General features: G+C 50.1%; 48 protein-coding genes. 28 read left to right on the top strand and 20 right to left on the bottom strand.

The window, feature by feature from the left end; all coding sequences use genetic code 11:
- Positions 1-54 precede the first annotated feature (54 nt).
- Positions 55-282, bottom strand: a complete 228-nt coding sequence (locus N7387_RS15810; RefSeq protein WP_279800219.1) for a DNA polymerase III subunit theta — start codon at positions 280-282, stop codon at positions 55-57.
- 408 nt (positions 283-690) lie between these two features.
- On the opposite strand from N7387_RS15810, the gene N7387_RS15805 reads away from it, so the two are divergent.
- Positions 691-1,248, top strand: a complete 558-nt coding sequence (locus tag N7387_RS15805) for a type IV secretion protein Rhs (RefSeq protein ID WP_279800217.1) — start codon at positions 691-693, stop codon at positions 1,246-1,248.
- A gap of 7 nt (positions 1,249-1,255) precedes the next feature.
- Complete coding sequence (locus tag N7387_RS15800; protein ID WP_347815238.1) at positions 1,256-1,678, top strand: putative T6SS immunity periplasmic lipoprotein; 423 nt, start codon at positions 1,256-1,258, stop codon at positions 1,676-1,678.
- 67 nt (positions 1,679-1,745) lie between these two features.
- Here the strand turns inward: N7387_RS15800 and N7387_RS15795 are convergent, their stop codons facing one another.
- Genes N7387_RS15795 through N7387_RS15775 form a run of 5 tightly spaced genes read right to left on the bottom strand, consistent with a single transcriptional unit; the run spans position 1,746 to position 5,744 of the window.
- A complete protein-coding gene (locus tag N7387_RS15795) occupies positions 1,746-2,516 on the bottom strand; it encodes a class I SAM-dependent methyltransferase (protein WP_279800213.1) in 771 nt (256 codons plus the stop codon).
- Positions 2,517-2,519: 3 nt separating this feature from the next.
- Positions 2,520-2,867, bottom strand: coding sequence for a cupin domain-containing protein (locus N7387_RS15790; protein WP_004237520.1), 348 nt, complete (start codon positions 2,865-2,867; stop codon positions 2,520-2,522).
- A 38-nt stretch (positions 2,868-2,905) separates the two neighbouring features.
- Entirely contained in the window at positions 2,906-3,646 is a 741-nt protein-coding gene (locus N7387_RS15785; protein WP_279800210.1) for an ABC transporter ATP-binding protein, read from the bottom strand.
- Positions 3,643-4,662, bottom strand: a complete 1,020-nt coding sequence (locus N7387_RS15780) for an iron ABC transporter permease (RefSeq protein WP_279800208.1) — start codon at positions 4,660-4,662, stop codon at positions 3,643-3,645. Before N7387_RS15780 ends, N7387_RS15785 begins: the two co-directional genes overlap by 4 nt.
- Positions 4,662-5,744 carry an ABC transporter substrate-binding protein gene (locus tag N7387_RS15775; protein ID WP_279800206.1) on the bottom strand — a complete coding sequence of 361 codons (1,083 nt, stop codon included), beginning with the start codon at positions 5,742-5,744 and terminating at the stop codon, positions 4,662-4,664. Before N7387_RS15775 ends, N7387_RS15780 begins: the two co-directional genes overlap by 1 nt.
- A 96-nt stretch (positions 5,745-5,840) precedes the next feature.
- Between N7387_RS15775 and N7387_RS15770 the strand changes: the two genes are divergently transcribed.
- Entirely contained in the window at positions 5,841-6,557 is a 717-nt protein-coding gene (locus N7387_RS15770; protein ID WP_279800205.1) for a Crp/Fnr family transcriptional regulator, read from the top strand.
- Positions 6,558-6,604: 47 nt separating this feature from the next.
- Here N7387_RS15770 and N7387_RS15765 read toward each other — a convergent pair whose 3' ends face one another.
- Positions 6,605-8,644, bottom strand: coding sequence for a TonB-dependent receptor (locus N7387_RS15765; RefSeq protein WP_279800203.1), 2,040 nt, complete (start codon positions 8,642-8,644; stop codon positions 6,605-6,607).
- 421 nt (positions 8,645-9,065) lie between these two features.
- Between N7387_RS15765 and N7387_RS15760 the strand changes: the two genes are divergently transcribed.
- Positions 9,066-11,600, top strand: coding sequence for a hypothetical protein (locus tag N7387_RS15760; protein ID WP_279800201.1), 2,535 nt, complete (start codon positions 9,066-9,068; stop codon positions 11,598-11,600).
- Between the two features lie 45 nt (positions 11,601-11,645).
- Here N7387_RS15760 and norR read toward each other — a convergent pair whose 3' ends face one another.
- Positions 11,646-13,169: a nitric oxide reductase transcriptional regulator NorR gene (gene norR, locus N7387_RS15755; RefSeq protein WP_279800199.1), complete on the bottom strand. Its 1,524-nt coding sequence runs from the start codon at positions 13,167-13,169 to the stop codon at positions 11,646-11,648.
- A 179-nt stretch (positions 13,170-13,348) separates the two neighbouring features.
- Between norR and norV the strand changes: the two genes are divergently transcribed.
- From norV to ytfE, 3 genes are read left to right on the top strand one after another with little or no spacing between them, the layout of a single operon-like run.
- Positions 13,349-14,851, top strand: a complete 1,503-nt coding sequence (gene norV, locus N7387_RS15750; protein WP_279800197.1) for an anaerobic nitric oxide reductase flavorubredoxin — start codon at positions 13,349-13,351, stop codon at positions 14,849-14,851.
- Positions 14,848-15,984 (top strand): NADH:flavorubredoxin reductase NorW, encoded by a 1,137-nt coding sequence (gene norW / locus N7387_RS15745; protein WP_279800196.1) that lies wholly within the window; start codon positions 14,848-14,850, stop codon positions 15,982-15,984. Before norV ends, norW begins: the two co-directional genes overlap by 4 nt.
- A 37-nt stretch (positions 15,985-16,021) precedes the next feature.
- Positions 16,022-16,684, top strand: a complete 663-nt coding sequence (ytfE, locus tag N7387_RS15740; protein ID WP_262859207.1) for an iron-sulfur cluster repair protein YtfE — start codon at positions 16,022-16,024, stop codon at positions 16,682-16,684.
- Between the two features lies 1 nt (position 16,685).
- Here ytfE and N7387_RS15735 read toward each other — a convergent pair whose 3' ends face one another.
- From N7387_RS15735 to N7387_RS15725, 3 genes are all read right to left on the bottom strand, one after another.
- Positions 16,686-16,955, bottom strand: coding sequence for a hypothetical protein (locus tag N7387_RS15735; RefSeq protein ID WP_279800195.1), 270 nt, complete (start codon positions 16,953-16,955; stop codon positions 16,686-16,688).
- Positions 16,956-17,236: 281 nt separating this feature from the next.
- Positions 17,237-17,557, bottom strand: coding sequence for a hypothetical protein (locus N7387_RS15730; RefSeq protein ID WP_279800193.1), 321 nt, complete (start codon positions 17,555-17,557; stop codon positions 17,237-17,239).
- 572 nt (positions 17,558-18,129) lie between these two features.
- Positions 18,130-19,131: a 2-hydroxyacid dehydrogenase gene (locus N7387_RS15725; protein WP_262859204.1), complete on the bottom strand. Its 1,002-nt coding sequence runs from the start codon at positions 19,129-19,131 to the stop codon at positions 18,130-18,132.
- A 156-nt stretch (positions 19,132-19,287) separates the two neighbouring features.
- Here N7387_RS15725 and N7387_RS15720 point away from each other — a divergent pair, with 156 nt between their 5' ends.
- Genes N7387_RS15720 through N7387_RS15710 form a run of 3 tightly spaced genes read left to right on the top strand, consistent with a single transcriptional unit; the run spans position 19,288 to position 22,450 of the window.
- Complete coding sequence (locus N7387_RS15720; protein WP_279800188.1) at positions 19,288-21,897, top strand: YdbH family protein; 2,610 nt, start codon at positions 19,288-19,290, stop codon at positions 21,895-21,897.
- 17 nt (positions 21,898-21,914) lie between these two features.
- Positions 21,915-22,106, top strand: coding sequence for a YnbE family lipoprotein (locus tag N7387_RS15715; protein ID WP_004237534.1), 192 nt, complete (start codon positions 21,915-21,917; stop codon positions 22,104-22,106).
- Positions 22,107-22,114: 8 nt separating this feature from the next.
- On the top strand, positions 22,115-22,450 hold the full coding sequence (locus N7387_RS15710) for a YdbL family protein (RefSeq protein ID WP_279800185.1): 336 nt from the start codon (positions 22,115-22,117) through the stop codon (positions 22,448-22,450).
- 87 nt (positions 22,451-22,537) lie between these two features.
- Here the strand turns inward: N7387_RS15710 and N7387_RS15705 are convergent, their stop codons facing one another.
- A complete protein-coding gene (locus N7387_RS15705; protein WP_262859202.1) occupies positions 22,538-23,143 on the bottom strand; it encodes an FMN-dependent NADH-azoreductase in 606 nt (201 codons plus the stop codon).
- Positions 23,144-23,395: 252 nt separating this feature from the next.
- Here N7387_RS15705 and hrpA point away from each other — a divergent pair, with 252 nt between their 5' ends.
- A complete protein-coding gene (gene hrpA / locus N7387_RS15700) occupies positions 23,396-27,289 on the top strand; it encodes an ATP-dependent RNA helicase HrpA (protein ID WP_279800223.1) in 3,894 nt (1,297 codons plus the stop codon).
- A gap of 252 nt (positions 27,290-27,541) precedes the next feature.
- Here hrpA and N7387_RS15695 read toward each other — a convergent pair whose 3' ends face one another.
- A complete protein-coding gene (locus N7387_RS15695) occupies positions 27,542-28,933 on the bottom strand; it encodes an amino acid permease (protein WP_262882563.1) in 1,392 nt (463 codons plus the stop codon).
- A 264-nt stretch (positions 28,934-29,197) separates the two neighbouring features.
- Positions 29,198-30,154 carry a DUF1471 family protein YdgH gene (gene ydgH, locus N7387_RS15690; protein ID WP_262882564.1) on the bottom strand — a complete coding sequence of 319 codons (957 nt, stop codon included), beginning with the start codon at positions 30,152-30,154 and terminating at the stop codon, positions 29,198-29,200.
- A gap of 392 nt (positions 30,155-30,546) precedes the next feature.
- On the opposite strand from ydgH, the gene pntA reads away from it, so the two are divergent.
- The 3 genes from pntA to N7387_RS15675 all read left to right on the top strand — a co-directional run bounded on the left by pntA (position 30,547) and on the right by N7387_RS15675 (position 33,996).
- Positions 30,547-32,076, top strand: coding sequence for a Re/Si-specific NAD(P)(+) transhydrogenase subunit alpha (gene pntA, locus N7387_RS15685; protein ID WP_279800181.1), 1,530 nt, complete (start codon positions 30,547-30,549; stop codon positions 32,074-32,076).
- 5 nt (positions 32,077-32,081) lie between these two features.
- Positions 32,082-33,473, top strand: coding sequence for a Re/Si-specific NAD(P)(+) transhydrogenase subunit beta (gene pntB, locus N7387_RS15680; protein WP_045138870.1), 1,392 nt, complete (start codon positions 32,082-32,084; stop codon positions 33,471-33,473).
- 79 nt (positions 33,474-33,552) lie between these two features.
- Positions 33,553-33,996 (top strand): hypothetical protein, encoded by a 444-nt coding sequence (locus tag N7387_RS15675; RefSeq protein ID WP_262859199.1) that lies wholly within the window; start codon positions 33,553-33,555, stop codon positions 33,994-33,996.
- A gap of 58 nt (positions 33,997-34,054) precedes the next feature.
- On the opposite strand, the gene uspE is transcribed toward N7387_RS15675, so the two are convergent.
- Both uspE and N7387_RS15665 read right to left on the bottom strand, forming a co-directional pair.
- Positions 34,055-35,002 carry a universal stress protein UspE gene (gene uspE / locus N7387_RS15670; RefSeq protein WP_262859198.1) on the bottom strand — a complete coding sequence of 316 codons (948 nt, stop codon included), beginning with the start codon at positions 35,000-35,002 and terminating at the stop codon, positions 34,055-34,057.
- Positions 35,003-35,145: 143 nt separating this feature from the next.
- A complete protein-coding gene (locus tag N7387_RS15665) occupies positions 35,146-35,904 on the bottom strand; it encodes an FNR family transcription factor (protein WP_004237544.1) in 759 nt (252 codons plus the stop codon).
- 495 nt (positions 35,905-36,399) lie between these two features.
- Between N7387_RS15665 and N7387_RS15660 the strand changes: the two genes are divergently transcribed.
- Positions 36,400-37,410 carry an NAD(P)H-quinone oxidoreductase gene (locus N7387_RS15660; RefSeq protein ID WP_274369428.1) on the top strand — a complete coding sequence of 337 codons (1,011 nt, stop codon included), beginning with the start codon at positions 36,400-36,402 and terminating at the stop codon, positions 37,408-37,410.
- Positions 37,411-37,687: 277 nt separating this feature from the next.
- Here N7387_RS15660 and N7387_RS15655 read toward each other — a convergent pair whose 3' ends face one another.
- Positions 37,688-37,981 carry a hypothetical protein gene (locus tag N7387_RS15655; protein ID WP_279800176.1) on the bottom strand — a complete coding sequence of 98 codons (294 nt, stop codon included), beginning with the start codon at positions 37,979-37,981 and terminating at the stop codon, positions 37,688-37,690.
- Here N7387_RS15655 and N7387_RS15650 point away from each other — a divergent pair.
- Both N7387_RS15650 and N7387_RS15645 read left to right on the top strand, forming a co-directional pair.
- Positions 37,961-38,452 carry a PadR family transcriptional regulator gene (locus tag N7387_RS15650; RefSeq protein ID WP_279800175.1) on the top strand — a complete coding sequence of 164 codons (492 nt, stop codon included), beginning with the start codon at positions 37,961-37,963 and terminating at the stop codon, positions 38,450-38,452. The genes N7387_RS15655 and N7387_RS15650 overlap by 21 nt on opposite strands.
- A gap of 1 nt (position 38,453) precedes the next feature.
- A complete protein-coding gene (locus tag N7387_RS15645; protein WP_004237547.1) occupies positions 38,454-38,618 on the top strand; it encodes a hypothetical protein in 165 nt (54 codons plus the stop codon).
- 33 nt (positions 38,619-38,651) lie between these two features.
- Here the strand turns inward: N7387_RS15645 and N7387_RS15640 are convergent, their stop codons facing one another.
- A complete protein-coding gene (locus N7387_RS15640; RefSeq protein WP_279800172.1) occupies positions 38,652-39,824 on the bottom strand; it encodes a pyridoxal phosphate-dependent aminotransferase in 1,173 nt (390 codons plus the stop codon).
- Between the two features lie 50 nt (positions 39,825-39,874).
- Positions 39,875-41,491, bottom strand: coding sequence for a maltose/glucose-specific PTS transporter subunit IIBC (gene malX / locus N7387_RS15635; protein ID WP_025153248.1), 1,617 nt, complete (start codon positions 41,489-41,491; stop codon positions 39,875-39,877).
- A 195-nt stretch (positions 41,492-41,686) separates the two neighbouring features.
- Between malX and malI the strand changes: the two genes are divergently transcribed.
- The 8 genes from malI (at position 41,687) to N7387_RS15595 (ending at position 49,955) form a co-directional block, all read left to right on the top strand.
- Complete coding sequence (gene malI / locus N7387_RS15630) at positions 41,687-42,715, top strand: Mal regulon transcriptional regulator MalI (protein WP_279800169.1); 1,029 nt, start codon at positions 41,687-41,689, stop codon at positions 42,713-42,715.
- A gap of 170 nt (positions 42,716-42,885) precedes the next feature.
- Entirely contained in the window at positions 42,886-43,791 is a 906-nt protein-coding gene (locus N7387_RS15625) for an AEC family transporter (RefSeq protein ID WP_279800168.1), read from the top strand.
- An 18-nt stretch (positions 43,792-43,809) separates the two neighbouring features.
- The gene (locus tag N7387_RS15620) at positions 43,810-44,271 is read left to right on the top strand and encodes an NUDIX domain-containing protein (RefSeq protein ID WP_279800166.1); all 462 of its coding nucleotides are present in this window, start codon (positions 43,810-43,812) and stop codon (positions 44,269-44,271) included.
- Between the two features lie 117 nt (positions 44,272-44,388).
- Positions 44,389-45,636 carry an adenosylhomocysteinase gene (locus N7387_RS15615; RefSeq protein WP_279800164.1) on the top strand — a complete coding sequence of 416 codons (1,248 nt, stop codon included), beginning with the start codon at positions 44,389-44,391 and terminating at the stop codon, positions 45,634-45,636.
- Positions 45,637-45,757: 121 nt separating this feature from the next.
- Complete coding sequence (locus N7387_RS15610; RefSeq protein ID WP_279800162.1) at positions 45,758-46,414, top strand: Crp/Fnr family transcriptional regulator; 657 nt, start codon at positions 45,758-45,760, stop codon at positions 46,412-46,414.
- 69 nt (positions 46,415-46,483) lie between these two features.
- A complete protein-coding gene (locus N7387_RS15605) occupies positions 46,484-47,509 on the top strand; it encodes an aminotransferase class I/II-fold pyridoxal phosphate-dependent enzyme (protein WP_279800161.1) in 1,026 nt (341 codons plus the stop codon).
- A 524-nt stretch (positions 47,510-48,033) separates the two neighbouring features.
- Positions 48,034-48,828 carry an HEXXH motif-containing putative peptide modification protein gene (locus tag N7387_RS15600; protein ID WP_262882572.1) on the top strand — a complete coding sequence of 265 codons (795 nt, stop codon included), beginning with the start codon at positions 48,034-48,036 and terminating at the stop codon, positions 48,826-48,828.
- Positions 48,828-49,955 (top strand): MFS transporter, encoded by a 1,128-nt coding sequence (locus tag N7387_RS15595; RefSeq protein ID WP_279800158.1) that lies wholly within the window; start codon positions 48,828-48,830, stop codon positions 49,953-49,955. The genes N7387_RS15600 and N7387_RS15595 overlap by 1 nt, the downstream gene beginning before the upstream one ends.
- Positions 49,956-49,992: 37 nt before the next feature.
- Here the strand turns inward: N7387_RS15595 and N7387_RS15590 are convergent, their stop codons facing one another.
- Positions 49,993-50,877: a DMT family transporter gene (locus N7387_RS15590; RefSeq protein WP_279800157.1), complete on the bottom strand. Its 885-nt coding sequence runs from the start codon at positions 50,875-50,877 to the stop codon at positions 49,993-49,995.
- A gap of 87 nt (positions 50,878-50,964) precedes the next feature.
- On the opposite strand from N7387_RS15590, the gene N7387_RS15585 reads away from it, so the two are divergent.
- From N7387_RS15585 to N7387_RS15575, 3 genes are all read left to right on the top strand, one after another.
- Positions 50,965-52,302 (top strand): PLP-dependent aminotransferase family protein, encoded by a 1,338-nt coding sequence (locus tag N7387_RS15585; RefSeq protein WP_279800221.1) that lies wholly within the window; start codon positions 50,965-50,967, stop codon positions 52,300-52,302.
- A 574-nt stretch (positions 52,303-52,876) separates the two neighbouring features.
- Positions 52,877-55,573 (top strand): magnesium-translocating P-type ATPase, encoded by a 2,697-nt coding sequence (mgtA, locus tag N7387_RS15580; RefSeq protein ID WP_279800155.1) that lies wholly within the window; start codon positions 52,877-52,879, stop codon positions 55,571-55,573.
- 82 nt (positions 55,574-55,655) lie between these two features.
- Positions 55,656-56,138 (top strand): GNAT family protein, encoded by a 483-nt coding sequence (locus N7387_RS15575; protein WP_279800154.1) that lies wholly within the window; start codon positions 55,656-55,658, stop codon positions 56,136-56,138.
- Positions 56,139-56,144: the final 6 nt, after the last annotated feature.

Below are 56,144 nucleotides of genomic sequence, written 5' to 3'. Positions count from 1 at the left end.
GTTGCAGACGCTGGACGTATCCACCGCCCCGGATATCAACTGGCCGGTTAAGCCTCAGTCTTCCTTCTGATACTCAAACCCACGCGGAAACCTTTTCCCGATCTCCCTGTAGTGCTCAAGTCTCTCTCTGAAGTACGGGCGTAAATGCTCGGGCTGCTGGTTTTCTGTTTCGTACAGATCATACGGCAGTCCGAGTCTTTCTTTGTACGCGATACCGGATGCAGCTAAATCGACGTTAACTTTATCCATTTCATCTTTGGGTAGGTTGGCGAGATTGTGCATGGTGGTTTCTGAGTGATGGGTGATGATGGGAGTATAGCAGGGGAATTTTGGTGCCGGGGCATGGATGGGGCAAAAAATTACCGCAAATCAACTCAAAATGCATGCACATCAGAATTGGGTTTGCGGTAAGGCTTTGTTGTTCTATATACTATTAACGTACATTAACGCACTTTAGTTTACTGCTACCTCATATTCTGAATAAGCCCGAGGGCGGGTTTTAAGTTATACGTCAGCAATGATACTGTTCCGGATGAATATAGCGTAATCCGGAACGGTATAACCCGTAATCCGGTGGGTTATTATTCTTAATAAACAGGCTGTCATCGGCACAGCAGAATAAATTATGGAGTTAATGCGTAATCCGGGCTATATGTGAGGGGTGTCCGGTAATATATAAAGGGAGTTTGCATGGGTATTATTACGCAGGAAAATAAAAAGAAAGAAATAAAAGAGCCGATGCTGAGGCAAATAACGCTCGGTGAAATGGCAATGGCTAAAACCATATTTGGTAATTCAATGTCCTATAATGTCTGGGTTCATTGTGATAGTTATCTGCCATTCGGCATGCAGTCAGACAATGTAGCCATGGCGCCGAATGGGGATATTTACTTTAGAGCAGCGTTGTATAAGCATGATTTTTCAGAGGAACGAATTGAATTCAAACACCTTTTTATGCATGAGCTTACTCATGTCTGGCAGCATCAGAACGGGATGTGGGTCAGAACAAGAGGGTTATTTAGTAATTTTGCCGATTATAGTTATTCACTTAATACCAAAAGTAAGTTAAGTGATTTTGGCATGGAAGCACAAGCCAATGTGGTTGCTGACTATTTTGTTTTAAAAACATTTGGAGTCAGAGAGTTTATCAATGGCATCCAGGCAAACTATATTGGATTTAACGGGAAGGTAAATCCAGATACCATCATGGATTTATATCGTTCAGCTCTGCCGAAAACTATTTTGTAGGATTGATATGCACAAACTTATAATTGTTCCTCTGGTATTTCTGTTGGGCGGATGCTGGCATGCGAATGACCCAAGACCATTAATAGTCAACGGTGACGTCAGTATGAGTGCTGGTAAGTTATGTGTTAAAACCTCAAATGCATTTGATGATGAATACATTACATACATCAATGTTTTTGATTTTAAAGCACAAAAAACCATCGCAGATATGGATTATAGTGACAGTCCTGTTAAATTAGATGAAAATAAGTGCCTGCCTGCACCTGATATTCAGTATCAGGATAATGGAAAATATGCGTATACGGCCTCAACAGTTTTACAGAAAAAGCAGGCAAAAAAAATCAATCCTCACCGGCGTTCGATTGGAGTTACATTTTTCATTAAAGATATCGACGGTGAAAAACAAGCGATTGATGTTTTAAACAGATAATTTCTGCAAAACCACCGGACTTAACAAATCCGGTGGTTTTCACCTTTACGACATAACTCACTGCTTATTATTTTGTACTGACAACGGCAATATAGCGCAGGCGATCACGGTTCTGCCGGAAATGGCGGAACATCTGTAAAAACTGCGGGCGATTCTCTTTTTTCAGGGCGTTGCGGATAATCTTCAGCGTGCCGGAGAGTCCTTCATCGTGCAGCATGCCTTTTGGTGTCATCAGTGTCATCGCACCCTCCGAACGGATCACATCACGGAAACCTGCGTCACGGAACAGTGCCAGCCAGTCATCACTCAGCATCGGTTGTGCTTTGACATGAATAGCGGCCTGCATTTCCTGTGTGACACACTCATTTTCACGCCGCGCTGTCAGCGCAATATCGTGGGTCAGCAGACGACCGCCGGGCTTCAGCACACGGAAATATTCCTGTAACAGGCGGGCTTTGGCTTTGTCCGCATACATGGTCAGCATGGCTTCATTGATCACCACATCAAAATGATTATCCGGGAACGGCAGTTTTGAGGCATCCGCTTCCTGCACGGTGATTAGGTGCGATAATCCGTTAGTGAGGATATTTTTCCGGGCATTGGCAAGTGCCTGTTTATCCATATCAATACCAGTAATATGGCACTGAAAACGCTGTGCGATTTCAATCGCGGTGGTGCCCATATTACAGGCAATCTCCAGCACCCGGCTGTCGGTCTGCAATCCGCTGTGTGATAACAGCCATTCTGTGGCGGTGCGGCCCCCCGGGCGCAGGCGTTTTTTACCCAGACGCGCCAGAAACTTGTGTCCGGCTTCATGACCGGTATGTGTGCTTTCCATTATTCAGTCCTGTTTGTTTTCCGGTTCACGTAACATCACCAGCAGCATTTTTGCCCGCTCCGGCGCGTCCACAGCATGAGGAATATTGGCCGGCATACGGACAATATCCCCGGGTTTTGCCGTCACCGGTTTTCCGGCAATGGTCAGGATCAGTGAACCTTCGGCAATCATTACAATGGCATCAAACGGGGCGCTGTGCTCAGAGAGCGCCTGGCCTTTATCAAAGGCAAACAGGGTGATATTGCCGCCGCCGTTTTTAGCGAGAACACGGCTGGAAATGCCTTGTTCGGTGTAGTTGACCAGGTCGGCAATCACTAATGCTTCTGCCGGGGTAATCGTGTTATTGCTCATAATAAATATCCTTATGGTTAATCAGGTAATAAATGGGTTCAGCGGAACAGCGGGATCACGCCGCAGGTCTGCCGGTGCGGGTGGTTAACCGGCACGACAGAAACCGGAAGCTGATACAGCTTTCCCAGATTCTCTTCCGTCAGCAGTGCGGATGTCTGACCAAACTGCGCCTGTGTGCCGTCAAACAGTAACAGTGAATAGTCCGCAATATGCAGGGCATGCTGCGGATAATGGCTGGTAAACAGGATGGTTTTGCCGCGTTCGGCGGCCAGCATTTTCAGAACAGAGAGAACTGTGTCCTGGTTAGCCAGATCCAGCGCGGAAGTGGGTTCATCCAGGATCAGAATGTCCGGTTCACCGGCCAGTGCGCGGGCAATCATCACCATTTGTTTTTCACCGCCGCTGAGCAGGTTAAATGCGGTGTCCGCAAACGGGGTTAATCCGAGGTCAGCCATTGCCTGTTCGGTGATGTCATGATCACGCCGCAACGGGGATGCATACCAGGGCAGATGGCGAACCCTGCCGAGGCTGACCATGGTGCGGACCGGGTAATTGAACAACGCACCGCTGAGTTGCGGCACATAGGCTGCCGGTGCACTGAGCCGCACAGTACCGGTTGCCCCTTTTTGCAGGCTGAGCAGCAGGCGCAGCAGCGTGGTTTTCCCTCGTCCGTTCGGGCCGAGAATGGCGGCGATAGTGCCCGGCGGCTGGCGGAATGTGAGTGCGTCAAATAACGGACGTTTACCGGTGTGGTAACTGAGCTGATTAACATGGATCACAGGTCTGCCACCTTTTTATTCATGGAGTGAATGAGCAGGGCGAAAATCGGTGCCCCGATCAGCGCGGTGATGACACTCAACGGGATCTCGGCACTGGTCATACTGCGCGCCAGGGTATCGACGGCGATCAGATAAATCGCGCCGGTCAGGGCACTGGCGGGCAGAAGGACGCGATGGTCATGTCCGCTGATCAGTCGTGCGATATGCGGAATAATCAGTCCGACCCAGCCGATGGTGCCGGAAACGGCCACGGTGGCGCTGGTGATCAGCGTGACGCAGACCAGGATAGTCCAGCGGGTTGTTGTGACCGGCAGTCCCAGCGCCTGAGCATTTTCTTCGCCGAGGGACAGCACATTGATACGGAAGCGCAGGGCAAAAATAATCCCGCCTGCAATGATGACAACCGGCAGTAACACGCTCACTTTCAGGTAGGTTGCGGTGGCAAAACTCCCCATCAGCCAGAACACGATGGTTTGCAGGGTATTGTTCGGATCCGCAAAATAGGTGATCAGCGAAATCAGGGCGGCAAAAAAAGCATTAATAATCACGCCTGCGAGGATCAGCATCAGAAGACTGCTGCCGTACCGGTTCAGTCCCAGCAAAAAGACCAGCACAATAGCCAGCAGACCACCGAGAAAAGCAAAACTGATAGTGATAAACAAAGAGGAGAAGAGCAGCAGTGCCAGTGCGCCGCCCAGCGCCGCGCCGGATGAAACACCGATAATCTGCGGTCCCACCAGCGGGTTACGGAAGATGCCCTGTAAGGCGGCACCGGCAACCGCCAGCCCGGCACCGGCCAGCCCGGCGATCAGAATGCGCGGCAGACGGACATACAACACCACATTTTCAGCGGTGCGGCTGTATTCCGCAGACGGGCTGCGTCCGATCAGGGTATCCGCCATGATTTGCAGAACCGTTGTTACAGATACCGCATAGCGCCCGGCACACAGCGCAAGCACGATGGTCAGTAATAACAGGGCGGATAACAGGCACCATTGCAGACGGGATTTTCGCATCACGGCCGCCCCATCAGTGTCAGATAATCACGGCCTTCCCGGTTCAGATCAAGCTGCAGAATACGGTCTGTTTCTGCCTCAGTGAGGGAATAGCCGTACAGTTGCAGATAGCGTTTGCGGATCTCCTCGCGCAGCGGAAATACCGCACTTTCCGGATGAAAAATCTGAGCCAGCCACTGCCAGTAAAGCGGTGTTTCCTGATTTGGCGCATCCCAGATAAAGCCGCCGATCGGCAGTTTATAGACCCGTTTATTCTTTACCGCCGTCACATCACTGAGCATCGGGTTGTTATAAATATCCGCGGGTGCCAGCCCGGCCTCAAAATTACCCAGCAGGATAATGTCCGGATCCCACACCAGAATCTGTTCGATATTCAGGGTGCGCGGACCGGTCAGGTCACGGTTGAGGCTGACACCTCCGGCGAGTGCAAAATCCGCATTGTTATGAGAGGTGGATCCGAACGTCTGAATACTTTGTTTAAAATGGGAAAGATAAAGCACGCGCGGCTGTTGTGCTTCCGGAATGGCGGCAACACTGTTTTCCAGCTGGTTGATCACTTGTTTGCGCCAGGCAATCAGCCCGTCCGTTTTGGTTTCTTTACCGAGGGTTTTCCCCATCAGGGTTAACCACTCCTGTGTATAGGCTTCTTTGCCGTAATCCAGCGTGGCGACCGTCAGGCCGGCATTGCGCATCGGCGTGATAATGTCATCGCCCCGGTGTCCCCATTGCCAGACCAGATCCGGGTTAACCGAGAGCAGGGCTTCAATATTGGGTGCGAAATCATTTCCCACCACATCACTGCGTACAGAGAGGACATCCGGAAACATCACACTGAGCATGCCGTCACGGGCGGCGACACCGGCGAAGGGATGCATCCCGGCGAGCCGCTTGCTGTTCTCGTCAACGCTGACCAGCATGGAGGCGGCAGGAATCGGGATCACCACAATCCGCTGTGCAGGTGCGGCGAGTTCAATATGCTGCTGTGACATATCGGTGAAATGCACGGCACCTTTTGCGGCATAAGCTGCTGTTGTGCAGGTAAAAAACAGGACCGGCAATAATGTAAGTCTATTACTAATCATAAGGTTATTCGCCTTTTATTTTATGATTAAATTGATAATGCGATTGGTTATCATTTATAATTGTATTTATTCTGGCCGCACTGAGAGGAAAACCCTATGACATTTGTCAAAAAGACCCATGCCCCCGCACAGCAAATGGCGATCCTCCGGTCGTGTCCGTTATTTCAGGCGGCAGAGGATGATGATCTGGCGCGGGTACTGGCAGACAGCACACATCGTCAGTTTGCGGCGGGGGAATTGATAAGTCGTGAAGGGGAGACAGTAAAAGCCTGTCCGCTGATGATCAGCGGACAAATTGATGTTTTCCGTCATACCTGGTCGGGAGAGGAAAAAGTATTTGGTATGTTTACTGCCGGTGAGCTGGTGGCGATCGCCGCTGTCTTTATGCCGCATAACCGTTTCCCGATGAGCCTGCGGGCGAGAACAGACAGCAGTGCGCTGATGCTGGATAAACAGGCGATTTTACGACTGTGTCATGCCTGTCCGGCAATTATGGCGCAGTTACTGGCGCGGTTCAGTCTGAAGCTGTATGAGAATATCAACCATATCGACTGGCTGACCTCCAGTTCCGCAGAGCAGCGGCTGGCGGCTTATCTGCTGGATCTGAAACGGTGTCAGCAATCGGATTGTGTGGTGCTGCCGTTATCGCGCGGGCAGTTAGCCGCAAAACTGGGTGTCCGTTATGAAACCCTCAGCCGCCTGTTTTCCGGCTGGCGGCAGAAAGCGTTTATCGGGATTGATAAAGACGCGGTGCGGATCACCAATGAATCCTATCTGGCGGAACTGGCTATTCCGGCGCAGCGTCCGTTCTGAAGAAATAAAAAATCCCCGTCCGGCGGGGATTTTTTATTTCAGTAAGATCAGAAATTATAGGTGATTCCGCCGTTGACACTGAATCCCATCCCCGGGAACAGGGTGCTGTCTTTGTCGGTAACGGAGCGGTTCGCCACAGAGGTGGTCGCATAGTGCTCGTTGGTCAGGTTATCCATCGACATATAAAGCGACCAGTTCTCCGCAGGTTGATAAGTGCCCCTCAGCCCGAGAACGGCATAGTGTTTGCGCTTCTGAATATCGAGGTGGTTTTCGTGATCGACAGCCATATCGGTCGGTGCCCAGTGAATATTCGGGCCGAAACGCCAGTCGCCGATGCGGTACAGCACTTCCGCCGAGACGATATTGCGCGGGATCCCGGCGATATAATTGCCGTTATATTCGCCGCCCATAAAGCGGAAATCATTCCACGTCCAGGCCAGTTTGTATTCCACATCACCGGGACCCGCCGGAATGACGCCGTTAATGCCTGCTTCCAGCCCCTGATGGCGGGTTTTGGCGGCATAATTAAAGACACCGGTGATATTTCCCTCTGAATCATAAGTTGTGATGTATTCATCTTTGATAAAGCTGCGGTAGAGCGCCACATTCCATTTCAGCTGTTCGGTAATATCACCGTCACCGCCGATTTCAAACGTCACACCTTTCTGCGGCTCCAGTTTTGTCAGGCGACCGTCAGAGGAATTAATGATTTCATGGAAGGTTGCGGGCTCCTGACTGGCGCTGACGTTGGCAAACCAGCGCTGATTATCCGCCGGATGCCAGATCACCCCGGCTTTGGGTGTCCAGAAAGTCCAGCTCTGATCCAGTGAAACGGAACTGTTGCGCTTTTCTGTATTCCGCCGCGCATGTGTGGCTTTGAGATCCAGATTCAGGGTCAGATCCGGTGTCAGATGAATACCGGCACCGGCAGAGGCATAAATATTGTCTGCGTTGCCGTCAAACTTACCGATCGGTGTTTTGTCCATCTTTGTGCCGCGCCGGTTCTGCATCAGATCGGTTGCCAGACTCATATGATCCGCCGCCAGTGCCGCCCGCCAGGAGACCGGCTCGGTTTCCATCTGCCAGCCCAGCTGCATACCTTCACTGTGGCTCTGGCTGAAACGGTAATACGCCGGGGTGGTGAAATTATCATGAGTGCGGATATACCAGACACCGGCACTGATGCGCTGATTATCGATCTGCCAGTCGGAACGGTTGGCGGCACGGAACTGCTCCACATTGCGGTGCGGATCCCGCAGCCAGACCATCGGGTAAACCTCTGTCGGGTCACTATCGAGTACCGCTTCGGAAACCGGCCCGGCGACATCAAAGCGCAGATCGGTCCAGTTCAGGGAGGTGCGGTTTTCAAAATTATCCCCGGTATAGCCAAAGTTACCGCGTACCGTTTTGCGCTGTGATGAGGAATGTTTGCGGTAGCCGTCAAAATGGTCATAAGTGAAATTGATGCGTCCGTCGAAGCGTCCGTCATCTGATACACCGCCGAAGGCGGTCTGCAAACCTTCACGGCCGTAAGAGCCGTATTCATAACGCAGGCGTCCGCCTTCGTCACGGCCGGTATAGGAAATCAGATCCAGTTCGCCGCCCAGGCTGTTACTCTGCGGATTCAGGCTGTTGGTGCCGCGCCGGACACTGAGCATCCGTGCATCCCGCATTTCCAGGGTGCTGATATGGAAACTGCCGTCCGCATCGGTGACCGGTAGTCCGTCCTGCATCAGCAGAATACCGCGTGCCAGCGGGGCACTCTGTACGCCGGAGCCGCGGATATTCAGCCGTGGCTGATCAATACCGCCGAAGAAATTCTGCACTAGTACGCCGGGCTGATAATCCAGCGCATCATGCAGCGTCGCCAGCCGGGTATCTTTTTCAACCATAATCAGGTTGGTGCCGCCAGCGATATTTTCCAGTTTTTCTTTTTCCTGAGCGGCATCCGGCGCGAGGCGGCTTTGCTTTGCGGCAGTGACAATAAGGGTGTCCGGCGCGGGTTCCGCTGCCGCAGCGGAGACACCGGCAGTAAGTGAGAGCGCGAGGCAGTGTGTCAGCCTGCGGCGGGTGATTTTATTCTGCATTATCCCTGACCTCATAAATGTAATGGTTATCATTTTCATTTGAGGTCATAACATAGTGCAGAAAATGCGGCTTACCCTATGACATTTGTCAAAAAGTCCCGTCCGGGGATTATTTCAGCCCCGGACGTTTTGCCAGCCGGTGCACGGGATGTTCCAGCTTCCGCACTGTTGTCCGGTATTCCGCAGGTCTGTATCGCTCTTGCGATACCCACACCGCATAATGCTGCCGCTGAACATATATTTGAACCACTCTTTTAAGCCATTTTAAATGACGTTTAATTCTTTAAAAAATCATCTGATCTACCGATGTGGTTAACTTGCCGGCGAGATAATATCATCCTCATTATTTTTTAACGGCACCTCGCCTGTAAACTAATTTCACCCTGCGTCCTTAATATGTCTTTACACAGGAGTATTTGTTATGCCCTTTCACCTTGAGTCAGGATATTTTTCTGCTGCTGTCAGTAACAACCACATTAACCAGATAGCCAACTCTGATATTTACCCTTACGTGAGTGTATGGGAAAAAATTAAGGTTTTTTTCTGCCAGACCCATGAGTCTGACGCACTGGAATGCATACGAAAGATTTGTCACCCGACGGTCAGAACGACGAGAGAAGATGTGGCCGGCAGCTTTGAACAGCTCAGAAAGATCGCGTATCCGGGATATGAGGAAAACATCCGGTCCGGTCGGTACGCGGAAAACCACTTCTGTATTTTGGACGAAAACAGCCGGGAAATACTGTCGCTGACCCTTAATGATGCTGGCGGGTATATTGTGGAATGTGAGGGACATAAGATTATACATACCCTCACAACGCCCTCGCAACGGGCGAAAGAGTATGAGGTTGTCTGGTCAGACTGGATAAGGGAATCGCCGCCTGAAGAAGCTAAAGCCCGTAATGTCGTTGTACAGAAAATGCGGGACTGCCTGGAAGGTAAATCTGCATCACTGAGCTTTTCCTTCTCAGATTTTTCCTCATTACCGCCAATCCCGGAAGGTGTACTGTCATTAGAATTGAGAGATATGGAAAATATACAATCAATACCCGTTTTACCTGACAGTCTGAAAAAACTGAACATTAATTATTGCAAAAATCTCGATATTTCAACCTTCCCAAATGGAATAGAAGAACTGGATATAGTTGCAGTAAAAAAAATCTCATCTATACCTGATGGAGTCCGCAATCTCGCTATTGGAGTATGTGATTTTTCCTCATTACCGCCAATCCCGGCGGGGGTACTGTCATTAGGATTGAGTAATCTGAAAAATTTACAATCAATACCATTTTTACCAGACAGTCTGAAAAAACTGAACATTAATTTTTGCAAAAATCTCGATATTTCAGATCTCCCAAATGGAATAGAAGAATTGGAGATAAAATCAGTAAAAAAAATCTCATCTATACCTGATGGAGTTCGCAGTCTCACTATCAGAGACTGTGATTTTTTCTCATTACCTCCAATTCCGGAGGGTATGCTGTCATTACAATTGAGATATATAGAAAAGTTACAATCAATACCAATTTTACCTGACAGTCTGAAAAAACTGAACATTAATTTTTGCAAAAATCTCGATATTTCAGATCTCCCAAATGGAATAGAAGAATTGGAGATGAAATCAGTAAAAAAAATCTCATCTATACCTGATGGAATTCGCAATCTTGCTATTGGAGACTGTGATTTTTCCTCATTACCGCCAATCCCGGCGGGAGTACTGTCATTAGAATTGAGTAATCTGAAAAATTTACAATCAATTCCAGTTTTACCTGATAGTTTGAAAAAACTGAACATTAATTATTGCAAAAATCTCGATATTTCAGATCTCCCAAATGGAATAGAAGAACTTAATATAGGAGAAGTAAATAAAATTTCATCTATACCTGATGGAGTGTGTAATCTTAACATTTATGAATGTAATTATGAAGACGAAATAACCTCTGATTCTTTTACTAACCTAAAAGAACTTAGGATTGAGAAATGTGATAAAGTTAAAATTCATGAATTCCCATCTGGTCTTGAATTAATTAAAATTACTGGGGATAATTTCAGCCTTCCAAACTTACCCGATGGCTTATTGACGCTCTCACTACACTACACCGATAACAATAGTGTAACTAAAATACCGGCGCTGCCAGGTCAGTTAAACGAACTGGACATACATTTTACCCAAAAGGAGGGAGGAATTCCAACAAAGTTACCTGAAACTCTGTCAAAAATAACGATAACATCCCAGGTAAACAATCAGTGGGATATTTCACCAATAGATTTGCCACGAAATGTTAATATCGACACGGATAACATTTCTTTTAATCCGGGATGCTATAATCGACAGGACATAATGTTTAATGATATTTATACTGCGTCATCTATAAAATTTGAATCAGGAGATGTTTTGTATGGTCTGACAGAGATAAGACACCCCATAAAAAATATTATAGAAAAAATAAACAAATTTAATAGAAAAGATATCATCTTACAAAATACACTTACTGATGCAGTCCTGGATAAGAAGAATTATAAAAAATTCAATTCTGACGTTCGAATCAAAGCATTATTAAATGATAGTGTTCGTGGTATTGAGTTTAAAAAATTCCTTGATAATCATAAGCGTTATAATGTCACAAACGAACATTTTAGTGATTTTTTCGAGCACGATATTTTGATAAAAACAAGTAAAGCAGGGCTGGAATTTCAGACTAAAGTAAGAGAACGTAAAGTTATTTTTTGCGTTGATCGACTAATTGACTTTATTAATTCTATTGCCGATAAACGAGGTGATTATGGTAATGCGATCACTGCACATGAGCTCAGATGGGTTTACCGCCATCGTGACGACAATAAAATAAAAGAAAATGTGATATTTTCTTTAAAGGGGAAACTTGTTTCTCAGGAATACGTTTTTTCTCTGAAAGGTTGGGAACGATATCAGCCTAAAAGAGTTTTGTCACATTAAATGCGGCTTACCCTATGACATTTGTCAAAAAGTCCTGTCCGGGGATTATTTCAGCCCCAGGCGTTTTGCCAGCCGGTGCAGATTTCCGGCATCAATACCGAGACGGCGGGCCGCCGCAGCCCAGCTGCCGTCACTGCGGGTAAGGGCAGTGCGGATAAGCTCTGCCTGAAAGGTATCGGTGGCCGTGCGCAGATCCTGCCCGGCTTCTGCGGGGGCGGATTCAGGGCTGACAACCGGTTCAGGGATTTCTTCCGGTGAGAAGTGATGAGGCTGTAACAGCAGTTCTTCACTGTTGCCGGTGGCACGCGCCAGCACAATGGCGCGGTGTACTGCATGTTCCAGCTCCCGTACATTACCCGGCCAGTGATAGTGCAGCAGTGCCAGGCGTAACGCAGGACTTATCACCACCTGTGGTAAACCAAATGCCTGGCGGTAGCGTTCGCAGAAATAGCCGGTCAGCAGCAGGATATCATCGTGGCGTTCCCGCAGCGGCGGTACCTGTAGCGGGAAGATGCTGAGCCGGTGGAACAGGTCGGCCCGGAAGTGGCCTGCAGCAACTTCCGCCCGCAGATCCCGGTTGGTGGCAGCCAGCACGCGGACATTTACCCGCAGCGGCCTGTCATCCCCGATCCGCTGGATATCACCATACTGTAAGACCCGCAGCAGCTTGGCCTGTAACGCTGGAGATAATTCACCAATCTCATCCAGAAACAGGGTGCCGTTATCCGCCATTTCAAATTTTCCGCTGCGGTTGCTGATAGCCCCGGTAAATGCACCTTTGACATGCCCGAATAGTTCACTTTCCGCCACGGTTTCCGGCAGTGCCGCACAGTTAAGATACACCAGCGGGTGATCACGGCGGGCGGATAATTCGTGAATGGATTGCACCACCAGCTCTTTACCGGTGCCGGTTTCGCCGCTGACCAGCACATTCATATCCGCACCGGCCACAATGGCGATCTCTTTCTTTAACTGCATCATGCAGGGCGAAAGGCCGATAATATCGGTTTGCCCGCCGGATTGCCCTGCTGCCAGTCCGGCGGAGGCGCTGAATGCCAGTTGCTGGTTCTCGAGCTGGCCGATAAGCAGAGCATTATTGAGAGCCCCGGCGGTCAGAGCAGCAATCAGGCGTAATTCCTCATCACTGAATGTATCAAACTGATCCGGAGCAAGACTGTCGAGTGTCAGCGCGCCGATAAGGTTTTGCCCGGCAAACAGCGGCAGACCGGCGCAGGCGTGTACTTTCAGATGGATATGATCCGGGATCAGCCCGTCATAAGGATCAGGTAACTGACTGTCTGCGGGAAAACGGACGACATCCCCGGCGCGGGCGATGGCTTCCAGTCTGGGATGCGCATCCAGCCGGAAGCGGCGGCCGAGAACATCCGGCGACAGCCCGTCAATCGCCAGCGGAACAAACTGATGTGACTCATAGCGCAGCAGTGCAGCCGCATCACAATTAAGTACCCGGCGCAGCGTGGAGACCAGACGCTGAAAGCGATCCTGATGACCGATATCCCGCTGTAAGGCAATGGCAATGCCGGTAAGTACATCAACTGAAAATCCCATGTTGTCCTCCGCTGTCATTATGACAACACAATGTCATATTGACAGTTAATTGCATAGTCATTTTGACACTTACTTTTCCCGGTAAAATTTAAAAGTCTTATAAAACAATACAATAAAAGTTGGCACGCAAATTGATTATCTCTCTGTAACGAAGCATAAAAACAGAAGGTAACTATCAAATGGCTATTCATGTAAAAAATAATGTGCATTGGGTCGGACAGCGTGACTGGGAAGTCCGCGATTTCCACGGAACAGAATACAAAACCCTGCTCGGCAGCAGCTATAACAGCTATCTGATCCGCGAGGGGAAAAATGTCCTGATTGATACGGTTGATCACAAATTCAGCCGTGAGTTTGTGCAGCATTTACAGACACAAATCGACCTGAACGATATTGATTACATTGTCATTAACCATGCGGAAGAAGATCACGCCGGCGCATTAACCGAACTGATGGCGGCAATTCCGGATACGCCGATCTATTGTACTGAAAATGCCATTGATTCTATTAACGGCCATCACCATCACCCGGAATGGCATTTTAATGTGGTGAAAACCGGGGACACCCTGGATATCGGCAACGGCAAGCAACTGATTTTTGTCGAAACCCCGATGCTGCACTGGCCGGACAGTATGATGACCTATCTGACCGGAGATGCCATTCTGTTCAGTAATGATGCCTTTGGTCAGCACTATTGTGACGAGCGGCTGTTTAATGATGAAGTGGATCAGACGGAGCTGTTTGAGCAGTGCCAGCGCTACTATGCCAACATCCTGACACCGTTCAGCCGCCTGGTGACCCCGAAAATTAATGAGATCCTCGGGTTCGGGCTGCCGGTGGATATGATCGCGACCTCACACGGCGTGGTCTGGCGCGATAATCCGACCCAAATTGTGGAGTGGTATCTGAAATGGGCGGCGGATTATCAGGAAAATCGCATCACGATTTTCTACGATACCATGTCCAATAATACCCGCATGATGGCTGATGCAATCGCACAGGGGATTAATGAAGCGGACCCGGATGTGGCGGTGAAAATTTTTAACATCGCCCGCAGCGACAAAAATGACATCATTACCAGTGTGTTCCGTTCAAAAGGCGCGCTGGTGGGCTCATCCACCATGAATAATGTCATGATGCCGAAAATTGCCGGTATGTTGGAGGAATTAACCGGCCTGCGCTTCCGCAATAAAAAAGCAGCGGCTTTCGGCAGTTACGGCTGGAACGGCGGCGCGGTTGATCGTGTGCAGACCCGGCTGATGGATGCCGGTTTTGAAACCACGATGTCACTGAAAGCAAAATGGCGTCCTGATCTGAATACCCTTGAAGAGTGCCGTCAGTACGGGCGTGATCTGGCGCGTCAGTGGGCGACCGGGGTATTACCGGCGGTCAGCAGACCGGCAGTGCAGACACCAAATCCGGTTGCACCGCAACCGGCGGCAGCTGTAAATGAAACAGAAGACGCAATACAGTGTGACACTGTCACTAATGTATCGTCGCAGGATCTGGGATCGTGCATGCAGTGCAGCGTGTGCCAGTGGATTTATGACCCGGAAAAAGGTGAGCCGATGCAGGGCGTGGAGCCGGGTACACCGTGGTCCTGCGTGCCGGACAACTTTTTGTGCCCTGAGTGTTCTCTCGGCAAAGAGGTATTTGATGTCCTGGCGACGGAGGCCGTATGAGCGCAGGCATTGTAATTATCGGGGGAGGCTTTGCTGCCCGCCAGCTGGTGAAAAATATCCGCAAAGCTGATACACAGGTGCCGCTGACGGTGATTGCGGCAGACAGTATCGATGAATATAACAAACCGGATTTAAGCCATGTGATAAGCCTGAATCAGCGTGCCGCTGATCTTATCCGGCAGTCAGCACCGGAATTTGCACAGCAATATAATGTGGCGTTGTTCCCGCATACCCGGATCAGCAGCATTGATGCACAACAGCATCTTATCAGCAGTGGTCAGCAGCAATGGCGCTATGACAAGCTGGTATTGGCGACCGGCGCAACGCCGTGCCGCCCGCTGGTGCCGGGTAATGAAGTGATGGTGACACTCAACAGCCGTGAGGACTTTCAGCAGCACGAAACACCGCTGCGTAATGCACAGCGGGTACTGATCCTCGGCAGCGGCCTTATCGGCACAGAACTGGCTATGGATTTTTGCCGCGCCGGTAAAACTGTTACCCTGGCGGATATGGCCGCCAGTATTTTATCGTCACTGATGCCCGCAGAGCTCAGCAGCCGTCTGCGGCATAACCTGTCTGCCTCCGGGGTTCGGGTGCTGACCGGCACACAGTTGCAGTCACTGATAAAAACGAAAGACGGCATCGAAGCCCGCTTTGATCATGATTGTGTGACCCGGGCGGATGTGGTGATTGCCGCCACCGGCCTGAAACCGGATACTTCGCTGGCTGAGCTGGCCGGTCTGACTGTCCGGCGCGGTATTGTGACAGACAGTTCATTACAGACATCCGACCCGGATATTTATGCTCTCGGCGATTGCGCGGAAATTGACGGCAAAGTGATGCAGTATCTGCAGCCGATTATGCTCAGTGCGGTTTGTCTGGCGAAAAATCTGACCGGCGGAGAGGGAAAACTGACACTGCCGCCGATGCTTATCAGGGTAAAAACGCCGGATCTGCCGGTACAGCTTGCCGGGAATTTCCGTCATCCGGATTTGCAGTGGAGTATTGATATCAGCCACCGTGGCATGATCGCCAAAGGCCATGACAGCGCCGGAAACCTGCATGCGTTTGCGGTAACGGAAGACAAACTCAGTGATGCATTTACGCTGTTACGTCAGCTTCCGCAGCACTGATTATCACCGTTTACGACTGAATTCTGAGGTAACAAAAATGACATTACGTGAAAAAACCCTGGGTGAACTGGCACTGTCTGTAAATGGTGCATCGGCACTTTTCCGCCGTTATGACCTGGATTTCTGCTGCGGCGGAAAACGGACGCTGGCAACAGCGGCAGAGAAAAAATCCCTGAATATCGATGAAATTGAACAGGCATTACTCGCCCTGAAAGATGAGGCACCGGTGCAGGACTGGCGGAAAGCGCCGTTGGGCGACATTATCGCTTTTATTATTACCCGTTATCACGATCGCCACCGCGCACAGTTGCCGGAGCTGATTTTACAGGCAGAAAAAGTGGAGCGGGTACATGCTGCCAAAGCCAGTGTCCCGAAAGGGCTGGCCCGGCAGCTGACTGCACTGCATGAAGAACTGACCTCACATATGATGAAAGAGGAACAGGTGCTGTTTCCGATGATCTGCAACGGCATGGGGCCGCAGGCGGCAGGGCCGGTACAGGTGATGGAAGCAGAGCATGATGATGCGGGGGATATTGTGGAGGTTATTAAGTTTATCACCAACAATGTCACACCGCCGGAGGAAGCCTGCACAACCTGGCGGGTGCTGTATAACGGCATCAATACATTCATCGATGATTTGATGGAACACATCAGCCTGGAGAATAACTTACTGTTCCCGCGTGCCCTGGCCGGGGAATAGTTCAGTCGCTGAGATCATGACGGAACAGCGGGATATATTGCCCGCCTTGCTGTTCCGTCTGTTGCTTTTCTTCCTCATTCCAGCCGTAGTTAACAGCACGGCTGACGGCGCCGGAGTCCCGGAGGGTGACAATCAGTGAGGCCGCCGGGGTTGCCGTGTATGCAGCGAGTGCCCGGATAAGTATATTCAGTTCATCACGGGTGAACATGACCTGTGATTCAGGCGCAGTGGTTTGCAAGCGTTGTAACAGAATTACCAGGTGGTCATCCATTAATTTTGCCTCTTTTTTTTACCGGTATCATTAAAATCACTTAATTTAAAGGTAACGGTACCATATGACAGAAAAGAGAACTACCGGCTGAATCTGATAGTAACAATGGCGGATATGGAGATGGTTTTTTCTTTATCACAAATAAAAAAATCAAACACCCGGAGATGTTTGATTTAAGTGAGGTCTGTTATTTATTGTTTTTGAATTTACGGGATATATGTTGTTTTTAATGACCCCGTTATTTTGTTTTTATATTTGCTGTGTAGTATATCTTTACCAAATCAGCGATAGCTTACAGTAACAATATGTTTTTCTGAATCAGATGAAACAGGGGTGATGTTTACTTCACCAATATTATCCGGTATTAATGTGCCGTTAAGTTTATTACCTGCCTGAATAATGCCATTAAATTTGGTCGTATCACCGGCGCGGTAGCATTCGGTATTCACACTGTTACCGGATACCCGGTAAGTGCAGGGTGCTTCTGTCAGTGACCCGTAGAAATGAATGACACCGCCTTGCTGGCCCTGTAATGACTCACTGTGTGCGACAAAAGATAATGCAATACCTGCAATTAAAACTAAACGGTTTAACATAGACATATTTTTACTCTCTGTATTCGATATTAACCGGAAGTATCCCGTTTTAATATTATGGGAAAGCCTCCGCTAATAACATCACGAATGATAGTTTACGGTTAATGATAATATATGGTTGCTGCGTCTTACTTTATAGATGCAATGTTACATCAATATAATTAAACAGAGCCATAACAAAGAGAATGCCGTAACAAAACTGTGTCTGTTGTGTGTGTTCTCTTTATTTAGGCTTTGTTTATTAAGTATGAGTTATAATGCGGACATTAAAACAAAAAATAGGTTAATCAATATCAATATCTGTATCCTGTCCGCCCCGTTCGGGGCTTCTTTTATCCGGAATATATTTACTCTTAAATCTGACCAATATCGAAGAGAATATCAGCTGCCGTGATTATTGAGAAAATCTCATCAAAAAACTGAGGCGAATCTTAGCATCAAAAATTGAGATGAGCAAAATTGAGAATAAACTTAATGACACTGCCTAAGTTTATGTTTCTTGGTTTTTTTATAACCAAAATCCCGGAGAACAGGATAAAATCCCCGGGATTAAATTGTAATGTTCTGTGTAGTAGTCACTAATTTTGTAACACTGCGTTACAGGATGTTTCACCATTATAGAGGGCAGTGATGTTTTCCAGCGTGGTTTCGCTGATACTCAGCAGTGCTTCTTCTGTCAGAAACGCCTGATGACCAGTGAACAGTACGTTATGACAGGAGGAAAGGCGGCGGAACACATCATCCTGAATCACATCATTTGATTTATCCTCAAAAAATAAATCCCTTTCATTTTCATATACATCCATACCAAGCGCGCCAATTTTTTGTTGTTTGAGGGCATTAATCGCGGCAACGGAATCAATCAGTGCTCCGCGGCTGGTGTTGATTATCATCACACCGTCTTTCATTTTGGCGAATGCGGCTTCATTCAGCAGGTGGTGGTTTTCCGGTGTCAGCGGGCAGTGGAGAGAAATCACATCAGATTGTGCAAACAGGGTGTTCAGATCGACATACTCTGCACCCAGATCCAGTGCTGTCTGGTTAGGGTAAGGGTCAGAGACCAGCAGACGCATCCCGAATCCCTTTAATATCCGCAGTACGGCCAGCCCGATTTTGCCTGTCCCGACAACCCCAGCAGTGCGGTTATGCATATTAAAACCGGTCAGACCTTCGAGAGAAAAGTTAGCATCACGGGTGCGCTGATAAGCCCGGTGAATACGGCGGTTCAGGCTCAGCATCATGCCGACAGCATGCTCTGCCACGGCTTCCGGTGAATAGGCCGGAACACGGACAACCTGAATACCCAGTTCTTTTGCAGCGGCTAAATCCACGTTATTAAAACCTGCACAGCGCAGTGCGAGGATTCTGATATTGAGATCCGCCAGTTCCTGTAATACTTCCCGGTTCGCATCATCATTAACAAAGATACAGACAGCATCGGCACCCACTGCGTTTTTTGCGGTCTGTTGTGTCAGCGGGAAATCAAAATATTCGATATCATACTGAAAGCGCGGATCCTGATTAATCAAATCCATATGTTTGCTGTCGTAATGTTTGGTACTGTAACTGACGATTTTCATCGGGGTTCCTCCGCTAAAAAAATAAATCGCTACACTAAACCGGATAGCCCTGACAAAATAGGGCGGTCCTGTGTTCAGAAATGATTGAAATCTGCTGACTACAGTATAACGCTTAGTTGATGTATCTGTAACCGGGGAACTGCACCTCTGAGGTCTATGAAAAAATTACTGAAAGTGCTGGTGGTACTGCTTGTTCTGCTGATGATTATCCTCCCGGCGGCCTGGCTGACAATGCCGCGCTGGCTGCCTGCCGTGGTGAAATCCTCTCTGCCTGATGGCGTTACATTGTCACTTTCTCAGCCGAAAATTCGTGCCGGTGGTCTCTATATAGAAGAAGTGTCTCTCCGCAGTAATGCCTGCCTGCTGGCAGGCGGGGAAAAGTTATCACTTCACTATCAGCGCGGCGGTCACTGGGTTATTGATGCCGGTTCACTGATCGGTGATGCGGATTGCTTTCAGAAATTACCTTCCGGCTCTGAAGATACAGACAGTACACCGGTTGATATCGGCGCGCTGTTATCGCAGCTGCCGCCGGTGACGCTGACCGCTGATACTGTTATCCCCGTGCCCTGGCAGAGGTATCAGGGAAAACTGAGCCTGACAACCGCACCCGGCCGGGGACAGCATCTGAGTTATCAGGGAGAGAATATTCAGGCGGAACTGGCGGTTGATCCGGCGCTGAACCTGACCTTGTCACAACTGGATGCCACTATCGGTGATGAAAAATTTGCCCTCAGCGGCGCACTGACTCTGCCGCTGAATACGGCGGCGCTGCCCGGAAAAGGCGGTTTACAGGCGGAAATTACAACCACATACCGACCACAGCCGCTGAGAGTGACCTTTGACTGGCAGGGACGGCAGGGTGTGCTGGCTCTGAGCGAAACCGATCCGCAGACTGTGCTGCTGAATATTCCCTGGGAAGCCACGGCGGAAAGCATTCTGATTAAAAACGGGGAATGGCGCTGGGATGAGTGGGAGCAGCCACTGAAGGGAACGATCAGCGCAGAACTGAAAAACTGGCTCGCCTCACCGGCGGATATGCTTGTGGGTGCCCGGATCTCCGTGACCACGCAGGGTGTGCGCGGTAAAGGTACAGTGGTATTGCAGTTACCGGAAACACCGCTGCCGCTGACTGAATTTGATATTCCTTTTGAGCTGGCCGGGCAGGTCAATCACAATGATATGTGGGCAGCCGGACGGGTACCGGCGGTGCTGACCGGCACATTTGCTGACCCGCTGATCCGGTTACGCTCCGGGGCGCTGGTGCGGGCACGCGGGAAGCTCAGTCCGGATTTTCTGGTGGAAGAACTGCGTCTGCCGCTGGCGGGAACGTCGTTGTCACAGCAGGGAATTTCCGGGCCGCTGGATGCCATTGTGACGGTGAATAATCCGGAGCTGGGGCGTTACCGCTTTCAGATGAAAGGCCAGGCGCGGGAATTTCTGCCGGATAACGGACGCTGGTACTGGCAAATCTGGGGAAAAGGCCGGATGAAGCCGCTGAATGCGGACTGGACATTCTCCGGCGCCGGTTCCTGGCTGGATGAGGAAATCCGCATCCGCAAACTGAATACCGGATTCAATGGTATCCGCTACGGCGTCATGTCAATGGATGCCCCGGCGCTGACACTGCTGTCTCCGCTGATCTGGACCCGGACCGGCGGACAGGAGAAACTGTCCGGTAAAGTGCAGCTGACCACCCGTAAAATCCGGCTGGATAACAGTTATCTGCCGTCCGCTACCTTTGATATGACGTTGGATGGCCGTGATCCGCGTGATTTTTCTGTTAAAGGCAAACTGTCAGCCGGAAAAAATATCGGACCGATACATTACTGGAGCCGCTGGGACGGCGTTCGTCTGCGTGGTGAGGCGCGCTGGCCGGAGCAGGATATGCGGGCATTTCAGACGCTGATCCCGGCCGATCTGGGGATCACACTGCGCAATGGTGTTTTCTATGCCCAGGCAGCGTATTCCGCCGCGCCGGGGCAGGGATTTGTGGCCGGCGGGCACTGGGTGGTCAAACAGGCGGGCATGAGGCTGAAAGACGGCGAAGTGGACGGTGTGGATTTTGTGCTGCCGTGGCGTCTTTCGGACAGCCGCTGGCAGCTCGGCAGTAAAACGCCGGTGATGCTGCGTATTGCGCGGGTTGAGAATCTGTTTGACGTGACGGATATTAAAGCCGATTTACAGGGCTATTATCCGTACGATGATGCCTATCCGCTGAAACTGTCCGGCGTCAGTCTGGATGTGCTGGGCGGGCAGGTGACTATGCCGTTGCTGACTATTCCGCAGAAAACCGCAGCGGTGATAAAGCTGGATAAGCTGAATACCGGCCCGCTGATCAATACGCTGAAGGTGACACAGTTTGCCCTTGAAGGCAGTATCAGCGGGGAATTGCCGTTTTATATTGATAATCCGCAGTGGATTGTGCATAACGGTTGGGTGGAAAACGACGAACCGCTGACCCTCAATCTGGATAATCAGTTTGTTGAATCGGTCAGTGAAAATAATATTTCAGCGGGTACGGCGATTAACTGGCTGGATTATCTGGTGATGAAGCGGGTGCGGACGGATGTCAATCTCACCAACTTGGGTGTCCTGACAATGTCATCGGTGATTTCCGGCTATAATCCGGTACTGGATGCACGGCGGACGGTAAACCTGAATTACCGGCATGAGGAAAATGTGTTTCAGTTATGGCGAAGTCTGCGTTTCGGCAGCAATCTGGAAGCCTGGCTGGAAAAGAGTATTTCACAGAATCAGGAGTAACCTCCGACGGAGTCAGAATGAAAAAATGGATAGCAGGTGCGGTATTACCGCTGATGATTATCGCGCTTAACGGGTGTCTGCGGGTGGAAGTCGCTACACCGGACAAACCCATTGATATCAATATGAATGTCAAAATTGAACATGAAATTAATGTCAAAATTGACCGTCAGGTCGAAGATTTGCTGAAAAATAACTCAGCGATATTTTGAGGTGAATAATGCGTAAATTCATTAACAGCGGGCTGGCTGCGCTGACATTACTGATCAGTACCTTCGCGTTTGCCCTGACCCTGGATGAAGCCAAACAGCAGGGGCTGGTGGGTGAAACCTTCAGTGGTTATATCGCAGCGGTGGATAAAGCATCGTCACGGCAGGATGTCAGCGGTCTGGTGAAAGAGATTAATACAGCACGGACGCAAAAATACAGCGAACTGGCACAAACCAACCGGATGAAAGCGGATGAAGTGGCTAAAATCGCCGGACAGAAACTGGTGACCCGCGCACCGCAGGGAGAATATGTGCTCGGTATCAACGGTAAATGGCTGAAGAAATAGCGCCGCAACAAAAAAAAGCGCCGGATTATCCGGCGCGGAACAAGGATGATTAATGATGATACTGCTTGTTTTTATGTTGTTATCCGGTTATGCGGAAAGCGCTTCAACGCACTGACGGGCATTCTGCTGTGCTTTTTCAGCAAAATCTTCACCCATCGAGACACCTTCGGCATAAATAAACTCAATATCACTGATCCCGATAAAACCCAGGAACTGCGTCATAAACGGCACAATCAGGTCAGACGTTTGATCGCGGTGGAAACCGCCGCGGGCGGTGAGGACAATCGCACGTTTGCCCGACACCAGCCCTTCGGCACCGTTTTCGGTATAGCGGAACGTTTTACCGGCAGCAGCAATGAAATCCAGATAGGTTTTCAGTTGTGTCGGTATCGTGAAGTTATACATTGGTGCGGTGAATACGATAACGTCGTGTGCAAAAAGCTCATCAATCAGTTCAGTCTGTAATGCATTTGCGGACTGCTGACGCTGTGTTAAGGTGCCGCCTGCCGGCGCGTGCATACCGGAAACAATTTCGTTATCCAGCACCGGTACCGGGTCTGCACTCAGATCGCGGACAGTGATCGCATCATCTGCATGATTTTTCCGCCATTGTCCGATAAAATAATCCGCCATTTTGTTGGTGTGTGAGTAGTCCGCAAGAATACTGGATTTCAGAACGAGAACTTTTTGCATAGTAAACCTTGTTATTGTGATTCAGCTTATTTATTACGTAATCAGTGTATGAAAGCCGCTGCATAAAGAACAGCAGATAAATTCGGCGCATAACATCAAAAAATCTGACCATAGCCGGATACGGCAAGTTTAATCAGGATGTGCAGTGTGTGTTACTCCGAAAACGGGATAACAATGACAGAGGGGAGACCCGCCGCACAAAAAGCCAAACCGTACAGACGGCACAAAATTACCGACCAGAAGGACAGCAAGGTGAATTCCCTTCTTAATGAATTAAAACAGTTAATCCCCCATTTATCGCTGCGGGAGCAGCATCAGTTCCGCAAACGGCTGGCGGGGGTGGCGAAGATCCGCAACCCGGAATCGCAGCAGAAGGTGCTGGCAGGGTTACAGGATGAGATGCTGCGCGGTATTACCCGCACAGAGCTGCGTATTGCCAACCGGCCGGAGATTACCTATCCGGATAATCTGCCGGTCTCACAGAAGCGTGAAGCGATTTATAACGCGATCCGTGATAATCAGGTGGTGATCATTGCGGGGGAAACCGGATCCGGGAAAACTACGCAGATCCCGAAAATCTGTCTGGAGCTGGGACGCGGTATCACCGGGTTTATCGGCCATACCCAGCCGCGCCGTCTGGCAGCGCGGACTGTGGCTTCCCGTATTGCGGATGAGCTGAAAGTCCCGCTTGGCGGTGCTGTCGGTTATAAAGTCCGTTTTAGTGATCAGGTCAGTGATAATTCGCTGGTTAAGCTGATGACGGACGGGATCCTGCTGGCAGAGTTACAGCAGGACAAGCTGCTGCTGCAATATGACACCATTATCATCGATGAAGCGCATGAACGCAGTCTGAATATCGATTTTATCCTTGGCTATCTGCGTCAGCTGCTGCCGAAACGTCCGGATCTGAAAGTGATCATCACCTCCGCGACCATTGATCCGGAGCGGTTTTCCCGTCATTTCGGTAATGCACCGATTATTGAAGTCTCCGGGCGTACCTATCCGGTGGAAGTCCGTTATCGTCCTGTGATGGGTGAAGAGAATGACTCGGATCGTGACCTGACTCAGGGCATTCTGGATGCGGTGCATGAGCTGGGACGGGAAAGTGCCGGGGATATTCTTATCTTTATGAGCGGAGAGCGGGAGATCCGTGAAACCGCCGATGCGCTGAATAAAGCCGATTTGCGCCATACCGAAGTGCTGCCGTTGTTTGCCCGTCTTTCCAACAGCGAACAGAACCGGATTTTTCAGCCCCACACCGGGCGGCGTATCGTGCTGGCGACCAACGTGGCGGAAACATCACTGACCGTTCCGGGCATCAAATATGTGATTGATACCGGGTTTGCCCGTGTCAGCCGCTACAGTTACCGGACAAAAGTTCAGCGCCTGCCGATAGAACCGATTTCACAGGCCTCGGCAAACCAGCGGAAAGGGCGTTGCGGCCGTGTTTCTGACGGGATCTGCATCCGCCTCTATTCTGAGGATGATTTCCTGTCACGACCGGAATTTACCGACCCGGAAATTCTGCGTACCAACCTGGCCTCCGTTATTCTGCAGATGACCGCGATCGGGTTGGGGGATATCGCTGCCTTCCCGTTTGTGGAAGCGCCGGACAAACGCAATATTCAGGATGGCGTCAAACTGCTGGAAGAGCTGGGTGCTATCGATGGTAAAACCTCCGCTGAAGGGCATTATCATCTGACACAAACCGGCCGCCAGCTGGCAAAACTGCCGATTGACCCTCGTCTGGCGCGGATGGTGCTGGAAGCCCGTAACCACGGCGCGGTACGGGAAACCATGGTGATCGCTGCTGCTCTCTCCATCCAGGATCCCCGTGAGCGTCCGCTGGAGAAACAGCAGGCATCGGATGAAAAACACCGACGCTTTGCGGATAAAGAATCTGACTTTATTGCCTTTGTTAATCTGTGGAACTACCTGAAAGAGCAGCAGAAAGTATTATCCAACTCGCAGCTGCGCAAACAGTGTCGTCAGGAGTTTCTTAACTATCTGCGGATCCGCGAATGGCAGGATGTGTATACCCAGCTGCGTCAGGTGGTAAAAGAGCAGGGGATCCCGGTTAACAGCGAACCGGCGGATTATAAAAGTGTCCATCTGTCGCTCCTGAGCGGTCTGCTGTCCCATGTCGGGCAGAAAGACACGGAAAAACAGGAGTTCACCGGGGCGCGCAATGCGCGTTTCTCTGTCTTCCCGGGCTCCGGCTTATTTAAGAAGCCGCCGAAATGGGTCATGGTGGCGGAACTGGTGGAAACCAGCCGGTTATGGGGGCGTATTGCCGCTAAAATCGAACCGGACTGGATAGAGCCGCTGGCACCGCATCTGGTGAAATATCACTATAGCGAGCCGCACTGGGAAAAATCACAGGGTGCGGTGATGGCAACGGAAAAAGTCACGCTCTACGGGCTGCCGGTTGTGGCGGGACGTCCGGTGAATTACGGTAATATCGACCCCGCATTGTGTCGTGAACTCTTTATCCGTCATGCGCTGGTGGAAGGTGACTGGCTGACCCGTCATGCGTTCTTCCGGGAAAACCAGAAACTGCGCAACGAAGTGGAAGAGCTGGAACATAAATCCCGGCGCCGCGATATCCTGGTGGATGACGAAACGCTGTTCAGTTTCTACGATACCCGTCTGCCGCCGGATATTATCTCATCACGGCACTTTGATAACTGGTGGAAACGGGAACGGTTACAAAAACCGGATTTTCTCAATTATGAGAAAAACATGCTGATTCGCTCTGATGCTAATCAGGTGACGGCACAGGATTATCCGAACTACTGGTATCAGGGGGATCTGAAATTCCGCCTGAGTTATCAGTTTGAGCCCGGAACGGAAGCGGATGGCGTGACCGTACATATTCCGCTGCCGGTACTGAATCAGGTCAGTCCGGAAGGGTTTGACTGGCAGATCCCGGGACTGCGTGAAGAACTGGTTATCGCACTTATCAAATCGTTGCCGAAACCGGTACGCCGTAATTTTGTGCCTGCACCAAACTATGCGGGCGCATTTATGGAGCGGGTGCCTGAGCCGCAGGGCGCGCTGCTGGATGCGCTGGAGCGGGAACTGCGCCGTATGACCGGTGTTACCGTTGATCGTGAATCCTGGCAGTTGGATCAGATCCCGTCACATCTGAAGATCACCTTCCGTATCACGGGGGATAAACAGAAAAAACTGGCGGAAGGTTACGATCTGGAAGCGCTGAAACTGAGCCTGAAAGCGCAGGTACAACAGACACTGTCCGATGTGGTCGATGACGGTATCGAACAAAGCGGTGCCCATATCTGGCGTTTCGGCGACATTCCCGGCTGTTATGAGCAAAAACGCGGTGGTTATGCGGTTAAAGCATATCCGGCGCTGGTGGATGAAAAACAGAGTGTCGGCATTAAGGTTTTTGAAACGGAATTCGAGCAGCAACTGGCGATGCAGGCGGGAACACGGCGTTTGCTGTTGCTGAATATTCCGTCGCCGATCAAATATCTGCATGAGAAATTACCGAACAAAGCCAAGCTGGGACTGTATTTTAACCCGTACGGCAAAGTGCTGGATCTGATTGATGACTGTATCGCCTGTGGTATCGACAAGCTGATCGCACAATACGGCGGCGTGGTCTGGCAGGAGGATAAATTCGCGCAGTTACAGGAATTTGTCCGGGCTGAGCTGAATGAAACCGTTGTCGGTATCGCGAAGCTGGTGGAGCAAATCCTGACCACCACATTTGCTATTAATAAACGCCTGAAAGGGCGGATTGATATGCAGATGGCGTTTGCCCTCTCTGACATCAAAGCACAAATGAGCGGTCTGGTTTTCCCGGGTTTTGTGACGGCGCACGGCTGGCAGCGTCTGCCGGATATCCTGCGCTATTTACAGGGGATAGAGCGGCGCATCGAAAAACTGGTATCTGACGTTAACCGCGACAGGGCGAACATGAGTAAAATCGAGCATGTTCAGAACCTGTGGAAGCAGTGGCAGGGTAAATTGTCACCGGTGGAGAAACGCAGACCGGAAGCGGAGGCGGTGCGCTGGATGATAGAAGAGTTGCGTATCAGTCTGTTTGCCCAGCAATTGGGGACACCGTATCCGGTTTCCGATAAACGGATTATTCAGGCAATGGAACAAATCAGCGGGTAAAGTGCCGTTTTTACGGTATACTGTTTATTTATCCAGTGTCGGTGATTATAGTAACAAACGGGCATATCATCGCCCGTTTTCTTTTGCCCTTTTTTTGTGCCTTTATCTTTTTAGTTACAACATGCAGTTTGTTTTTATCCACGTACTCTGCAGGAAGCAATGAAGTCTGTTTGTGTTTAGCAGCGAAAATTGGCGGGATGCGGGGGAGGTGATAAAAAAGCCGGTCAGTGACCGGCTCCTGTTATCAGATTTTCAGCGCACCAGATACCAGAGTGCGGGAACTGCTGCTATCAGCAGGGCAGCAATAATGCTCCATTCGATAAAATGCAGTGTGGTTTTTATCTCACGGTTTTTCAGGGCATACAAAAATACCAGAATACCCGGTGCATACAGCACAACGGACAGCATCAGATTGATAATGCCGGATGCATAAATCAGCCATAAGCCATACAGGGCTGCGATCATGCCAACACCGAGCAGTGCCGGTTTTTTCATTCTCAGGGCGGTTTTTACCAGGAATGCACCGACCAGGAAATAAGGCACCAGAATCATTTCAGAAGCAATGGTCAGCAGCGTATTATAATTACTGCCGCTGAGCCAGATCAGCACCAGTGCCAGCTGTACCGCACCGTTAGTCATCCATAAAGAGGAGGATGGGGCATTATTCGCATTCTGTTTTTTAAACGGTGACGGGAAAGAGCCATGCAATGCGGCAATAAACGGCACTTCGGCAGCCATAATTGTCCAGCTCAGATACGCACCGCAGACTGAAATAATCAGACCTGCTGCGATAATAATCTCGCCGCTGCCGCCAATAAGGTTCACCATCAGTGTTGCCATCGACGGATTACGCATTTCTGCCAGTTCAGGACGGGCAACCACCCCCATTGACAGCAGGGTAACCAGGATATAAATCGTCAGTGCGGAAATCACCGCCATCATGGTCGCCAGACCGACATCTTTACGGCGGCGGGCACGGGCGGAAACCACAACGGCACCTTCAATCCCGATAAACACCCACAGGGTGATCAGCATGGTATCTTTCACCTGCTGCCACACCGGCACACCGAGATCCACACCGGTGAAATCCAGATGGAAAGTATCCCAGCGGAACGCGATCACCGCCAGCACGATAAACAGGCCGAGCGGCACCAGTTTGGCGAACGTTGCCAGCTTGTTGATACCGGCGGCAGTCTGTACCCCGCGCAGCACCAGACAATGCACAAACCACAGCAGAACAGATTCACCAATCAGCGCCTGCCAGGTATTTCCGTCACCGAAAACAATGTTACCCGGGGTATCCGTAAAAAAGCTGAACGCCGCAAACACAATCACCAGATAGGAGACGTTGGCGATCACCGCACATAACCAGTATCCCCAGGCGGAGCAAAAACCAATCAGCTCTCCGAAACCGTCTTTGGCATAGGTAAAGATGCCGCCGTCGAGATCCGGACGCAACCGGGAGAGCAGCAGCAGGGCGAAAGCCAGAAAGAGGATACCGACACCGGTAATTGACCAGCCGATAATAAGTGCAGCCGGACTGGCCACTTCGGCCATATTCTGCGGGAGACTAAACACACCGGCACCGACCATAGAACTGAGCACTAAAGCGGTGAGCGCGGTTAAACTGAGTTTCTTATCCAAAAGACCTTCCCGGTAAATCTGATGCGGTAAGCAGGGGATTCATGCAGTCAATCTGACTGAATACGCAAAAATTGGCGCTGATTGTACGGATACGCGGCGGGATATGCAATGTTTAATCATGCATTAATTGCATTATATTATGCATATTTACTGTTTATCAGAATGACAGCAGAAGAATGTAGTGAAAGTGTTAATACCACAGCGGGAAGCCATAAAAAAAGCGTATCTGAGATACGCTTTTTCCGGTGAACTGTCAGGCGGTGATTATTTAAATAAGTCGGCGCTGATAGTCACGTTACCGCCGCTGGACTGCCACTGGCGGGTGATATGGTAATATTTCGCCCCTTTGGCTGCCGCACGTTTAGCGACCTGATAAGAGACTTCCGGTGACGTGGTGTAGTAACCGGTGAAGGTCACGCTGTCAAACGGCGCCATAACAGCGGCTGATGCTTTGTTCAGTTCCTGAACCTGGGTGCCGTCCGGCAGCGTGACGGTATAACGACCGCTGCGGGAGGACTGAGTTTCAAAGAAACGGCCGACATTATTACCGGCGGTATCAGTGGAAGAGGCTACGCCCGGGATTTCAACCTGTTTGGCGGCTTCGCCACCGGCAGCCAGTGCGGCACGACCGGCATCTGAATCCGCAGGGATCAGCGCTTCTTCTGTCTGCAGTACACGTTTTGGTGCATCCGCTTTATAGACATAGGCAGTGACCAGCTGGTTGCCGCCATCGTTGGTGAAAATATTACGGACGATAAAGAAAGAGGCCGCACCTTTTTTCACTGCTTCTTTGGCGATAGCATCGTTCAGGTCAGGGCTGTTGGCAAAAAAACCGCTGACAGTGACGGTATCAAACGGCTGAAGGCCGATAGCATCTTTCTCAGGTAATTCATTAATACCACGGAACTGGCGGTAGCCTTTTTTCTCGGCCGGCGGTGCATCACGGTGGTAAACATCCGCAACAACGCGCATATTGCCATTGTTGTTCAGATCATCGAGGCTCTGGATATAGAAAGCATCGGCACCCATTTTGTCTGCTTTACGCGAAACGGCAGCTGCGGCTTCATAAATAGCATTAAAACGCCCTGTAACTGCAATCCGCTCAAATGGCTGGTACTGAGCGGCCTGTTCCGGTGTTAATTCCTGTGCCGCCTGAGCGGGGAGCAGACTGGTAAATGAAAAAAACATCGCAGATGCGATGACCGTTGTTTTCAGCTTCATACAAAATCCTTCCGCCTTGCGCAATTAATATTCATAACGTGCTGAACCTGTAAATTTTATATCCTGGCCGCACAATTATGACATGTATTTGTGCTTGTTGTCGCTTTAATTTATCGTGCAATCTAACGACTGTTAATCATACAGCTATTTTTACCATAAATTTATGCAATCATAGTCATTTATCGGCAAAAAATTTTTCCTCCCGGATAAATGCCGTTTTAATTTCATCCGGCAAACAAATTAGATGGATCGATATCACATTTTTCAGTAGCTTATTAGGACATATCGGATAAAAGGGTGCTTTTGATCTGAATTTGTGCAGTTGGTTGTTTTTTTACGCACATGTCCGACCAATCATCCGTAAAATACTTGAGCTTATATAAGGGAACATTATGCGTATTGGTGTACCAAAAGAGCGACAGTCCAGTGAAACCCGGGTCGCCGCCACGCCGGCAACAGTAATACAACTGAAAAAACTCGGATTTGATGTGGCTGTTGAAACAGGAGCCGGTCATCTTGCCAGTTTTGATGACAACGCTTACCGCGAAGCCGGTGCTGATATTGTCAGCACACAGGAAGCCTGGCAGTCTGACCTTATTTTTAAAGTGAATGCCCCTCAGGATGATGAAATTCCGCTGATGAAGGCGGGCAGTTCACTGGTCAGTTTTATCTGGCCGGCCCAGAACCCGCAGCTGCTGGAAAAACTGGCGGCGCAGGGTGTCAACGTATTCGCGATGGATTCTGTACCGCGTATCTCACGCGCCCAGTCGCTGGACGCACTGAGTTCGATGGCCAATATCGCCGGTTACCGTGCGATTGTGGAAGCCGCCAACGCCTTCGGCCGTTTCTTCACCGGGCAGATCACCGCCGCCGGTAAAGTACCGCCTGCCAAAGTGCTGGTGATCGGCGCCGGTGTTGCCGGTCTGGCCGCCATCGGTGCGGCGGGTAGCCTCGGGGCTATTGTCCGTGCTTTTGATACCCGTCCTGAAGTAAAAGATCAGGTTAAAAGTATGGGTGCCGAATTCCTCGAACTCGATTTCGAAGAAAATGCAGGCAGCGGTGACGGTTACGCGAAAGTCATGTCGGAGGCCTTTATTAAGGCTGAGATGGCACTGTTTGCCGATCAGGCGAAAGAAGTGGATATTATTGTCACTACCGCGCTGATCCCGGGTAAACCGGCACCGAAACTCATCACCAGAGAAATGGTGGAGTCGATGAAATCAGGCAGCGTAATTGTTGACCTGGCGGCTCAGAACGGCGGTAACTGTGAACTGACGGTACCGGGTGAAATCCACACCACAGAAAACGGTGTCAAAATCATCGGTTACACCGACCTGGCAGCACGCCTTGCCACCCAGTCATCCCAGCTTTACGGCACCAACCTGGTGAACCTGATGAAGCTGATGTGTAAAGAGAAAGACGGGCAGATCAACATCGATTTTGATGATGTGGTGATCCGTGGTCTGACGGTAGTGAAAGCCGGTGAAATCACCTGGCCTGCACCACCGATTCAGGTATCCGCTCAGCCACAGGCAAAACCGGCCGCTGTGAAAGCAGAGAAAAAACCGGAAAAACCGATGTCACCGTGGCTGAAATACGGCCTGATGGCACTGGCATTTATCCTGTTCTCCTGGCTGGCGAATGTGGCTCCGCCGGAATTCTTATCCCACTTTACCGTGTTCGCACTCTCCTGTGTGGTCGGCTATTACGTGGTCTGGAATGTCAGCCATGCACTGCATACCCCGCTGATGGCGGTGACCAACGCAATCTCGGGGATTATCGTTGTCGGCGCACTGCTGCAAATCGGCAGCGGCGGCTGGGTGACATTCTTCTCCTTTATTGCGGTACTGATTGCCAGTATCAATATTTTCGGCGGATTCACCGTCACACAGCGTATGCTTAAAATGTTTCGTAAGGGGTAATGAATATGTCGGGCGGAGTCGTTACAGCGGCATATATTGTTGCCGCAATCTTATTTATTTTCAGTCTGGCCGGGTTATCCCGCCATGAAACCTCACAACGGGGTAACCTGCTGGGTATTACCGGTATGGCTATCGCGCTGGTTGCCACCATCTTCGGGCCGTATTCTGCTAATATCGGCTGGATTATTGTTGCCATGGTGATTGGTGCGGTGATCGGTATTCGTCTGGCACGTAAAGTCGAAATGACCGAAATGCCGGAGCTGGTTGCTGTTCTGCACAGCTTTGTGGGTCTGGCAGCGGTACTGGTCGGTTTCAACAGCTATATGGATCACGACCAGGCACTGACCTCTGCGGTGATGAATAACATTCACCTGACAGAAGTGTTCCTCGGTATCTTTATCGGGGCGGTGACTTTCACCGGTTCTATTGTTGCTTACGGCAAATTATGCGGGAAATTGTCCTCCAAACCGCTGATGCTGCCTAACCGCCACAAACTGAACCTGGCGGCACTGGTGGTGTCCTTCCTGCTGTTATGGACCTTTGTCAAAACGGACAGCACCGGCTTACAGGTCTTCACCCTGATCCTGATGACCGTGATTGCACTGGCCTTCGGCTGGCACCTCGTCGCCTCTATCGGCGGTGCGGACATGCCGGTCGTGGTCTCCATGCTGAACTCCTATTCCGGATGGGCAGCAGCAGCAGCGGGCTTTATGCTCAGCAACGACCTGCTGATTGTCACCGGTGCGCTGGTCGGTTCTTCCGGTGCGATCCTGTCTTACATTATGTGTAAGGCGATGAACCGTTCCTTTATCAGCGTGATTGCCGGCGGTTTCGGTACTGACGGCACTGCATCATCCGGTGATGAAGAGCAGGGCGAGCACCGCGAAATCAGTGCGGAAGATGTGGCGGAGATGCTCAAAGGGGCAAGTTCCGTTATCATCACCCCGGGCTACGGTATGGCGGTTGCCCAGGCTCAGTATCCGGTTCATGATATCACCCAGAAACTGCGTGATAAGGGCATCGAAGTCCGTTTTGGTATCCATCCGGTTGCCGGTCGTCTGCCGGGACACATGAACGTCCTGCTGGCTGAAGCAAAAGTGCCTTACGATATCGTACTGGAAATGGATGAAATCAATGATGATTTCAAAGACACTGATGTGGTACTGGTGATCGGCGCGAACGACACCGTTAACCCTGCGGCACTGGAAGATCCGAACAGCCCGATTGCCGGGATGCCGGTTCTGGAAGTATGGAAAGCGCAGAACGTGATTGTCTTTAAACGTTCGATGAATACCGGTTATGCCGGGGTTCAGAACCCGCTGTTCTTCAAAGAAAACACCCAGATGCTGTTTGGCGATGCCAAAGCCAGCTGTGACGCCATTCTGCGCGCACTGTAATCCGGGTAAAAAAAGCATAAGATGCACAAGGCGGGTAAATGTATTACCCGCTTTTTTTTCACTCAGAGGGTTCAGATTAATGAAAAAAATAATGGCCGTTTCACTCTTTCTCTTTTCTGCCTCCGCATTAGCCATTCCGAATATCTGGACATCCGGTTTCGGTCAGGGGTTTATTGAGTACGGGATCAGTAATGACACCGGTGTGACTGTTGTTGTCGCCTGTAATGTCGGGGCGGACCCGGAGGATTATGAAAATTCAATCGATCACAGTATTGCTATTTCCGCCGGAGATCATGAAGTGGAAGGGCAGATTGAATTTCTGATCGACGACGAAGCGTATTTTGTACCGGACAGCACCAAGAACCGTGCCGGTGCTGCGGCCTGGACCAATCTGACGGAAGCGCTCAGTAAAGCCACAGAGTTTAAGGTTTATTCCGATAATAACGTGGTCGGTGAATTTAAACCGAATAAGAAGAACGTGAAAAAAGTGCTCGGTGACGGGATGTGTGCGCCGTTGTTCTGATTATCGCAGAACGCGAAGAAAATTCCCGCAGATGCCGTGGCCTCTGCGGGAGACAGAATTAATCATCTTCACTGGTATCGATCGGACAAACAAAACCGTCCGGTTTCACCGCCAGCAAATCACACTTCAGGTGGTCGATAACATGCTCTGCGGTATTACCGAGGAACGCGGCAGAAATACCGGTCCGGCCGATAATACCCAGCACCACCACCCCGGCATTCAGTTCACCGCACACTTCCGGGATCACTTTCTCCGGTAATCCCTCATAAACGTGGGTGTACTCCTCGCCGATGGCGAATTGCTGGCGCAGCTCTTTCATGGCGATAAGATGCTGACCGCGCAGTGCGTTGTTGTAAGTATTCGGGTCAAAATCCGGTAATTCGATAGCGATATTGATAGGCGCTACCGGATAAGCACTGACCAGATGGATAGCCGGGTCTTTCACAATCCGTTTTGCGAGATCCTGTGTCAGTGACACCAGTTTGAGATTCAGCGCGTCATGGTAGGATTCTTCATTGGACAGATTCACACCGACCACCACAGAACCCTGTTCCGGCCAGACTTTATCCTTAACCATCCAGACCGGACACGGACATTTGCGCAGAAGCTGCCAGTCCAGCGGGGTGAAAATCAGAGACTCAAATTTATCATTCTGATGTGCCATTTTCAGCAGCAGATCATGACCACCACTGACAACTTCCCTGATAATCGCCTCATAAGGCCGGTTATGCCATACCACTTTCACGTCGATATCGATACCGGCTTCCAGATAATAACGCGCCTGCTGTTTGATCCACGCGCAACGCTGAGCAATCACGCCTTTGCGCATGGCATCCCGTTCTTCGGGGGACAACAGGGTGGTCATATCGTATGACAGATCATAGATAGGTAAGAAAGCTTTGATGCGTCCGCCATTGCGTTGCACGATATATACCGCACGCCGTAATGCCGGCTGATCATCCTGATTGGGGTCTATTGCAACTAAGAGGTTCTGATATTCAGACATTCATCTCTCCTCGCGGGGCTGGATACGTATCTATAAAGATAAACCAAACGGGAGCAGTAATGTAGGAAATATTCGCACCAGACCGAAATTAACCGGTCTGATGCGTTTTACGGCAGGCAAAAATGCTGCCGGGAGGAGAATGATTAATCCTGCGGCAGTGCAGGTACTTTACCAGCCAGTGCCGCCAGCTGTTCCATATCTTCGATGGTGATATATTTGCCTTTTACCGCCAGCATTCCGCTTTTCTGGAAACGCCCCAGCAGACGGCTGATAGTCTCGACCGTCAGGCCCAGATAGTTACCGATATCACCACGGGTCATGGTCAGACGGAATTCCCGCGGGGAAAAACCGCGCTGCGCAAAACGGCGGGACAGGTTATAAATAAAGGCCGCCAGACGCTCTTCGGCATTCTTTTTGGAGAGCAGCAGGATCATTTCCTGATCGCCTTTGATTTCACCGCTCATCAGGCGCATCATCTGCTGACGCAGATTCGGCATTTTACCGGACAGGTCATCCAGGGTCTCATACGGAATTTCACAAACCATGGAGGTTTCCAGCGCCTGAGCGAAACTCGGATGCTCGGTATTGATAATGGCATCAAAGCCGACGAGGTCACCGGCAAGATGGAAACCGGTGATCTGCTCATCGCCTTCTTCGGTGATGGTGTAGCTTTTGATGGTCCCGGAGCGGATTGCATACAGTGATTTCAGCTCATCTCCGGCTTTAAACAGTGCCTGACCCTTCTGGATAGGCTTTTTACGCTCGATAATATTGTCGAGCTGATCCAGTTCATGCTCATTGAGCGTGAACGGAATACAAAGCTGGCTGATGCTGCAATCCTGGCAGTGGATCGCGCAGCCACCTGATTGAATTCTACGTACTACACGTTTTTCCGGGATCATAGGCTTGCTCTTGAAATAATATTGATTTGAATCAATTTTATCACAGACTACCAAAAGTGGTAAGTAGTCTGAGTTTAAATATCGTCATACCGGGCTGAAAACAGGGGCATAATATTGACATATTATGCTTTTTCCGTGATGTCATAATGTGAATTATTTGATTAAACTCTCAATAATCCGGTTTAAAATAACAGAGCGGGGGAATGCAGGTCAATTTCCTGCTTATCAGCCTGTTAATAAGCCGGTTAAATATGAATAATGCGTTCTTTCCGCGTTATAAAGTAGTGTGATACATTAAAAACCGTCACAAATAAATAACGAAAAAACCAAAATTCCGGCCGGATAAAAAATATAAAAAGCAGTGGCCGGATATAATACACCGTCATAAACATGCAGTGCTATCTTTGATAAGCTGCATTATGCTGAAACCGTAACTTGCCTGACTCGTCATAAAACGACAGGTATTACAAAACCGGGACTGTTTAAGGAAAAGTAATGATGTCATATGCATTACCTGAATCAATGATGGCAATTGATATAACCCGGCACGGTGGCCCTGACGTATTACAGGCAATTGAGATGCCGTTGCCGAAGGTACAGGGAGAATACCTGCTGGTTAAGGTGGCAGCCGCCGGTGTTAACCGGCCTGACGTATTTCAGCGTCAGGGCAGTTATCCGCCGCCGCCGGATGCCTCCCCGATTCCGGGGCTGGAAATCGCGGGCGACGTTGTGGCAGTCGGGGAGGACTGCAAACGCCGTCAGATCGGCGATAAAGTGTGCGCACTGGTTGCAGGCGGGGGATATGCGGAATATTGCCTGGTTCATGACAGCATCGCGTTGCCGCTGGAAAACCTGAGTTACACCGAAGCGGCAGCCATTCCGGAAAACTTCTTCACCGTATGGGCGAACGTCTTCCAGACCGGCAAACTGCAGAGTGAAGAGAGTGTGCTTATTCACGGTGGTACCTCCGGTATCGGCAGCGTGGCGATTATGCTGGCGAAAGCCTTTGGTGCCACGGTATACACCACCGTCGGCAGCAGTGAAAAAGCAGAGCTTGCCCGGCAACTGGGTGCTGATCACGTCATTAATTACCGCGAAGATGATTTTGCCCGGATTATTCCGGAACTGACCGGCGGGCAGGGCGTGAATATGGTTGTTGACCTTATCGGTGGTGATTATGTCAGCAAAAACTATGAGGTTGCAGCCAAAGGCGGGCGGATTATCCAGATTGGCCTGATGCGCGGTAATCCGCAGAATCTTAATCTGATGCCGCTGATGGTAAAACGCCTGCTGCATACCGGCTCAACACTGCGCGCCCGGACACCGGAAGAGAAAGCGGTTATTGCCCGTGATCTGGCCCATAAAGTCTGGCCGCTGTTGCGGGCAGGAAAGGTCAAACCGCTGGTCAACTATACCTTTAATCTGGCGGATGCGGCAAAAGCCCACCAGCTGATGGAATCCGGCGATTTAACCGGAAAAATTGTTCTGATTAATCCTGACTTCTGATTTTCGTCCTTTATACCTGCACTGTCAGTGTGTTTCGCACCATTTGCTGATAGTGCAGGTCACTTCCTGCTATACTGCGATAGTGATAATCATTCCCGTTAAAAGACAAATCGTGCTGTTTTAGATATATCTAATTTGATCTTTTTATTCCGGGAGGCTATAGTCGTTCCTGATGGCAAAACAGATATATCTAAAAACTGATTTTGCGGATTTTCACTCTATATCACAAAAGGAATTTACTATGTTTCTTCATGCATTACGCCATCGTGCCTGTGACTCACAGGAAGGGCGTCAGCGCCGCGGCGGCCATGGCGGCCGTCACGGGGAACGCCACGGACAAGACGGGCACTGTTGTCACGGTGAACATCATGGTCACGGCGAACACCGCAGTCATTGCTGCCATGGGGACCACCATGGACACGGCGAACACCGCAGTCATTGCTGCCATGGGGACCACCATGGACACGGCGAACATCACGAACACGGCTGTCACGGCGATCATCATGAGCACCACGAAGGCCACGGTCGTCACCGCGGTCGCGGGAAAGGCTTGCGCCGTCTGCTTGATCATGGTGACCTGCGTATTATGATGCTGGCGAATCTTAACCAGAAACCGAGCCACGGTTATGAGTTAATCAAATCCATCGGTCAGCTGACTTCCGGCCTCTATACACCGAGTCCGGGCGTGATTTACCCGACACTGACCCTGCTTGAAGATCAGCAGCTGATTGTCGCGGAAAACACCGGTAACGGCCGTAAAAGTTACAGCCTGACACCGGAAGGTAAAATGCATCTGGAAGAGAACACCGATGTTCTGGAACAGATTGCACAACGCCTGCAGGAAACCAAATCTTTCCGCCGCGGTTCACTGTTATCCGATGAAATCGAACAGGCGCTGGGGAATTTACGGGCACTGTTGCGCCATAAACTGGTCACCAGTGAACTTGACGAAACCAAGCTCGGGCAGATCGCGGATATTCTTAATGATGCCGTCCGGAAAATAGAAGCAGTTAACGACGCACTCAGCAAAGAAGGGGAATAATATGGCGGAAAACACCACCTCCGGGAAGATCCCGCCGGAAAAACCGGTTCAGGATGAAAAACAGGAAGCGGTGAACACCGGCAGACCCGCAGATAAGTCGTGTCCCAGCTTACCGTTTTCCTATTTACGCCGCGCCTTGCGCAATAAGGTCGGCAAACACGAATAACCGGGGCGCATAATGCGCCCGGGTCGTGAAAAATCAGCGTGATTTCAGCGCGTGAATTAATTTATCCATGCCTGCGGCGAGTTTATCACGCGGGCATCCGGCATTGAGACGCAAAAATCCGCGACCTTCCTCTCCGTAGGTATATCCCGGCATGATCGCCACTTTTTCCCGTGTGATAAGATCATGTTGCAGGGCATTATCGTCAATATTCAGCGGATTCAGATCTATCCACGCCAGATAGGTGGATTCCGGTACCTGCCAGTTCAGCTGCGGAAGTTCCGCATCCAGCCGCTGTTTTATATAGTCCAGATTAGCAAAGAGATAATCACGCAGTTCATCCAGCCACGGCGCACCTTCCCGGTAGGCCGCGATATGGGCGATAACCGCCAGCACGGCGGGGGAAGAGAGCCCGTCACAGGCTTTCAGCTGATGAAAATAGGCTTCACGGGAGGCGGTATCTGAAATCAGCCCGTAAGCGCCGGTCAGTGCCGGGATATTGAAGGATTTGGATGCTGAGGTGAATAACGCCCATTCCCCGCGCCCGGTTTCAGACCACGGTGTGTGCTGATGCGGCGCACGGCACAGATCCATATGAATTTCATCACTGATCACCCGCACATTATGCCGCTCGCACAATTCTGCCATGGTGGTCAGTTCTTCGCGGGTCCAGACTTTCCCGGTCGGATTATGCGGACTGCACAGCAGCAGAATCCGCGTCTCCGGTTTCGCAAGCAGGGATCCCAGCGCATCCATATCGCACCACCAGCCGTCTGTTGTTTTTTGCAGCGGGCAGGGAACGACGGTGCGCTGATTGCCGGTGATCGTTTTATAAAATGCGTCATACGCCGGGGTATGCACCACCACACCGTCACCGGGCTGTGACCACAGGCGGATCATCTGACTGACCATGTAAATTACCGACGGCCCGTACACCAGCGCCTGAGTATCAATCTGCGCCTGAAAACGGGATGAAAACCAGTGTGCAACAGCGCTGAGAAAATCGTGGTGCTGCCAGCGGCTGTAGCCGAACACGCCGTGTGCGGTGCGCTCTGAAATCGCTTTCAGGATCACCGGCGCGGTGACGAAATCCATATCTGAGATAGTAAAAGGCAGTAAATCCGCCTGACTAAAGCGATCCTGCACATAATCCCATTGCGTACAGTAAGTGCCGTGGCGGTCAACAGGGACAGAAAAAAGAGAGGACATAGTTTCTCCGGAAAGAAAAACCGCACTGTCAGGCAGTGCGGTGTGGGTTATCAGGCGTTTTGAGGTTCCGGCTGAGCGGAATCAGGCACGGATTTCATCAGCTTTTCCAGTTCATCTTTGACAGACTGAACCTGCGGGCCGATAACCACCTGTAAGTTATGTTCATTCAGATGGACAACCCCGATCGCCCGCAATGCTTTGAGCTGCGCGTCATCCACTTTGCTCATGTCCTGCACGGACATCCGCAGACGGGTGATACAGTTATCCAGTGAAATAATGTTTTCTTTACCGCCCAGCGCCGCCAGAATAGCCGGAACATCATAGCCGGATTTCCCTGCTGAACTGCCGGTTGCCGGTGCGCTTTCTTTGGTGTCTGTATCGCGGCCCGGCGTTTTGATATTGAAGCGGGTAATGGCGAAACGGAAAATCGCATAGTAAGAAGCGAACCAGATAAAGGCCACCACCGGCACCATATACCACTTGGTCTGGATGCCGTGGAGGATCCCGAAGACCACAAAGTCAATCAGGTTACCATCGGTGTTACCGATAGTGACACCGGTAATCGCCATCACGGTAAAGCCCAGCCCGGTCAGAATTGCGTGGATCAGATACAGGAACGGTGCGACAAACAGGAACAGGAATTCCAGCGGTTCTGTTGTGCCGCCGATAACACAGGCGACCACCCCGGAAATCAGTAATCCCTTAATTTTATGACGATTTTCAGGGTGAGCACAGTGATACATCGCTAATGCAGCCCCCGGCAGGCCGCCGAGAAACGCCGGCATTTTACCCTGAGACAGGAACTGAGTAGCGCTGGCTGAAAAACCCTGCGTTTCCGGGCAGGAAAGTTGTGCCTGGAAAATGGTCAGTGCGCCGTTAACGGTATTACCGCACACTTCCATGGTACCGCCCGCTTCAGTAAAACGGATCAGCGCCACCAGGATGTGGTGCAGACCAAACGGCAGTAACAGCCGTTCACCGGAGCCGAAAATCATCGGTCCGAAAGCACCGGCGCTCTGAATCAGCTTACCTAATCCGTTGATACCCATAGCAAACCACGGCCAGATCAGCGGAACCAGCAGGCCGCACAGGCCAAGTACCAGAGTCGTGATAATCGGTACAAAACGGGTACCGCCGAAGAACGCCAGGGCATCCGGCAGACGGATGGTATTGAAGCGTTCATGCAGCATATACACAATAATACCGACGATAACCGCACCGAGGATCCCGCTGTCGATAGACTGAATTCCCAGCACATCACGGATGTTATGAGCCTTCAGAATCGCCGGGTCCGTGGTCGGTAAAATATCGGCGGCAGTGAGGTAGAAGTTAGTGGCGAGGTTAAACACCGCAAAGCCGACAAACCCGGCAAATGCAGCCACGCCTTTGTTTTCACGCGCCAGCCCCAGCGGAATGGCGATAGCAAACATGACCGGCAGAAAACTGAAGGCAAATGAGCCGATTTTGCTCATCCAGGTGAACAGTAACTGGAAAGCGGTATGATCCAGAAACGGCAGCAGTGTCAGTACATCGCGGCTGCTGAGGGAACTGCCGATGCCGAGGATGATCCCGCAGAACGAGAGCAGCGCGACAGGCAGCATAAAGGTTTTGCCCAGTCCCTGGAAAAACTCCCAGAGCGTGACTTTTTGTTTTGGTTGGCTACTCATACGGTATCCTGTAAATGTCAGTGTGGTGTTGTGAAGGTAAAATAAGATAAAACGTTTTACCAAATTATAATAGTTGCCCGATCACAAAAAATAAACATGACGCAGTAACCATATTTCAGAAATAGATAAAACGTTTTATCGGATTTTGTGTAAAATCCCGTGCAGTATCCTGAGCATAAGGAAGTATCCGGCGTTATGAATCTCAGAAAAGTCACGATAGTTGATGTGGCGCAGCAGGCAGGGGTATCCGTGACCACGGTATCACTGGTACTCAGCGGAAAAGGGCGGATCTCGCGGAAAACCGCGGATAAAGTCAACGCGGCAATTGAAGAACTGGGGTATGTCCGTAATCAGCAGGCTGCCACATTGCGGGATAATATCTCCAATGTGATTGGCCTGATTGTCAAAGATATTACCGAACCGTTTTATGCGGAAGTCGCCGCCGGTGTCAGTGAATATGCGGAAACACAGGGCAAACAGGTCTTTCTGACCCAGTGCGGCAATTCCGCCGCCGGATTTGCCCGCTCGCTGGACAGCCTGATCCGCTACGGCGTGGACGGTGTGATTGTCGGCGGCGGAAAATTTCTCACCAATGACGTGGTTGAGCGGGTAAATCATTATCAGATCCCGATGGTGTGCGCGGCCCGGGCCAGTGAGTTCTCCGGTATTGATGTTGTCCGCCCGGACAATGCCTCTGCCGCCAGAATGGCAACGGAATACCTGATCAAAAACGGTCACCGCCAAATTGCCTATTTCGGCGGGGAAAGTGACTCTCTCACCCGCGCTGAACGGGTCGGTGGTTACTGCTCGACACTGGTGCAGTTCGGGTTACCGTTCCGCACCGAATGGATAGTGGAAACGGATAACAAGCAGCAGAATATCATCCGCCGGGTATCTGAATTTATGTATCAGTATCCCAAAGTCAGTGCGATTGTCTGCCACAACACCGGCACGGCGCTGGGCGCGTATTTTGCCGCCCTGAGTACCGGTAACACGGTCAGACAGGGAGATAACGAAAGTTATTTCACCCAGGAAATCGCCCTCGTGGGGTTTGATGATATCGGCAGTGAAGCACTGTATGACATCCCGGTGGCCTTTATCACCCAGCCGTCGCGGGATATCGGCCGCAGTGCCGCAACCCGCCTGCTGCGGCGTATTGGTGGTGATAGTTCGCCGCCTGCAAGCGTGACACTGTCACCCGGTTTCTCACAGCTTAACGGATAATGATATCGCTGCGGACTAACATATAACCCCGGCAAAGCGTAGTGCGTTTTATGCGCTGCGGCAGATAAAATGTAAAAACGCGATCAGCGATACAAAACCGGCACTGCTGCTCGCGTAACCTGTTGTTCCTGTTATGATGCGGGAATACTTTTCCTGCCGGATTTCCGCTGATGTTCGCAATTCTGATGACATTATGGCCGCTGTTTGCGCTGATTCTGCTCGGCTGCATTCTGAAGCGGCGGCCGGTTTTCGATGCCGGATTCTGGAACGGTGCGGAAAAGCTGAATTACTATATCTTATTTCCGGCGCTGCTGGTCAACAGCCTCGCCGTTGCTCCGCTGGATAACCCGCAACTGCCGAAACTGGCTGCGGCACTGGTGATTATGCTCGGGCTGGCCACCGCCGCATTTGCGGTGGTAAAGCGTCTGCGCGGAATACCAACGGCAGAATTCGGCGTACTGCTGCAGGGGGCGATCCGCTTTAATACCTATCTCGGGTTATCCATCGTCAATGATTTTTATGGCCCGTCCGGTGTGGCAGTGGCTGCGGTGATCCTCGCGGTACTGGTTCCGCTGTGTAATATCATTTCCGTGGTTGCGTTATCTGAATTTCAGCAGTTATCGCTGCGCCGCCTGTTGCTGCCTATCCTGACAAACCCGCTGATTATCTCCTGTATTATCGGGATGTTTCTGAATGTCACCGGTACGGGGCTGCCGTATAACACCGACCAGTTTGCCGGGCTGCTGACCGGTGCCAGTCTGCCGCTGGGGCTGCTGTGTGTCGGGGCGGCATTACAAGTGGCGACCATCCGCTATTCCGCACTGAAAATCAGCCTTAACAGCCTTGTCCGCCTGTGTGTTATGCCATTACTGGCGATTGCGGTAGCGACTGTGATGGGGTTAACACAACTGGAATATCAACTGTTTGTGATCTTTTTTGCCATTCCGACCGCGCCGACCGCCTATATTTTATCGCGTCAGCTTGGCGGTGACAGCCAGCTGATGGCCGGGATTATCACGTTTCAGACCATGGTGGCGATACTGACTCTGCCGGTAGTTCTGACGATGATCACCTGAATAACCTGAGAAAAAATAATGACATCTGTTATCAAACATTTTACTGCCTCCGGCCTGATCAGTGACAGCCAGGGGCGTTTTCTGCTCCATCGCCATCCGAAGCTCGGCATCTGGCTGCCGCCCGGCGGGCATATTGAAGAAAATGAAGAACCGCAGGATGCCGTACTGCGTGAAATTCACGAAGAAACCGGGCTGGAATGCCGGATTATCAGCTGGGATACGCAGGCGCAACAATTTATCACACCACTGCCGGAGGCTGGTGTGTTGCCATTGCCGATGGCGATCCTGAAAGAATTTATCCCGGACAAGAAAACCGGCGATCACTGGCATATTGATATGGTGTACTGGTGTCATCCAATAGATGAAACCGCCGTACCACATCCTGACTTTCAGTGGATGACGCCGGAGGCGATCCTGAAAACGGACAATGTTCCGCAAGATGTTTGTGGCCTGATTGCTATGGTGCAGGCACGCCGCTGAACAAAGCTTTCACCCGGCTGTCTTTTTTTTCTGATTCAGGGCAAATGCCCTGGAGACCTCCGCAACCTCCGGTTACTGTGGCTCATCCCGTGATAAAAGACGTATGCAGGAGTTGCCATGGTTACCAGTATTTATAAAGATCTCTCATCTGCACCACAGGGTGAGCAAAAAATCGCCTGGGTTCGTGCCCATATGCCGCTGCTGCGCGCACTGGAACAGCGTTTCACACAAGAACAGCCGTTTGCCGGAAAACGCATTGCGCTCTCTATTCACCTGGAAGCCAAAACCGCCTATCTGGCACGGGTTCTGGCCGCAGGCGGGGCGGAAGTGTCCGTCACCGGCAGCAACCCGATGTCCACCAAAGACGATATTGTAGCGGCACTGGTTGTCAGCGGCATCCATACATTTGCCATTCACGGCGCGGATGCGGAAGCCTACCGCAACTTTGTAAAACAGACGCTGGCCTGTGAACCGCACATTGTTATTGATGACGGCGGGGATCTGGTGCATGAACTGCACAGTTTGTATCCGGAATATGCAAAACATACTATTGGTGCCTGTGAAGAGACCACCACCGGTGTTCTGCGCGCAGTTGCCCGTGAAAAAAGCGGCGCACTGAATTTTCCTGTTTTATCAATTAACGGCGCGCAATCCAAACATCTGTTTGATAACCGCTACGGCACCGGACAATCCACCTTTGACGGCATTATGCGTACCACCAACCTGGTTATTGCCGGGAAAACCGTGGTCGTCGCCGGTTACGGCTGGTGCGGCAAAGGCTGTGCCATGCGGGCGAAAGGATTGGGTGCGGAAGTGATTGTCACGGAAGTGGATCCGATAAAAGCCCTGGAAGCGAAAATGGACGGCTTTGCGGTCATGACCATGTCTGCTGCAGCACCGCTGGGTGATATCTTTATCACCGCCACCGGTTGCTGTGACGTGCTGACATCCGGACATTTCAGTCTGATGAAAGAGGGTGCCATTATCAGTAATACCGGGCATTTTGAGGATGAAATCAATCTGACCGATCTTCAGCAGCTAAGTGACAACGTCACAATTGCCCGTGAGAATATCGAAGGTTATACCCTGAAAAATGGCCGCACGCTTTATCTGCTGGGCCGTGGTGCACTGGTTAATATTGCCTGTGCGGACGGGCATCCGGCAGAAATTATGGACATGAGTTTTGCCCTCCAGGCACTCAGCGCCGAGTATCTGCTCAGCCATGATCTGGAAGCGAAAGTCTATGATGTCAGTGATGAAATTGACCGTGACGTGGCGGCACTGAAATTACAGGATATGGGCGTTTCACTTGATAATCTGACCACGAAACAGCAGCAGTATCTGAACGGCTACGAGCTGAATTAATCTGACAGACGGGCTGCCGATAATCCGCAGCCCGTCAAAACAGGCATTTGCCGGTTCAAACCTGTTGTTAACCATGCTAACGTTTACCTACTGATTATCCCGTCCTGACAGATACCGCCACATGCAAAATACAACCCCGTTTCGTGAATTATGGCTGAAATTCAGCGAAGAAGAGCTGCTGCCGGAGGCAGACGGCCTGCTCCGTGATGCGCCGGATGTTGTCAGAAACAGTGTAACCACACTGCATATTTATAACGGACAGAATCTGATTTGCCAGGGCGACCCGGCTCAGGCGGTCTATATCATTCTGGACGGCGAGTTTATTGTTAATAAGCAGGCGGAGAATGGTAAACAGGTCGGACTGACATTCTGTTACCGGGGTGAATTCCTCGGAGAGATGGAGGCGATTTGCCGGCAGTCATACCGTTATGATGTGATTGCGCTGTCAGACTGCTGTGTACTGCGGATGCCGGCGGCAACATTTCTGTCCTGGCTGTCACAGGATCACCGCCTGTCTCTGCTGCTTAACCGCCAGCTGGCAAAACGCTGCCTTATCAACGGTGAACAGCGGCTGATGAATGCGGTTGATTCCATCGAAAACAATCTGCTCTATATGCTGACACAAATCAGCGGCCATCAGATCCATCTTCCCCGCGACATGCTGGCCAGCATTCTCGGTACTTCCCGGCGTCATACCGATAAAGTTCTGCTGCGCCTGAAAACACAGGGAAAAATTACGCTCAGTGAAGGTGTGATCGGGCTGGTAAAACCGGACTGAACTGCGGTTCGTACCATTGTGCGCCGGTAAGTATCAGCATAGTATTACTGCACACTATCGGAGGAGCATATGTACCGTTTTCAGAATGACTATAATGAAGTTGCACATCCGGCTGTTTTAAAAGCCATTACTGACACAGCAGGCCACCGCCACGACGGTTACGGCACGGATACGTTATGCGGTGATGCCGCAGCGCTGATTAAACAGCGGATTGGTCAGCCGCAGGCTGATATCCACTTCTTTAACGGCGGTACTATCACCAACCTGACGGCGATTTCCCATTTCTTACGTCCGCACCAGGCGGTGATCTCCGTCAGTACCGGTCATATTGCCACCCATGAAACCGGGGCAATTGAAGCGACCGGACACAAAGTCATCACCGTATTTTCCCCGGATGGCAAACTGACACCCGATCATCTTAAACCGGTCATTGCCGAACATAATGATGAGCACTGGGTACAACCGAAACTGGTCTATATCACCAATTCCACTGAGATCGGCACGGTTTACCGCAAGGCAGAATTACAGGCACTGCGCCGTTTCTGTGATGAGCACGGGTTATGGCTCTATCTTGACGGTGCCCGTCTGGCATCCGGATTAATGTCCGCACAAAGTGATCTGACAATTGAAGATATCGCGGCACTGACAGATGCATTCTATATCGGCGGTACCAAAATCGGTGCGATCGCGGCGGAAGCTCTGGTGATCAATAATCCGGCGCTGAAAGATGATTTCCGGTTCAGCATCAAACAGAAGGGCGCACTTCAGGCAAAAGGCTGGCTGCTGGGTGCGCAGTTCCTGGCGTTGTTTACCGGCGATCTCTATTTCTCATTAGGCAAACATCTCAACAGCATGGCCGGACAACTGGCGGCGTTCTTTACGGAGCAGGGTTTTACCTTCCTGGCACCGCCGGAATCCAACCAGGTCTTTGTTATTCTGCCTTCCGCACTGGCGGAAAAACTGAAAAAGCGGTTTGTTTTCCATGAAACCCTGTTGCAGGAACCGGAAAAATCCTGTCTGCGTCTGTGCACCTCGTGGGCAACCACACAGCATGATATCGATGATTTTAAACAAACATTTTTGTCATTGATCTGAATAGCGGGATAATTTCGGTATTGATAGAACCACGCGGTGAAGACACCGCGTGGTTTTTTATAGTCTAATATTATGGCAATTATTTATTTGATTATTATTTCTGCTTATTTTCGTGATATTGATTCAGAAAAATAACACAGGCTAAAAAAAGTGTTTTTTTATCGCTATTTTTATTTTAGGGTTTAAATGCAATCTGAGTGTACAGTACATCCATTCCTGTAACCTGTTATTAATAAGGAAATGAAATAATGAAAAAATTAGATAAAAGCAAACTACTGAAAATAAAATCACCATTATCAGGATGGTCGTTCAGTAAATAATAAACCCGTTAACTAATTGATAAACCATGTCTGTCAATCCGGACATGGTTTATCTGTCTGCCCGGAAGCTGTTATATGATAAATCTGACTTTTCCTGATTATAAACATCAGCAAGCTTATCAGTATTTCTCTGGAGAAATCTATGAATCACTTAATTATTTATTATCTTATTATTGCTTGCCAGAAATAAACACCGGGGTTCCGTTGTCGTGGCAAAATTGTGCCATTCATTATATTGCCGGAAAATATGCGGAAGATGATGAACATGCAGATGCGGTCACTTACCTCAATCAGCTGATGCGAAAGAGAACGCCGTTACCACTGACAATTTCGCCGCTGACATCCGCCGATCATTCTCCTGCAAAACAAATGATTCTTAAAATTATCCGCGACGATAAACAACTTGGTTTCGGCTATTGTGATGATCCGGTACTGGCAGCAGCGGAAACGGAGAAAATAACACAGGCGTTATCCGTTATTCGTCGCTGTGCGCCGGAAACCGGCAATGAAATTGACCGGTTTATCCATCAGATATACCTGACTCAGGAAACGGCAGACGGCTCTCGCTTTATGCGTTCCGGTACTAACTTCTATATGTGGGGAATGATGTTTGCCTATGTGCATCCATCGCATTCGGTCGCGTATTATATTGATATTCTGGCGCATGAATGCGGTCATACTGCACTGAATATCCTCAATGCCGGTGATCCGCTGGTACTTAACCCGGCGGATGAGGTCTTTGCTGCGCCACTGCGTGATGATGACCGGCCGATGATCGGTATTTTTCATGCCTTATTTGTGTTATCCCGCATCTGCTATGTATTTTCTGAAATTATCCGTAACAGCAACGATATACCGGATCCGGAATATTATGACCGGCTGAGCAGTAATCTGGAAAAACTCCGTAATACTGCGGATATTGTCAGGCAGCATGCCATACTGACAGAAACCGGGAGTGATATTTTCACAACCATCTGCCGGCGCTGGAATCTCCGCTGATGCAGATTTACCGGGCTGTTTTTGAGCAGAAAAGCAGGGCGATTAATATCTGCTTTTTCTTTAATGCACTGGGCTCCGGGTTACTGATGCCGCTGGCATTACTCTATTTTGCCGGGAAAACACTCAGTGAAAAAGAAATCCTGTATCTCGGCACGATTAAATTCTGGTCATTCTCATTGGCCTATTTTTTTATTATTCCGCTGATAAGCCGGTTTAACAGCAAAAAAACTCTTGTTTTTTCACTGTTGCTTAAATTGCTGTCACTGTCATTTTTGTTTATCGGACAAACATTTTACCTGTGTACTATGGTGATGCTGGCAAACGGTCTTGCCACCTCCGTATTTTCTGTGGCAGCAAAATACTATATTAAAGCCACCTCAGAAAATATCAGCGAAAGCTTTTCAGTGCGAATGACACTGAATAATACCGGCGCGGCGGTTGCACCGGTGCTGATTACGCTGTGTGTCTTTTTTTCACTGCCTTTTCCATATGCATTATTTATTCTGACCGGGATTTTCATGGCGGGTATTCTCTTTTCAGTAAAACTGCGTTCTTGCCCCGGTAAAGCAGAAAACCGCTTTTATTACCTGCATTTTTCTGATCTTACCGGCAGAGATACCATGCTGATCTCTGTAGTCAGCATTATTTTTGCCATGCTGTATTACAGTTTTGAGGTGATTGTACCGCTGGAATTGATCCGGGCCGGGGATGACTATCTGATAGGTCCGGTTTTGTTGTTTAACACATTGATGATTATTGTCGGCCAACTTCCTGTATACCGTTACTTCACTGAAAAATGGGGCATTATTACCGCACTGATGATTACGACAGGGCTATGTATTCTTCTTTTTGTTCCGTGGTTCTCCGGTATTGCAGAACTTCCCGGTCTGTTACTGATTGTACTGGGCGTCACACTGCTGGAAATGTTTTACGGGGCGGGCACCGACACACTGATCACATCGGCGGATTCGCCCCGTAAAATTGCCGTACTCGACGGCATTTCAGGTATTTCTCTGGCAATTGGTGCGGCAATGACAGCGGCAGTTTACAGTGATTCGATACTGTTTTTACCGCTGGTTATTGCGCTGTATCTGGTTGTCGCCGGTATAATTGTATCGCGAAAATAATCAGCCCGGAAAATACCGGGCACAACACTATTTTCTCTCACCGGGAAAACCGTTTTGAACCGGCAACACAAGCGATCACACCACAGGTTGATGCTATCATCACTGAACTGACAGTTTCATCCAGTAACCACGCAGAAAGCACCAGCCCAAAAAACGGTTGTAACAGCTGTAACTGACTGACGCCGGTAATACCGCCTTCTGCCAGTCCCCGGTACCAGAAGAAAAACCCGATCAACATACTGAACAAGGAAACGTAAATCAGCCCGCCCCAGGCTTGTACCGGTATTCCGCTGAATGTCACCGGCAGAAAAACAATGCTCAGAATCAGCATCAGCGGCAAAGAAAGAACCAGCGCCCAGCAGATCACCTGCCAACTGCCGAGAGGCCCGGAAAGGCGGGCACCTTCCGCATAACCCAATCCGCACAGCAACACGGCTGCAACCATATACAAATCACCGGTCAGTGTGCTTTCACCGCCCTGAAACAATGCAAATCCCATCACGAACAGGCTGCCGAAGACAGAAAAAAACCAGAACGCGGGACGCGGACGTTCATTGCTGCGCAGCACTCCAAACAGTGCTGTCGCCAGTGGTAATAACCCCAGATACACAATCGAGTGTGCCGAACTGACATGCTGAAGAGCCAGGGCTGTCAGTAACGGAAACCCGGCGACGACTCCCGCCGCAACAATAATCAGCGACAGCAGGTACTTCGCGGCAGGCAAACGCTGGCGCAGAATAACCAGAATGAGCAGAGCGGCAATACCGGCAATCGCCGCGCGGGCGGTTGTCAGAAAATCCGGAGAAAACCCGGTAATACCTGCTTTGGTGGCGGGCAGGGAGCCACTGAAAATCAGCACGCCGATAAACCCGCTGATCCAGCCGCGTGTTGAGCGGGAAACCGTTGTCATTGCATTATCCATCCTATACCCCGTTAATGACGTCTTGTTATCACGGAGAGTAATGCGGATAATAATGACAATCAAAAAATTGTCATGGATACATTCGGTATGGCAACACCGCGTTATAAACAATACGTCGATACCCTTGCTGCCCGTATCCGCAGCGGTGAGCTGGCAGCCGGAACACAACTGCCAACTCATCGTGCTTTTGCTGCACAGGAAGGGTTATCATTAGTGACAGCGTCACGGGTATATCAAGAGCTGATCAAACAGGGGCTTGTCAGTGGTGAAACCGGGCGGGGAACATTTGTCAGGGATATCAGCTTATTACCGGTTACTGGTATTGAATGTGATGTCACTCCGGCAATGTATGACCTTAACTTTATCTACCCGGAAGTCACGGAACAGACCACATTACTACGCGGCACCCTGCGCCGGTTATCCATGAGCGGCGATCTGGAAAGTCTGCTGCATTATCTGCCTCACGCCGGGCGGCATCAGGAGAGGGTTATTGTTGCTGATCACCTGAAGTTGCGCGGATTTTCTGCCGTTGACCCGGACACGGTCGTCATGGTCAGTGGTGCCCAGCACGGGCTGGCCTCTGTTGTTCTGAGTATGTTCAGTCCCGGTGATGTGATTGCAGCGGATGCACTGACGTATCCCGGCTTTAAAGCACTGGCACAAACCTGTCATATCGAATTGATTCCGGTACCGGTTACCCCGGAAGGCCCGGATTTGGCGGCGTTGGCACAATTGTGCTGTCAGCGGAAAATCCGCGGCTATTTCACCATGCCGACACTGCATAATCCGCTCGGCTGGGTAATGGATCTGACATCCCGCAGGAAGCTGATAAGCCTTGCCCGGGAAAACCGTTTTTTTCTGATAGAAGACGGCTCCTACGCTTTTCTGCAGAAACCGGCACCGGCGCCGCTGGCAGAACTGGCACCGGATATCACATTTTATGTCACCGGATTTTCCAAGAACATCGCCACCGGCCTGCGGATCGGGTTGGTGGTTGCGCCTCCGGGATATGTTGCTGAGCTGGAAAAAATCATCCGCATCACCACCTGGAACACGCCGGCACTGATGACCGGTATTGTCCGTGAATGGCTGGAGCAGGGCGAAGTCGAAAAACTGGAGCGGAAAAAGCGCCGTGATGCCAAAGCCCGGCAAAAAATTGTCAGCCGGATTTTTGCTGATTTACCTCACATTGCACATCCGGCCGGGTATTTTTTGTGGATCCCGTTACCGGAAAATGTGCGCTGTGATGCGGTTATCAGCCGCCTGAGAGCAGCCAATATTGTCGTCAGCCCGGCGGAATCTTATGCCGTGACCCGCGATATCCCGCAAGCTATCCGTGTGGCTGTCAGCACACTGCCATACGATGATCTGGGATCCGCACTGATGACAGTCAGAGACACCATTTTATATCTGATGGATTTATAATTTTACTTTGTGATTTTACCGGAATATACTCCATGTGTTTATTTCTTGCGGAGAACACATCATTGGACAGTCATAGATTATTTATCAAAATATATTGAACCTGCCGGTAAGACTGTTTTCCTTTGACTGCCGGCAGTAATACTGCGGCAGTACCTCTCTTCGTAAATGGTACTTCCTTATTTAATTTCACTTATCTTTTACAGGATAAGCCCGAAAGGACGGATTTATCATGAATCTCTATATGCTGGCGTTACCCCCTCCTAACTGATTGTTTTTTCGGTTAATTCAATTTAAATTGCCGTGCTTGCACACCGTATCCTGTTATTCCGTTTATTCAGAACGGAAGAGGCATGGCTTTTTATTAAAAAATCCACAGTACGTATTCATTTATGAATAAGCGTACAGGCTACCTTTTGCTGATAAGGAATATATGGACATACCACCCGGGCCCGGAAATATACCACTTCCCGGACTGTCCGTTATCATGACAGTTATTTAAATTAACTGTTAAATCAGGCAGTCCGGTGAAAAATAAATGACTCAGTTTATCTGAGGAAATAAAAGGAATCGTACCATGACTGTCAACGTTAACCGCACCGTCACACCGGCTGTGCGCGATAATAATACTTTCCCTGCGGCGGTCTATGCCGCAAAAACACCAGACGAAACATTAGCAGAATTACATTCTGATATGCTGGGGCTGGATGAAATTGATGCCCTTGACCGCCTGATAGAACATCAGGAAAACGTAGTGGCACATGACAAAGCACTGTCCGCATTTATTCAGTTTATTTCCGCGTTTCATAATCCGTTTATTTATGTGCTGCTGGCGCTCGCTGTTATCAGCTTTATGACGGACTACCTGATCCCCCTGCAACAAGGCGAAGAGACGGACCTCACCGGTGTACTGATCATCGGAACGATGGTTTTTCTGAGTGTGGTACTGCGCTTCTGGCAGGAATACCGGACCAACAAAGCGGCAGAAGCCCTGAAGTCGCTGGTAAAAACCACTGCCACCGTACTCCGGCGTAAAAAAGGACGATCTGTCCGGACTGAGCTGCCGGTGAAATGCCTGGTTCCGGGAGATATTGTGGTTTTGAGTGCCGGAGATATGATACCGGCGGACTTGCGGCTGCTTCGTTCCCGCGATCTTTTTATCAGCCAGGCCATTCTGACCGGAGAATCAGTTCCGGTGGAAAAATATGATACTCAGGGCGATATCCATCAGAAAGACGCCGCAACGATAACGGAAAATGGTCAGTCACTGACGGAATCGGGCAATATCTGCCTGATGGGCACCAATGTGGCCAGCGGCACCGCACTGGGTGTTGTGGTGGCAACCGGTGACAAAACTTACTTTGGCTCACTGGCGAAATCTATCGTCGGCACACGCTCACAGACGTCATTCGATCGCGGGGTGAATAGTGTCAGTATCCTGCTGATCCGCTTTATGTTAGTGATGGTGCCGGTTGTCCTGCTGATTAACGGGTTTACCAAAGGTGACTGGTTTGATGCCACACTCTTTGCGCTTGCTGTTGCTGTCGGATTAACCCCGGAAATGCTGCCGATGATTGTCAGTTCGAACCTGGCAAAAGGTGCAATTGCAATGTCACGGCGAAAAGTTATCGTTAAACGGCTGAATGCAATACAAAACTTTGGTGCAATGGATATCCTGTGTACAGATAAAACAGGGACGCTGACACAGGATAATATTATCCTCGAGCATCATCTCGATACCGGGGGTAATACCGATGAAGCCATATTGGGACTGGCGTGGCTGAACAGTTTTCACCAGAGCGGCACACGTAACCTGATGGATCAGGCGATCATCCGTTTCGGGCGCGGCAAAGCCGAAACAGAGTCTCTGCACAATTATCAGAAAATTGACGAACTGCCGTTTGATTTTGTCCGCAGACGTCTGTCTGTGTCAGTAAGAAAACCGGATGGTACCGCCTTGCTTATCTGTAAAGGCGCGGCGGAAGAGATGCTGTCGTGCTGTTCTCTGATCCGGACCGGCAATCATATTTCTCCTGCGGATGATGTGAAAAAACAGGCCATTATGGCGCTGGTCAATCATTATAATGAGACAGGATTCAGAGTGCTGCTGCTCGCCGAACGGGTTCTGGACAGTAAAGAGCAGGGGCTGCCGCTCTCTGCCGACAGTGAACAGAATATGATTTTATGCGGAATTCTGACCTTCCTTGACCCGCCGAAAGACAGTGCGGCAAAAGCCATCAAAGCACTGAAACATAATGGGGTAACGGTAAAAGTACTGACCGGGGACAATGCGGTTGTCACAGCAAAAATCTGTCGTGAAGTCGGGCTGGATGCTTCAATGAGTATCAGTGGTGACCAACTGACGCTCCTCAGTGATGAAGAGCTGAAACAGGTGGCACAAACACACACTATTTTCTGCAAACTGACACCGCTGCAAAAATCAGCCCTGGTCAGGATTTTACAATCTGCCGGTCATACTGTTGGTTTCCTCGGGGATGGCATTAATGATGCACCGGCATTGCGGGATGCAGATGTGGGGATTTCCGTGGACAGCGGAACGGATATCGCCAAAGAATCTGCGGATATTATCCTGCTGGAAAAAGATTTGATGGTTCTGGAGGAGGGCGTCATTAAAGGGCGCGAGACATTCGGCAATATCATTAAATACCTGAATATGACCGCCAGTTCTAACTTTGGTAATGTATTTTCTGTTCTTATCGCCAGTGCCTTTATTCCGTTCCTGCCGATGCTGGCTATTCAGTTACTGATTCAGAATCTGCTTTATGATATGTCTCAGCTGGCGCTGCCGTGGGATAAAATGGATAAAGAATTTCTGCGCAAACCCCGTAAATGGGATGCAGGCAATATCCGGCGCTTTATGATTTGGATTGGCCCGACATCGTCTGTATTTGATATCACCACCTTTGCATTATTATGGTTTGTTTTCGGGGCAAACAGTCCGGACAGCCAGGTTTTATTCCATTCCGGCTGGTTTGTTGAAGGATTATTATCACAAACACTGGTCGTGCATATGCTGAGAACACAACGGATCCCGTTTATTCAGAGCACAGCAACATTGCCGGTATTATTGGTGACCGGGATTGTTATGGCCATCGGGATCTGGCTGCCGTTTTCACCCATCGGAAGTTATATCGGGCTTGAGCCGTTACCGTGGGAATATTTCCCGTGGCTTGCGGCTACACTGGTCAGTTATTGCGGCCTGGCGCAAATCATGAAGGGCATTTATATCCGCCGTTTCGGAATGTGGCTGTAAGCTAAGATGTGTTGTACCTGTTATTCAGCTGATTTTTTCTGAATAACAGGTACAATCAGAGCGTCAAAATAAAAGGAATACTATGCACTTAGAATTTAAACGGCTCACTCAGATAAAACCGGCCGATATCACGGCACTGAATAATCACCCGAACGTTTTACAGCAAATGCCGCTGGGCAGCCCGGATTTTGATGATGAAAAAAGCCGCAACTGGGCAAAAGAAAAAGACGCTCAGTGGGATATTAACGGATATGGCCCTTGGGCATTTGTGATCGACGATGTATTTGCAGGCTGGGGAGGGCTTCAGAAAGAAGGTGATGATGCTGACCTGGCGCTGGTACTTCATCCTGATTTCTGGGGAACGGGAAAGGTCATCTGTGATAAAATTATCCGCCACGCGTTTGATGAAATGCACTTAACCAGTATCACCATTTTATTACCGTTATCCCGAAACGTTTCGCGGTTTATAACACGTTACGGATTTCAGCCGGATGGTTCTGTTAACTACGATGGTGTGGATTTCCGGCGATTCCGGTTATTTTCAGATCATACAGGCGGATATTGAGATAAA

It is taken from the genome of Morganella sp. GD04133 (assembly GCF_029835375.1).
GTDB lineage: Bacteria > Pseudomonadota > Gammaproteobacteria > Enterobacterales > Enterobacteriaceae > Morganella > Morganella morganii_B.
The sequence above is the reverse complement of the archived record's forward strand: the minus strand, read 5'-3'. Positions and strand labels throughout refer to the sequence as shown.

Coding starts and splice junctions, on each gene's coding strand:
- N7387_RS15810 (WP_279800219.1), bottom strand. CDS start 282: ATGCACAATCTCGCCAACCTACCCAAAGATGAAATGGATAAAGTTAAC.
- N7387_RS15805 (WP_279800217.1), top strand. CDS start 691: ATGGGTATTATTACGCAGGAAAATAAAAAGAAAGAAATAAAAGAGCCG.
- N7387_RS15800 (WP_347815238.1), top strand. CDS start 1,256: ATGCACAAACTTATAATTGTTCCTCTGGTATTTCTGTTGGGCGGATGC.
- N7387_RS15795 (WP_279800213.1), bottom strand. CDS start 2,516: ATGGAAAGCACACATACCGGTCATGAAGCCGGACACAAGTTTCTGGCG.
- N7387_RS15790 (WP_004237520.1), bottom strand. CDS start 2,867: ATGAGCAATAACACGATTACCCCGGCAGAAGCATTAGTGATTGCCGAC.
- N7387_RS15780 (WP_279800208.1), bottom strand. CDS start 4,662: ATGCGAAAATCCCGTCTGCAATGGTGCCTGTTATCCGCCCTGTTATTA.
- N7387_RS15775 (WP_279800206.1), bottom strand. CDS start 5,744: ATGATTAGTAATAGACTTACATTATTGCCGGTCCTGTTTTTTACCTGC.
- N7387_RS15770 (WP_279800205.1), top strand. CDS start 5,841: ATGACATTTGTCAAAAAGACCCATGCCCCCGCACAGCAAATGGCGATC.
- N7387_RS15765 (WP_279800203.1), bottom strand. CDS start 8,644: ATGCAGAATAAAATCACCCGCCGCAGGCTGACACACTGCCTCGCGCTC.
- N7387_RS15760 (WP_279800201.1), top strand. CDS start 9,066: ATGCCCTTTCACCTTGAGTCAGGATATTTTTCTGCTGCTGTCAGTAAC.
- norR (WP_279800199.1), bottom strand. CDS start 13,169: ATGGGATTTTCAGTTGATGTACTTACCGGCATTGCCATTGCCTTACAG.
- norV (WP_279800197.1), top strand. CDS start 13,349: ATGGCTATTCATGTAAAAAATAATGTGCATTGGGTCGGACAGCGTGAC.
- norW (WP_279800196.1), top strand. CDS start 14,848: ATGAGCGCAGGCATTGTAATTATCGGGGGAGGCTTTGCTGCCCGCCAG.
- ytfE (WP_262859207.1), top strand. CDS start 16,022: ATGACATTACGTGAAAAAACCCTGGGTGAACTGGCACTGTCTGTAAAT.
- N7387_RS15735 (WP_279800195.1), bottom strand. CDS start 16,955: ATGGATGACCACCTGGTAATTCTGTTACAACGCTTGCAAACCACTGCG.
- N7387_RS15730 (WP_279800193.1), bottom strand. CDS start 17,557: ATGTCTATGTTAAACCGTTTAGTTTTAATTGCAGGTATTGCATTATCT.
- N7387_RS15725 (WP_262859204.1), bottom strand. CDS start 19,131: ATGAAAATCGTCAGTTACAGTACCAAACATTACGACAGCAAACATATG.
- N7387_RS15720 (WP_279800188.1), top strand. CDS start 19,288: ATGAAAAAATTACTGAAAGTGCTGGTGGTACTGCTTGTTCTGCTGATG.
- N7387_RS15715 (WP_004237534.1), top strand. CDS start 21,915: ATGAAAAAATGGATAGCAGGTGCGGTATTACCGCTGATGATTATCGCG.
- N7387_RS15710 (WP_279800185.1), top strand. CDS start 22,115: ATGCGTAAATTCATTAACAGCGGGCTGGCTGCGCTGACATTACTGATC.
- N7387_RS15705 (WP_262859202.1), bottom strand. CDS start 23,143: ATGCAAAAAGTTCTCGTTCTGAAATCCAGTATTCTTGCGGACTACTCA.
- ydgH (WP_262882564.1), bottom strand. CDS start 30,154: ATGAAGCTGAAAACAACGGTCATCGCATCTGCGATGTTTTTTTCATTT.
- pntA (WP_279800181.1), top strand. CDS start 30,547: ATGCGTATTGGTGTACCAAAAGAGCGACAGTCCAGTGAAACCCGGGTC.
- pntB (WP_045138870.1), top strand. CDS start 32,082: ATGTCGGGCGGAGTCGTTACAGCGGCATATATTGTTGCCGCAATCTTA.
- N7387_RS15675 (WP_262859199.1), top strand. CDS start 33,553: ATGAAAAAAATAATGGCCGTTTCACTCTTTCTCTTTTCTGCCTCCGCA.
- uspE (WP_262859198.1), bottom strand. CDS start 35,002: ATGTCTGAATATCAGAACCTCTTAGTTGCAATAGACCCCAATCAGGAT.
- N7387_RS15665 (WP_004237544.1), bottom strand. CDS start 35,904: ATGATCCCGGAAAAACGTGTAGTACGTAGAATTCAATCAGGTGGCTGC.
- N7387_RS15660 (WP_274369428.1), top strand. CDS start 36,400: ATGATGTCATATGCATTACCTGAATCAATGATGGCAATTGATATAACC.
- N7387_RS15655 (WP_279800176.1), bottom strand. CDS start 37,981: ATGATCAAGCAGACGGCGCAAGCCTTTCCCGCGACCGCGGTGACGACC.
- N7387_RS15645 (WP_004237547.1), top strand. CDS start 38,454: ATGGCGGAAAACACCACCTCCGGGAAGATCCCGCCGGAAAAACCGGTT.
- N7387_RS15640 (WP_279800172.1), bottom strand. CDS start 39,824: ATGTCCTCTCTTTTTTCTGTCCCTGTTGACCGCCACGGCACTTACTGT.
- malX (WP_025153248.1), bottom strand. CDS start 41,491: ATGAGTAGCCAACCAAAACAAAAAGTCACGCTCTGGGAGTTTTTCCAG.
- malI (WP_279800169.1), top strand. CDS start 41,687: ATGAATCTCAGAAAAGTCACGATAGTTGATGTGGCGCAGCAGGCAGGG.
- N7387_RS15625 (WP_279800168.1), top strand. CDS start 42,886: ATGTTCGCAATTCTGATGACATTATGGCCGCTGTTTGCGCTGATTCTG.
- N7387_RS15620 (WP_279800166.1), top strand. CDS start 43,810: ATGACATCTGTTATCAAACATTTTACTGCCTCCGGCCTGATCAGTGAC.
- N7387_RS15615 (WP_279800164.1), top strand. CDS start 44,389: ATGGTTACCAGTATTTATAAAGATCTCTCATCTGCACCACAGGGTGAG.
- N7387_RS15610 (WP_279800162.1), top strand. CDS start 45,758: ATGCAAAATACAACCCCGTTTCGTGAATTATGGCTGAAATTCAGCGAA.
- N7387_RS15605 (WP_279800161.1), top strand. CDS start 46,484: ATGTACCGTTTTCAGAATGACTATAATGAAGTTGCACATCCGGCTGTT.
- N7387_RS15595 (WP_279800158.1), top strand. CDS start 48,828: ATGCAGATTTACCGGGCTGTTTTTGAGCAGAAAAGCAGGGCGATTAAT.
- N7387_RS15590 (WP_279800157.1), bottom strand. CDS start 50,877: ATGGATAATGCAATGACAACGGTTTCCCGCTCAACACGCGGCTGGATC.
- N7387_RS15585 (WP_279800221.1), top strand. CDS start 50,965: ATGGCAACACCGCGTTATAAACAATACGTCGATACCCTTGCTGCCCGT.
- mgtA (WP_279800155.1), top strand. CDS start 52,877: ATGACTGTCAACGTTAACCGCACCGTCACACCGGCTGTGCGCGATAAT.
- N7387_RS15575 (WP_279800154.1), top strand. CDS start 55,656: ATGCACTTAGAATTTAAACGGCTCACTCAGATAAAACCGGCCGATATC.